Source organism: Chitinophaga sp. 05T412 (assembly GCF_056396465.1).
Genome location: NZ_JBFTLN010000010.1, coordinates 230,687 through 288,357, shown reverse-complemented (window position 1 = coordinate 288,357; position 57,671 = coordinate 230,687). Strand labels below are relative to the sequence as shown.

The 57,671-nt window shown below is 46.0% G+C and carries 47 protein-coding genes and 1 other RNA gene (1 of these 48 cut by a window edge); 23 read left to right on the top strand and 25 right to left on the bottom strand.

The features are described from left to right. Nucleotides 1-238 carry the 5' end (the start) of a histidine phosphatase family protein gene (locus AC1DFM_RS22725; RefSeq protein ID WP_477079053.1) on the bottom strand. The gene continues 296 nt to the left of window position 1, outside the view, so the window shows 238 of its 534 coding nt (coding positions 1-238); it begins with the start codon at nucleotides 236-238; the stop codon falls past the left edge of the window. 381 nt (nucleotides 239-619) lie between these two features. On the opposite strand from AC1DFM_RS22725, the gene AC1DFM_RS22720 reads away from it, so the two are divergent. Next, on the top strand, nucleotides 620-2,317 hold the full coding sequence (locus AC1DFM_RS22720) for a S8 family peptidase (RefSeq protein WP_477079052.1): 1,698 nt from the start codon (nucleotides 620-622) through the stop codon (nucleotides 2,315-2,317). 52 nt (nucleotides 2,318-2,369) lie between these two features. On the opposite strand, the gene AC1DFM_RS22715 is transcribed toward AC1DFM_RS22720, so the two are convergent. The 10 genes from AC1DFM_RS22715 to bioD all read right to left on the bottom strand — a co-directional run bounded on the left by AC1DFM_RS22715 (nucleotide 2,370) and on the right by bioD (nucleotide 13,374). Next, a complete protein-coding gene (locus AC1DFM_RS22715) occupies nucleotides 2,370-2,777 on the bottom strand; it encodes a DUF4870 domain-containing protein (RefSeq protein ID WP_477079051.1) in 408 nt (135 codons plus the stop codon). A 66-nt stretch (nucleotides 2,778-2,843) separates the two neighbouring features. Then, an RNA gene (gene rnpB, locus AC1DFM_RS22710) (RNase P RNA component class A) lies at nucleotides 2,844-3,236 on the bottom strand. Between the two features lie 25 nt (nucleotides 3,237-3,261). Further along, nucleotides 3,262-4,311, bottom strand: coding sequence for a Smr/MutS family protein (locus AC1DFM_RS22705; protein WP_477079050.1), 1,050 nt, complete (start codon nucleotides 4,309-4,311; stop codon nucleotides 3,262-3,264). Between the two features lie 95 nt (nucleotides 4,312-4,406). After that, complete coding sequence (locus AC1DFM_RS22700; protein WP_477079049.1) at nucleotides 4,407-4,874, bottom strand: DoxX family protein; 468 nt, start codon at nucleotides 4,872-4,874, stop codon at nucleotides 4,407-4,409. 186 nt (nucleotides 4,875-5,060) lie between these two features. Continuing rightward, nucleotides 5,061-6,692 carry an amino acid permease gene (locus AC1DFM_RS22695; protein ID WP_477079048.1) on the bottom strand — a complete coding sequence of 544 codons (1,632 nt, stop codon included), beginning with the start codon at nucleotides 6,690-6,692 and terminating at the stop codon, nucleotides 5,061-5,063. Nucleotides 6,693-6,878: 186 nt separating this feature from the next. After that, the gene (locus AC1DFM_RS22690; RefSeq protein ID WP_477079068.1) at nucleotides 6,879-7,850 is read right to left on the bottom strand and encodes a polyprenyl synthetase family protein; all 972 of its coding nucleotides are present in this window, start codon (nucleotides 7,848-7,850) and stop codon (nucleotides 6,879-6,881) included. A 20-nt stretch (nucleotides 7,851-7,870) separates the two neighbouring features. Further along, complete coding sequence (gene rnr, locus AC1DFM_RS22685) at nucleotides 7,871-11,065, bottom strand: ribonuclease R (RefSeq protein WP_477079047.1); 3,195 nt, start codon at nucleotides 11,063-11,065, stop codon at nucleotides 7,871-7,873. 15 nt (nucleotides 11,066-11,080) lie between these two features. Beyond that, nucleotides 11,081-12,151, bottom strand: a complete 1,071-nt coding sequence (lpxK, locus tag AC1DFM_RS22680) for a tetraacyldisaccharide 4'-kinase (RefSeq protein WP_477079046.1) — start codon at nucleotides 12,149-12,151, stop codon at nucleotides 11,081-11,083. Between the two features lie 6 nt (nucleotides 12,152-12,157). Then, complete coding sequence (locus AC1DFM_RS22675) at nucleotides 12,158-12,733, bottom strand: 5-formyltetrahydrofolate cyclo-ligase (protein ID WP_477079045.1); 576 nt, start codon at nucleotides 12,731-12,733, stop codon at nucleotides 12,158-12,160. Continuing rightward, a complete protein-coding gene (gene bioD / locus AC1DFM_RS22670) occupies nucleotides 12,730-13,374 on the bottom strand; it encodes a dethiobiotin synthase (protein ID WP_477079044.1) in 645 nt (214 codons plus the stop codon). Before bioD ends, AC1DFM_RS22675 begins: the two co-directional genes overlap by 4 nt. Nucleotides 13,375-13,455: 81 nt before the next feature. On the opposite strand from bioD, the gene AC1DFM_RS22665 reads away from it, so the two are divergent. From AC1DFM_RS22665 to AC1DFM_RS22655, 3 genes are all read left to right on the top strand, one after another. Further along, nucleotides 13,456-14,814 (top strand): pyridoxal-phosphate dependent enzyme, encoded by a 1,359-nt coding sequence (locus AC1DFM_RS22665; RefSeq protein WP_477079043.1) that lies wholly within the window; start codon nucleotides 13,456-13,458, stop codon nucleotides 14,812-14,814. A 71-nt stretch (nucleotides 14,815-14,885) separates the two neighbouring features. Continuing rightward, nucleotides 14,886-15,659 (top strand): helical backbone metal receptor, encoded by a 774-nt coding sequence (locus AC1DFM_RS22660; RefSeq protein ID WP_477079042.1) that lies wholly within the window; start codon nucleotides 14,886-14,888, stop codon nucleotides 15,657-15,659. Nucleotides 15,660-15,720: 61 nt separating this feature from the next. Continuing rightward, nucleotides 15,721-16,161 carry a QcrA and Rieske domain-containing protein gene (locus tag AC1DFM_RS22655; protein WP_477079041.1) on the top strand — a complete coding sequence of 147 codons (441 nt, stop codon included), beginning with the start codon at nucleotides 15,721-15,723 and terminating at the stop codon, nucleotides 16,159-16,161. Here the strand turns inward: AC1DFM_RS22655 and AC1DFM_RS22650 are convergent. Continuing rightward, on the bottom strand, nucleotides 16,158-16,970 hold the full coding sequence (locus AC1DFM_RS22650; protein WP_477079040.1) for an alpha/beta fold hydrolase: 813 nt from the start codon (nucleotides 16,968-16,970) through the stop codon (nucleotides 16,158-16,160). The genes AC1DFM_RS22655 and AC1DFM_RS22650 overlap by 4 nt on opposite strands. A gap of 136 nt (nucleotides 16,971-17,106) precedes the next feature. Between AC1DFM_RS22650 and fbaA the strand changes: the two genes are divergently transcribed. The 4 genes from fbaA to AC1DFM_RS22630 all read left to right on the top strand — a co-directional run bounded on the left by fbaA (nucleotide 17,107) and on the right by AC1DFM_RS22630 (nucleotide 20,989). Beyond that, nucleotides 17,107-18,174: a class II fructose-bisphosphate aldolase gene (fbaA, locus tag AC1DFM_RS22645; RefSeq protein WP_477079039.1), complete on the top strand. Its 1,068-nt coding sequence runs from the start codon at nucleotides 17,107-17,109 to the stop codon at nucleotides 18,172-18,174. 206 nt (nucleotides 18,175-18,380) lie between these two features. Then, nucleotides 18,381-19,229: an acetyl-CoA carboxylase, carboxyltransferase subunit beta gene (accD, locus tag AC1DFM_RS22640; RefSeq protein WP_477079038.1), complete on the top strand. Its 849-nt coding sequence runs from the start codon at nucleotides 18,381-18,383 to the stop codon at nucleotides 19,227-19,229. A 120-nt stretch (nucleotides 19,230-19,349) separates the two neighbouring features. Next, complete coding sequence (gene smpB, locus AC1DFM_RS22635; RefSeq protein WP_477079037.1) at nucleotides 19,350-19,787, top strand: SsrA-binding protein SmpB; 438 nt, start codon at nucleotides 19,350-19,352, stop codon at nucleotides 19,785-19,787. A gap of 50 nt (nucleotides 19,788-19,837) precedes the next feature. After that, on the top strand, nucleotides 19,838-20,989 hold the full coding sequence (locus AC1DFM_RS22630) for a tetratricopeptide repeat protein (protein WP_477079036.1): 1,152 nt from the start codon (nucleotides 19,838-19,840) through the stop codon (nucleotides 20,987-20,989). A gap of 132 nt (nucleotides 20,990-21,121) precedes the next feature. Here the strand turns inward: AC1DFM_RS22630 and trxA are convergent, their stop codons facing one another. Beyond that, nucleotides 21,122-21,421, bottom strand: coding sequence for a thioredoxin (gene trxA / locus AC1DFM_RS22625; RefSeq protein WP_477079035.1), 300 nt, complete (start codon nucleotides 21,419-21,421; stop codon nucleotides 21,122-21,124). A 96-nt stretch (nucleotides 21,422-21,517) separates the two neighbouring features. On the opposite strand from trxA, the gene AC1DFM_RS22620 reads away from it, so the two are divergent. Continuing rightward, nucleotides 21,518-22,081 (top strand): methyltransferase family protein, encoded by a 564-nt coding sequence (locus AC1DFM_RS22620; protein WP_477079034.1) that lies wholly within the window; start codon nucleotides 21,518-21,520, stop codon nucleotides 22,079-22,081. Between the two features lie 56 nt (nucleotides 22,082-22,137). Here AC1DFM_RS22620 and AC1DFM_RS22615 read toward each other — a convergent pair whose 3' ends face one another. The 5 genes from AC1DFM_RS22615 to AC1DFM_RS22595 form a co-directional block, all read right to left on the bottom strand. Next, nucleotides 22,138-23,619: a RagB/SusD family nutrient uptake outer membrane protein gene (locus AC1DFM_RS22615; protein ID WP_477079033.1), complete on the bottom strand. Its 1,482-nt coding sequence runs from the start codon at nucleotides 23,617-23,619 to the stop codon at nucleotides 22,138-22,140. Nucleotides 23,620-23,629: 10 nt separating this feature from the next. After that, entirely contained in the window at nucleotides 23,630-26,722 is a 3,093-nt protein-coding gene (locus AC1DFM_RS22610; RefSeq protein ID WP_477079032.1) for a SusC/RagA family TonB-linked outer membrane protein, read from the bottom strand. A 461-nt stretch (nucleotides 26,723-27,183) separates the two neighbouring features. Then, the gene (gene aspT / locus AC1DFM_RS22605; protein WP_477079031.1) at nucleotides 27,184-28,899 is read right to left on the bottom strand and encodes an aspartate-alanine antiporter; all 1,716 of its coding nucleotides are present in this window, start codon (nucleotides 28,897-28,899) and stop codon (nucleotides 27,184-27,186) included. A gap of 70 nt (nucleotides 28,900-28,969) precedes the next feature. Next, complete coding sequence (rnhA, locus tag AC1DFM_RS22600) at nucleotides 28,970-29,428, bottom strand: ribonuclease HI (protein WP_477079030.1); 459 nt, start codon at nucleotides 29,426-29,428, stop codon at nucleotides 28,970-28,972. Nucleotides 29,429-29,581: 153 nt separating this feature from the next. Beyond that, nucleotides 29,582-31,219, bottom strand: coding sequence for an acyl-CoA carboxylase subunit beta (locus tag AC1DFM_RS22595; RefSeq protein ID WP_477079029.1), 1,638 nt, complete (start codon nucleotides 31,217-31,219; stop codon nucleotides 29,582-29,584). 209 nt (nucleotides 31,220-31,428) lie between these two features. On the opposite strand from AC1DFM_RS22595, the gene AC1DFM_RS22590 reads away from it, so the two are divergent. Then, nucleotides 31,429-31,887 carry a DinB family protein gene (locus AC1DFM_RS22590; protein WP_477079028.1) on the top strand — a complete coding sequence of 153 codons (459 nt, stop codon included), beginning with the start codon at nucleotides 31,429-31,431 and terminating at the stop codon, nucleotides 31,885-31,887. Here the strand turns inward: AC1DFM_RS22590 and AC1DFM_RS22585 are convergent. After that, nucleotides 31,884-32,816, bottom strand: coding sequence for a bifunctional helix-turn-helix transcriptional regulator/GNAT family N-acetyltransferase (locus tag AC1DFM_RS22585; protein WP_477079027.1), 933 nt, complete (start codon nucleotides 32,814-32,816; stop codon nucleotides 31,884-31,886). The two genes, AC1DFM_RS22590 and AC1DFM_RS22585, sit on opposite strands and share 4 nt — an antisense overlap. Nucleotides 32,817-33,148: 332 nt before the next feature. On the opposite strand from AC1DFM_RS22585, the gene AC1DFM_RS22580 reads away from it, so the two are divergent. Then, entirely contained in the window at nucleotides 33,149-34,594 is a 1,446-nt protein-coding gene (locus AC1DFM_RS22580) for a sodium:solute symporter (protein WP_477079026.1), read from the top strand. 74 nt (nucleotides 34,595-34,668) lie between these two features. Here the strand turns inward: AC1DFM_RS22580 and AC1DFM_RS22575 are convergent, their stop codons facing one another. Both AC1DFM_RS22575 and AC1DFM_RS22570 read right to left on the bottom strand, forming a co-directional pair. After that, nucleotides 34,669-35,634: an ion channel gene (locus AC1DFM_RS22575; protein ID WP_477079025.1), complete on the bottom strand. Its 966-nt coding sequence runs from the start codon at nucleotides 35,632-35,634 to the stop codon at nucleotides 34,669-34,671. A gap of 349 nt (nucleotides 35,635-35,983) precedes the next feature. Then, a complete protein-coding gene (locus tag AC1DFM_RS22570; protein WP_477079024.1) occupies nucleotides 35,984-36,691 on the bottom strand; it encodes a DsbA family oxidoreductase in 708 nt (235 codons plus the stop codon). A gap of 104 nt (nucleotides 36,692-36,795) precedes the next feature. Here AC1DFM_RS22570 and AC1DFM_RS22565 point away from each other — a divergent pair, with 104 nt between their 5' ends. Beyond that, nucleotides 36,796-37,194 carry a winged helix-turn-helix transcriptional regulator gene (locus tag AC1DFM_RS22565; protein ID WP_477079023.1) on the top strand — a complete coding sequence of 133 codons (399 nt, stop codon included), beginning with the start codon at nucleotides 36,796-36,798 and terminating at the stop codon, nucleotides 37,192-37,194. 28 nt (nucleotides 37,195-37,222) lie between these two features. Here AC1DFM_RS22565 and AC1DFM_RS22560 read toward each other — a convergent pair whose 3' ends face one another. Then, on the bottom strand, nucleotides 37,223-38,149 hold the full coding sequence (locus AC1DFM_RS22560; RefSeq protein ID WP_477079022.1) for an NADP-dependent oxidoreductase: 927 nt from the start codon (nucleotides 38,147-38,149) through the stop codon (nucleotides 37,223-37,225). A gap of 116 nt (nucleotides 38,150-38,265) precedes the next feature. On the opposite strand from AC1DFM_RS22560, the gene AC1DFM_RS22555 reads away from it, so the two are divergent. The 4 genes from AC1DFM_RS22555 (at nucleotide 38,266) to AC1DFM_RS22540 (ending at nucleotide 42,658) form a co-directional block, all read left to right on the top strand. Then, complete coding sequence (locus AC1DFM_RS22555) at nucleotides 38,266-39,597, top strand: DEAD/DEAH box helicase (RefSeq protein ID WP_477079021.1); 1,332 nt, start codon at nucleotides 38,266-38,268, stop codon at nucleotides 39,595-39,597. A gap of 369 nt (nucleotides 39,598-39,966) precedes the next feature. Beyond that, the gene (locus AC1DFM_RS22550) at nucleotides 39,967-40,524 is read left to right on the top strand and encodes an RNA polymerase sigma factor (RefSeq protein ID WP_477079020.1); all 558 of its coding nucleotides are present in this window, start codon (nucleotides 39,967-39,969) and stop codon (nucleotides 40,522-40,524) included. Between the two features lie 36 nt (nucleotides 40,525-40,560). Further along, complete coding sequence (locus AC1DFM_RS22545) at nucleotides 40,561-41,658, top strand: FecR family protein (RefSeq protein WP_477079019.1); 1,098 nt, start codon at nucleotides 40,561-40,563, stop codon at nucleotides 41,656-41,658. A 25-nt stretch (nucleotides 41,659-41,683) separates the two neighbouring features. Further along, nucleotides 41,684-42,658, top strand: a complete 975-nt coding sequence (locus AC1DFM_RS22540) for a hypothetical protein (protein ID WP_477079018.1) — start codon at nucleotides 41,684-41,686, stop codon at nucleotides 42,656-42,658. A gap of 69 nt (nucleotides 42,659-42,727) precedes the next feature. Here AC1DFM_RS22540 and AC1DFM_RS22535 read toward each other — a convergent pair whose 3' ends face one another. Beyond that, nucleotides 42,728-43,615, bottom strand: coding sequence for a LysR substrate-binding domain-containing protein (locus tag AC1DFM_RS22535; RefSeq protein ID WP_477079017.1), 888 nt, complete (start codon nucleotides 43,613-43,615; stop codon nucleotides 42,728-42,730). Between the two features lie 112 nt (nucleotides 43,616-43,727). On the opposite strand from AC1DFM_RS22535, the gene AC1DFM_RS22530 reads away from it, so the two are divergent. Continuing rightward, entirely contained in the window at nucleotides 43,728-44,969 is a 1,242-nt protein-coding gene (locus AC1DFM_RS22530) for an MFS transporter (RefSeq protein ID WP_477079016.1), read from the top strand. Here AC1DFM_RS22530 and AC1DFM_RS22525 read toward each other — a convergent pair. Beyond that, nucleotides 44,966-47,368 (bottom strand): TonB-dependent siderophore receptor, encoded by a 2,403-nt coding sequence (locus AC1DFM_RS22525; protein ID WP_477079015.1) that lies wholly within the window; start codon nucleotides 47,366-47,368, stop codon nucleotides 44,966-44,968. The two genes, AC1DFM_RS22530 and AC1DFM_RS22525, sit on opposite strands and share 4 nt — an antisense overlap. A gap of 125 nt (nucleotides 47,369-47,493) precedes the next feature. Then, nucleotides 47,494-48,477 (bottom strand): glycoside hydrolase family 43 protein, encoded by a 984-nt coding sequence (locus tag AC1DFM_RS22520; RefSeq protein ID WP_477079014.1) that lies wholly within the window; start codon nucleotides 48,475-48,477, stop codon nucleotides 47,494-47,496. A gap of 104 nt (nucleotides 48,478-48,581) precedes the next feature. On the opposite strand from AC1DFM_RS22520, the gene AC1DFM_RS22515 reads away from it, so the two are divergent. The 6 genes from AC1DFM_RS22515 (at nucleotide 48,582) to fabF (ending at nucleotide 57,576) form a co-directional block, all read left to right on the top strand. Further along, nucleotides 48,582-51,791: a hypothetical protein gene (locus tag AC1DFM_RS22515; protein ID WP_477079013.1), complete on the top strand. Its 3,210-nt coding sequence runs from the start codon at nucleotides 48,582-48,584 to the stop codon at nucleotides 51,789-51,791. Between the two features lie 164 nt (nucleotides 51,792-51,955). Continuing rightward, on the top strand, nucleotides 51,956-52,546 hold the full coding sequence (locus AC1DFM_RS22510; RefSeq protein ID WP_477079012.1) for a TetR/AcrR family transcriptional regulator: 591 nt from the start codon (nucleotides 51,956-51,958) through the stop codon (nucleotides 52,544-52,546). Nucleotides 52,547-52,549: 3 nt separating this feature from the next. Continuing rightward, nucleotides 52,550-52,894, top strand: coding sequence for a GIY-YIG nuclease family protein (locus AC1DFM_RS22505; protein ID WP_477079011.1), 345 nt, complete (start codon nucleotides 52,550-52,552; stop codon nucleotides 52,892-52,894). A gap of 145 nt (nucleotides 52,895-53,039) precedes the next feature. Beyond that, complete coding sequence (locus AC1DFM_RS22500) at nucleotides 53,040-55,412, top strand: ABC transporter permease (RefSeq protein WP_477079010.1); 2,373 nt, start codon at nucleotides 53,040-53,042, stop codon at nucleotides 55,410-55,412. 358 nt (nucleotides 55,413-55,770) lie between these two features. Next, nucleotides 55,771-56,328 carry a TetR/AcrR family transcriptional regulator gene (locus AC1DFM_RS22495; protein ID WP_477079009.1) on the top strand — a complete coding sequence of 186 codons (558 nt, stop codon included), beginning with the start codon at nucleotides 55,771-55,773 and terminating at the stop codon, nucleotides 56,326-56,328. A gap of 6 nt (nucleotides 56,329-56,334) precedes the next feature. Further along, entirely contained in the window at nucleotides 56,335-57,576 is a 1,242-nt protein-coding gene (gene fabF, locus AC1DFM_RS22490; protein WP_477079008.1) for a beta-ketoacyl-ACP synthase II, read from the top strand. Nucleotides 57,577-57,671: the final 95 nt, after the last annotated feature.

Here is a 57,671-nt window from a genome sequence, read left to right as displayed (position 1 = left end):
CAGTTTGAATAGCACGATTAATAAATGTTGTGTAGATCGCGTTAATAGATGTTCCTTCGAGTGAGCTCACCAACTGACTAGCCTGCTCAGATCCTGAAGGACTCAAACCTGGATCTGCAGAGGGTGATGATTCCATTTCAGCTGCATTCACGAAAATAATGGTGGTTACTTCGGGCTCAGTAGCAAATACCTGAGTGCCGGTGGCCAGCATGGCGGCCATGAAAAGAGTTTTCAACATGATGGGTAGATTTAAAAATTTAATTTTTAAAAAGTGATTAAACGAATCTGCATAATCTCGTTTAGTACAAGGGTAGATGAGAGAGTATATATAGCCCTGAGGGAATGATGTAAAACTAGATCAGTTACAAACATCGGCAAAACAGATTGTGACAGGTGGCAATGGGACTTGTCCGACTTAGCATATCATGACAAGTTTAACTCAAGCGTTTTCCCTGCAAATCAGCACCTTATACCGTCCTCCCATGATTGAATCTCCCAATCAACCAACATTTAGCGCGCTTATCATTAATATTTAATGTTATACCGCTTTTTCTATACCTTTATTCCTTTCACAAGGATATTTTTTAGTTGTTTTACTATATCGGGAAAATTATTGAACATGAAATTGTTTAGTCGAGAGGTCGCAGTTATGGCCGGGTGTGTTGCATTATTAACTGCATTTACAACAAACACCAGCGCGCAAAGCAAGCCGCAGGTCCCCAAAAACTGGCATCTGCTGAGTTATGATACCGACAGTGTGTATGGTACTTCTACAGAAAAAGCATACAAAGAATTGTTAAAAGGGAAGAAAAGCACGCCCGTTATTGTGGCGGTGATAGACTCCGGTATTGACACGCTCCATGAAGACCTCAAAAAGGTATTGTGGACCAATCCCCGCGAGATTCCTGGTAATGGTAAAGATGATGACCATAATGGCTATGTAGACGATATCCATGGCTGGAACTTCCTGGGAGGTAAAGATGGAAGTAGTGTGAAAGAAGATTCGGAAGAAGCAGCCCGCGAATATTACCGCTATAAAACCAAATATGGCAACCCGGATTCTGCACTCGCCAAAGATTCTAAGGAATATGCCACCTGGCAGCAACTGCAGGCAAAAGTTGAAAAACCGAATTCCCAGTTTAAGATGCAGTACAAAAGCATGGCTAAACTGCAGGAGAACGTAAATAAATGCGAATCTATCCTCAAAACCTACCTGGGTAAGGATGATTTCAGTGTAGCGCAACTGGATAGTATCCAAACTACTAACCAGGATGTACTGCTGGCACGCAACTTCATGACCCGCTTATTGAAAAGCGCCGGTGACGTGCCTGCCAACTTCAGCGACTTCAAAATGGAGTTCGATGAATACATGAGTGAGCTGAAACGCAAAGCAGAAAGTACAGAAGTACAACCCAATGCCAACCGGGAACGCATTATCGGCGACAACCTCGATGACATCAACGATAACAAATACGGTAACAACGATGTGATGGGCTCCTTTGGTTTCCACGGTACCCACGTATCCGGCATTATCGGCGCCTCCAGAAACAACGGTGTTGGAATGGATGGCATTGCAGATAACGTTCGCATCATGTTTGTAAAAGCTGTTCCCGATGGCGATGAAAGAGATAAAGACGTGGCCCTGGCCATCCGTTATGCGGTAGACAATGGCGCGCAAATCATCAACATGAGCTTTGGTAAACCGTTCTCTCCTCATAAAGATTGGGTTGATGCTGCGGTAAAATATGCGGAAGAGAAAGGTGTATTACTGGTACATGCTGCTGGTAATGATGGCAACAACAATGATTCCATCGCTAACTTCCCTAATCCTGATTACCTGGATGGTACCACTGCTACCAACTTCATCACTGTAGGCGCCAGCAACAACGGTACTACGGCTGATAAAGTAGCCAGTTTCTCCAACTACGGTAAAAAAGGCGTAGATCTTTTTGCACCAGGTGTACAAATCTATTCTACTATTCCTGGTGGCAACAAATACGGCAGTGCCAGTGGCACCAGCATGGCCAGCCCGGTAGTAGCAGGCGTGGCTGCATTGGTACTCTCCTACTATCCAGAGTTGAGCGCCAAACAGCTGAAATATGTATTGGAGAAAAGTGCAACCCCGTTACCTGATGGCACTACTATGGTGAACAAACCAGGCGGTGGTCCGGATGATAAAGTGGATTTCGCAACGTTATCTAAAACAGGTGGACTGGTAAACAGCTATGAGGCATTAAAGCTGGCGGCTACTATCAAAGGAGAAAATGTGAAGGGGAAAAAACACAAAGCGAAAGTAAAAGCAATTAAAAAGAATTAATACCATCGGGGTTTATTGTTTCGGCAATAAACCCCGATTAATATTGTCCCCACTACTTAACAATACGTAAGCTCAGCGGATATTTGTAAGCCTCTCCGGAACTGGCTTTCACGGCTGCAATAATGCTGAAAATAAGATTAAGCAACCAAACCAGTCCCCCTAACCACGCCCAGCCCACCACAGCACCAAAGTTCCATCCCCGGTTCCAGAAGCCAGTCAAAGACCAAAATCCACTGGTAATACTGATAATAACGGATACCAGCACGGAGGCAATGCTGACGGTGATCTGAAAATTAATGGCTTCTTTCCCCTGATCATCCACAAACGTAGATTCGTTACGCTTGATCAGCCAGAGAATAAGTACGCAGATAATGTTACCAACAGTAGGGTTTACGGACATACCAATGATGCCGCCCAAATGTACCAGGGTTCCCCAGGTACGCTCATCTTTTTGGTTCATAAAATAGAGATTAAATATGAGCGGGAAGTTAGCTGCTTATTTTAGCATATCAAAAAAGAGAGGAAAAAAAACTACAAACCTATAAGCCGGATTCTGTTTCCCACCGCGTAAAGCGATGGGCTGCTATCATTTATCTGCGACAACGTTCGCACGTTATCTGTATCTGCCTACCCTCGGTCATCGGGCGAGCAGCCCTCAAGCGACCGTATACATGGCATTTCAGCACGCAAGGTTTACCCGCACAAACAGTTACCTGCCTGCACCGTGGGCGCTTACCCCACATTTTCACCCTTACCCCCGAAAGGGCGGTTATTTTCTGTGGCACTTGCTGTTCCCCTCCCACCCTCGCCATAAGCGAGGGTGGATGAGGCCCCACCCGTTAGGTGGTGCGTTGCTCTGCGCTGTCCGGACTTTCCTTCTCACTGCACAAGTCAGTGAAACGATAGCACGGTTTGTAGTTGAGGCGCGAAGGTAAAGAAAAATATTACCTAAACGTTATTTCTGTAGCACCATAGCCATATTTTGCATGATACTGGTTTACAAAACTGGCTACTTCCGGTGTCTGCTTTAATATCTGGTGAATTTCGTCTTTGAGCTTTCCTTTACCGATACCATGAATAACAATGAGGTTATGCTGATGATGGCTGATGGCCATATCCAGGTACCGCTGGAAGGCATTGAGCTGTACAGCCAGGATGGCGATGTTACTCATTCCTTTCCAGTTTTTTTCCAGGGCTTCAATGTGCAGATCTACTTCCTGTTTGGGCTCCAGCGATGTTTCCGGCTGTAATTGTATTTTACTCAACAAGCTGGCAAAGTTCCCTGATCCCAGGGTGGTAACTGGCGCTTTCTTTTTAGCCGGTTCTGCTGCTGCAGGCGGTTGCGGCGCTTTATCAGGGAATTTATCGAATAAGGTGTAAGTGATGGTGGCCTCCTCTTTTGCCCGTAGCTCCTGCAATTGTACAAACATCTGCTTCGGCTTTATTTTCCAGGTTTTCTGTACAGAGGTCGCCAGCTTGGGTTGCGGCTCTTTCAGGAAAAATGAAAATTCGAACCGCGGGTTATCATTCAGCGATTCAAATATCAGGTCGGCCAGATAGAAATTATTATACGGCTGGATTTCATTCTTTATTTCCAGATCCAGCTGGTTATTCAGCCAGATCTGAAAATAAAAACGCATGGCATGTGGCGTGTCGTTGAACAGGTGAAACTTCATCAGCTTCACCACTTCGTCCAGGCCATCCATTTGGTATACCGGTAAAACAGACAGGAACATGCCTTTATCTGTTTTGAATACTTCATACTTACTTCTGTCTACTTTAATCTCATCGCCAGGAATCAGTCTGGGCTTTTCTTTCACCACTTTTTGCTGGGAGAAGCGGTGGAAATATGGAAAGTCAATCTGGTCGAGATAAACCGGGAAAGATGTTCCCTTTACCTCAATCATCACCATATTATCATTCACGATGTCTACAACCGTTCCTTCTTCTTTTGAACTCAACAGCAAGATGCCGTCGCCTATTTGGTATTTCATAATTGCATTCTTCTGAAATGCAAAAATAGAATATTGAAGGGATATGCGGAGAAGAGATTTAGCAAATGACGTATCCGGTCTTATATTGGCCGGTGCTAGAAATCAACATACTTGCGGTTGCGTACTTTTTCCGGATGTTTGCGCATGTACTCATCCACAGAGATGCGGCCACTACCATCTACTGCAAATAAAATCAGTAACAGCAGTACGATTACAGACAACACCATAAATGGATACACACTAAATAAGCCGGTGGCGGAATGACTCATAAAAACGGCCCCTATTAATACCGGGATATTGCAGATGGCACAGAACCTGGTGAGCAGGCCCATTGCAATAAATAAACCGCCTACGGTATGGGCAAATACGATATAATGCCCTAACATTACGGAGATAGCTGCCAGTGCTGGTTTCTGGCTAATTACGCCTATCAGATCATCTCTGTTCATGACAAACAATACACCCATCGCCATTAGAAATATTCCCAGCAGAATACGTACGGCACTCAGCCAATTAGGGCTATGTGTGTCGCCCCAGTGTTCAACCCGTTGTAGCATGTTCATAAAACATATTTTTAAGGATCAAAGAGCAGATAATTGTAGGGATCAAAGAACCTCTATGAAGATACGAAAAAAAGGGCAAAGCATAAAGGCGAAAGCATAAAGCGATTTTAGCGAATGATCAATGCGGATATTATCTATTCACGCTGATCATTCGCTAAAATCGCTTTATGCTTTCGCCTTTATGCTTTATGCTTTCTTCGCCAGCTTACTATTCGTATAGCTATAGGCAAAATAAATGGCTAAACCCATTGCGAGCCAGATAGAGAATACAATCCAGTTCTTCAGGGCGATTTCTGTCATCAGATAAAAACAGCTGAGCATTCCCAATACGGGTATCAGCGAGAGTTTACGGGTAGCAGAGAAGAAGGTGATCAATACAGTAACCACCACGAAAAGGTAGAAAGGAATATTGTGTTTCCATACTTCCCAGCCGCCTTCGGTAGACAGCTTTGCAAAAATTTCTTTATGAAACAGAGCGACCAGGCCCACTACAATCGCCGGAACAATGAGTTGCCCGTTGATGTAAGGTAGCTGAAAACGCTTTACATTGGCCTTCTCTTCTCTTGGCAATATTAAAACACCTCCGCAAACAAGGATAAAGGCAAACAAGGTACCTATACTGGTCAGGTCTGTTACAATTGTCAGGTTCAGAAACAGCGCAGGTATACCCACAATGAAACCGGTAACAATTGTCGCGTAAGAAGGTGTTTTGAAACGTGGGTGGATTTTGCTGAAACGCTTAGGTAACAAACCATCGCGGCTCATGCTCATCCAGATACGTGGCTGTCCGATCTGAAATACCAGCAATACGCTGGTGGTAGCCACTACTGCACTAATAGAAATCAGGTAGCTGATCCAGGGTAAATTTACCTGGTGGAAAACAAAGGCCAACGGATCATCCACTTTCAATTTATAATAAGGGACCATACCTGTCAGCACAAAGGAAATGAGGATATATAATACCGTACAGATGATCAGCGAATAGATCATGCCCTTGGGCAGATCTCTCTGCGGATTCTGACATTCTTCCGCCGTGGTACTGATCGCATCAAAGCCAATATAAGCGAAAAATACCGCCGATACACCTTTCAGCACACCAGAGAACCCATTCGGCATAAAAGGATGCCAATTCGCCTTATTCACGTAGAAAAAGCCTACTACAATAACAAACAGGATCACCAGTATTTTAAGCGCCACCATGAAATTGGCGCTGCGTTTACTTTCCTGTATCCCCACATAAGCGAGATAAGTCACGATAAATACAATCAGGAATGCCGGCAGATTCAGGATAATGGGAATACTACCGATATGCGGGGCAGCAGCTATAATTTCAGGCGTAGCACTGTCGTAGTTACTAGCCAGCCATGCCGGCAAACTAATGCCTAAGCCACTTAACAGGTTATTGAAATAGCCACTCCACGAAATGGCCACTGCAATATTTCCAATGGCATACTCCAGGATCAGCGCCCAGCCAATTACCCAGGCCGCCAGCTCTCCGAAAGTTACATAAGAATAAGTATAAGCACTACCTGATACAGGAACGCGGGATGCAAATTCTGCATAGCAAAGGGCGGAGAAGCCACAGGTAACAGCAGTGATTACAAACAACAGGGATACGCCAGGACCACCGTGGAACGATGCCTCACCGATGGTGGAAAAAATACCCGCGCCAATTACTGCGGCAATTCCCATAGCGGTAAGGTCTTTCACCTTTAATACCTGATTCAACCCTCGTGTTTCATGACCGTCTGCCAATCCATCGCTGGCATCTTTTAAAATTGTGGAAAGGGACTTTTTTCGAAACAGCGAATTTGACATTGGCGAAGGAATTACGTGTTACAGTTGTTTTTTGTTTTGGTAAAAATATCATCTTACCCTGCTAAAAATACGAATGCTGATCGCGCTGATTAAATCTTTCAGAAAAAATCAGTGTGATCAGCATTTCATATCACTTTATCTCTGAATAAGACAAACGCGAATATAATGCGATTTTGAATACAAACCTTATTGCTGACGGTTTAAGAGATAGTTAGCCAGATCCATCAACGGTTTTTTCCGGGCCGACAGCACCGCAATGCTCTCCAGGCTTTGAAAAGCAAGCTGTTGGAAACGTTCTTTTTCCCGCTCAGCCCATTCATCTACCTTACAACTGCGGAATAACGACAGTACTCTTTCTACTTTATCCGCCGGGGAAGTTTCCATGAGCATTTTCAATTCCGCCCGCTGCTCCGGATTACACAATTCCAGGGCTTTCAGCAACAGGAATGTTTTTTTATTGACGAGGATATCTCCTCCCTGTTGTTTCCCAAATTTTTCCGGATCTCCAAAAGCATCCAGGTAATCATCCTGAATCTGGAAAGCAATCCCTATATTTTTTCCAAAAGCGTACAGGTGCTGCTGATTTCCCTCTCCGGCGCCACCGATAATAGCGCCCAGTTGCAGGCTCGCTGCCAGCAATACCGACGTTTTCAGACCTATCATGTTTACATAGTCATCGTATTGTACCGCTTCCGGTTCCATTCCTTCAAAGTCCATGTCCAGCTGCTGCCCTTCACATACTTCAATGGCTGCTTTATTAAACACCGAGATAATCTTTTGCTTATGGTGCGCTGCTACTTTGTTGAGGTGCTCATATACATTGATCAGCATTACATCTCCCGCCAGGATAGCGGCCGGCTCCCCATAAACCGTGTGCACGGTAGGTTTACCACGACGAAGCGGAGCTTTGTCCATGATATCATCATGCAGCAGTGTAAAATTGTGAAAAAGCTCTACCGCACTACCTACTTCCAATGCATCCGGATGCAGGGTTTCAAATAATTCGTTTCCTAACATGCACAATACCGGCCGTATTCTTTTCCCCCCGATATCCAGGATATGAGAAGCGGCATTGTATAACTTACTGGGCTGTTCCGGAAATTGTTGTTTCTCAAAATGTTGACTAAACTGCGCTATTAGCTCCTGAAATGAATGCATCACTGATGGCTCGTGTTTTATTATTTACTCTTTTTCTTTGACTTGTTCTTAGCTGCTGCTTTCTTAGCTACCGCTGGTTTAGCTGGTGCCTTCTTAGCTGGCTTAGCTACCACTGCTGCTTTCTTAGCTGGTGCCTTCTTAGCTGGTTTGGCTACCACCGCTGCTTTCTTGGCTGGTGCTGGCTTCGCTGCTGCCTTTTTAGCCGGCTTCGCTACTACCGTTGCTTTCTTAGCCGGTGCTGATTTTACAGCCGCTTTTTTAGCTGGTTTGGCTACTACCACTGCTTTCTTGGCTGGTGCTGGTTTGGCAACTGCCTTCTTAGCTGGCTTCACTACTGCCGTTGCTTTCTTAGCCGGTGCTGGTTTCACTGCCGCCTTCTTAGCTGGTTTGGCTACTACCGTTGCTTTCTTGGCCGGTGCTGGTTTCGCTGCTGCCTTTTTAGCTGGCTTCGCTACTACCGTTGCTTTCTTAGCCGGTGCTGGTTTGGCAACTGCCTTCTTAGCTGGCTTCGCTACTACCGTTGCTTTCTTAGCTGATGCTGGTTTCACTGCTGCCTTCTTTGCTGGTGCGGGTTTCGCTGCTGCCTTCTTTGCAGGTTGGGCTACTACCACTGCTTTCTTAGCCGGTGCAGGTTTCGCTGCTGCCTTCTTTGCTGGTTGGGCTACTACCGCTGCTTTCTTAGCAGATGCAGGTGCTACTGCTACCTTTTTAGCGGGCGCTGGTTTCGCAGCGACCTTCTTAGAAGGCGGGGCTACCACTGATTCTTTCTTAGTGGCTGCTGTTTTAACTGGCGCAACAGTGGGTTGTTTAACCGCTTTTTCTGCTGGAGGTGTAGCTACTGCTTTCTCCTCAGCTGGCTTCGCTGTTGGCTTTTCCACTGGCTTATTAGCGGCACCTGTTGATGTTTCCGCCACGGCTTCACGCCATTTTTTCTTAGCTGGTGTTACCGGATCTGGTGTAGGTGTAACAGGTACCACATGTGTTTCTACCACTACCTGGTCTACTACTGGCAACGGTTTAGGCTCTCCGAGAGATACTTCCGGCGCTCTAGACGCTCCTGGTCTATCCTGCTCCCATGGCTTACGCCCCTGATAATCACCACGGTGTTTTTCTTTTTTCTTCTTCCGGTCATCCCGATGGTTTTCACGGCGATCGTCTTTACGATGATCTTTACGGTCATCATGACGTTTCTGCTGGAACTCCGGTTTGGCAGTGCCGGTGCCGGTCAGTTCATCTTCCAGGTCGTAATCCAACTGGCGTTTAGCCAGGTTGGCGGAGACTACCCGGATACTCACTTTTTCGCCTATACGAAATTTGCGACCGGTACTTTGACCCACCAGCGCATATTCTCCTTCGTTGTATTGAAACTCTTCTCTCTTCGTCAGATTGTGTATACTGATCAGCCCTTCGCACTTGGTATCGATGGTTTCCACCCAGAAGCCGAAGTGCGCTACACCACTGATAACGCCATCGAAGGTGCTACCAATGAACTGCTGCATGTATTCTACCTGCTTGTATTTATTACCTGCTCTTTCCGCTTCCATCGCCTTCCGTTCCATCTCTGAGCTATGCTTGCATTTCTGCTCCATCTGCTTATCCGGCCTTACACTGTTAGCCAGGCATTCTGCCAGCACACGATGTACCAATACATCGGGGTAACGACGGATAGGTGAAGTGAAGTGACAATAATCTTCAAATCCAAGTCCATAGTGCCCTACATTTTCTACGGTGTAGATGGCTTTAGCCATGGTACGGATACCCAGTGTTTCCAGCACAGGTTGTTCCGGCTTCCCTTTTACATTTAACAACAGGTTGTTAAAAGAACTGGCAATACTTTCCGGTGTGCTGAGATCAAACTGATATCCGAATTTACCGGCGAAGAGCGCAAATACTTTCAGCTTTTCAGGGTCAGGAGTATCGTGCACCCGATAAGGGAACGGTATCGGTTGTTTATTGATTCTTAATTTAGCGACGTAGGCAGCAATGGTTTTATTGGCCAGCAGCATAAATTCTTCAATCAGCTGATGGGCTTCTTTACTTTCTTTCACCACAATACCAATAGGCTTGCCGGTTTCATCCAGTTTAAAGCGCACCTCCTGTGAAGAGAAATTAATAGCACCATGTGCAAAGCGTTGCGCCCGGAGGGTTTGCGCTATTTTATTCAGCAACAGTACTTCATTCTTATAAAGACCATCCTTCTTCTCAATTACTTCCTGTACTTCTTCATAGGTAAACCGGTGATCCGAATGGATAACGGTACGGCCAATCCAGTGTTGCCTGATTTCGCCTTTTTCACTCATCTGGAACATGGCGGAGAAAGTGAGTTTGTCTTCATGCGGACGCAGGGAGCACAATTCATTCGATATTTTCTCCGGCAGCATTGGCAGTACACGATCCGGCAGGTACACGGAGGTAGCTCGCTTGTCGGCCTCTTTGTCCAGCTCAGTGCCAGGTAATACATAATGGCTCACATCAGCGATGTGTACGCCAATTTCATAGAAGCCGTTTTTCAGTAAACGGATAGAAATGGCATCATCAAAATCCTTGGCATCCACCGGGTCGATGGTCATGGTCAGGACTTTGCGGACATCTTTACGTTTGCCGATTTCTTCTTCTGAAATATTTTCCTGCAGGTGGGTTAATTCATCCAGTACTTCTTTGGGGAAGTTCAGCGGGAAACCTGCTTCAATCAGAATTTCCTTCATGGCCAGGTCGTTGGTATTGCTGGCGTCCAGGATTTCCACGATTTCTCCTACAGGTTTGCGCGATTTTTCGCCCCAGGCTACAATCTTCACCACGGCTTTATCGCCGTTTTTAGCACTTCCCAGGGAGTTGGCAGGAATATAGATATCCGGCATAAACAATCCCTTTTCGGGGATCAGGAAAGCAAAACTTTTGCTCACCTGGAGGGTGCCGGTAAATTCTGTTTTATTTCGTTTAAGGATATCTGTTACAATACCTTCCATCCGGCCTTCGTTGCGGGCTGCTTTCAGCACGTCTACCAGTACTTCATCTTTATCAAGGGCGGTATGCAGGTTTTTCTGCTTCACCATGATATCCTTGGTCAGGCCATCTACTATCACAAAAGCCATTCCTGACCTGGTTACTTCTACGATGCCTTTAAAGGTTTTCTTCTGGCCGTTATGGTTGTTATTGGTGTTCGGGTTAGCGTGATGACCATGACCGCCTTTTTTATTTTTCTTTTTTCTACTCATGTTAGTCGTAAGTTATCATTGACCGGGAAACGGCAAATGCCGTCCTACGTAGTCAAAAATAAAGTTATTAAATAATGCTGCTTCTCCAAAGAGAAAAGAGATCTCCACAGGCATAACAGCAATGTGCAGGTTTTGTTCTGCCAGTGCACCTTTGAGCAGATGCAATCTTACCGCGTCTTTTTCCGTGGTAATGACAATCTTTTGGGTTCCTGGTAACTCGCTGCATTCTTTCTTAATTTTTTCTATATCCTTTTCCGTGTAATAGTAATGATCCGGAAAAGACAACAGGTACACCTGTTCGTAACGTCGTTTTAGTTCTTCCAGCAATGGTTCGGGCCTTGCTATACCACATGCCAGCAATACGGTTGCTGATTTGGGGATTTCCACCGGTTGATGGGTAATCATATCGGACAGGGCGCCGTACTGCAAGGTAGTGAAAAAGAGCCGCTGATGAGGCAATGGGTTAATTTCTTTTTCCAAAGCCTGCTTTTCTGCCACGCTCATATCGGGCGGACACTTGGATACAATGATGCAGTTAGCGCGGTGATAACCGGCCCTGCCCTCTCTTAAACGCCCGAATGGCACCACATGATCACGGGTAAACAACCGGCTGTAATCAGTGATCATGATATTGAGACCTGGTTTGATAGAACGGTGCTGGAACGCATCATCCAGTAATATCACCTGCGTATCCGACTCATCGCCCAGTAGCTGCGGAATGGCCAGCATCCTTTCTTCCCCTACACATACCTTGATATCCGGAAATTTATCATGAAACTGCATCGGTTCGTCACCAATATCGGCAGCCGTGCTTTTTTCATCTGCCAACAGGTAGCCACTGGTACGGCGGTTGTAGCCCCGGCTCAGGGTCGCCGTTTTAAAATAATCTTTCAACAGGCGGATCAGGTATTCCACATGTGGGGTTTTACCGGTACCACCCACCGACAGATTGCCTACCGCAATCACCGGCAAATCAAATTCTACGGCAGTAAGTAATCCCTTGTCATAAAAACGGTTGCGCAGCCACATCACTAAACCGTACAACAAGGAGAAAGGATATAATAGAAAGCTAAGGTATCTGAGCACAATTGTTTATTTAAATTGATAAATACGTTCCGGGGTTACCACCGTTTGCAATGGTACATCCCAGGCATCCACATCATTAATTTTAGGTACCGGTTCAAACAGCGACAGCCCAATGGTACGCACACCCGGGGCGCATTGCTGCAGGAAACGGTCATACATTCCTTTGCCATAGCCCACCCGTTGTCCTTCCAGATCGAAAGCCAGCAAAGGTACAAATACCAGATCGATGCGCTCCGGCTGCACCTCGATGCCCTCCACCGGTTCAGGAATACCGAATTTATTTTTCACCAGTATGGTGTTGGTTTTCCAGAGAAGGTGGGTCATATCGCCGGTTTTCATATCGGAGCGGGACAACACCCATTCCAACTGCGGGTACTGTTCTCTCAACCATTTGACCAGTGGCCAGGTATCTACTTCTTTTTTTTCGGAGATGGGTAAAAAAACATGCGCTATATGGTGACGACTGTAATCCAGTTGCCGGCAATTAGCCAGCAGATGTTCGTTTAATGCACTGGCGGTATCGTCGTCCATATTGAGCCGCTGCTCCAGGAAATGTTTTCGTATATCCTTTTTAGTGGTCATGCCAATAATGTATGTAGCGGGGATGTCAACAACTGTGCCTGTCGTTGTACAAATGCCTTATCTACCTGATTTGTCAGTGGAATGCGGCCTATTTTAGGATAGCCGCTCCAGGCCACAATATCTGCCTCATTGGAATGCTCTTCTCCACTAAATACCCACCCGATAACGGGAACGCCTGTATGTTGCAGCATACGTGCAGTGAGCAGGGAATGATTGATACTTCCCAGGTAGTTCTGCGCTACTATTACCACCCTGGCTTTCAATGCCAGTATGAGATCCAGCGTAAAAACCGTTTCGTTAACCGGTACCATGAGGCCGCCCGCGCCCTCTATTACCAGGGGACGTTCTGCCGGCTGATACTGGTCTGCCAACGTCAATATTTTAGTGGTATCGATGGTCATATTTTCCAGTCGCGCTGCCAGATGCGGCGACGCCGGCGCCTGCAAGCGCCAGGCTTCAGGGTGACAAACTGACACCGTATTTGATAATAACGATAACACCGTGTCGGTATCTGTACCTTCCATTAACCCCGTTTGTACCGGCTTCCAGTAGTCCGCTTTTAACGCTTCGGTAATACAGGCCGACGTCAGGGTTTTTCCTACACCGGTGCCTATGCCGGTGATAAAAATTCTTTCACTCATCAGGGCAAAGATAAGAAAGTGAAGGGGATCGCCGGGTATCAATGCAATTCCTTATTTTCGTTACTATACAACCTCATTTTTATGAAATACTGTGATAACATACTCGAAACGATAGGAAATACCCCGATGGTTAAGTTGCATCGCGTTACGGCTACTCTCCCCTGCACGGTGCTTGCCAAAGTAGAATTTTTTAACCCAGGCAATTCAATTAAAGACCGCATGGCCGTGAAAATGGTGGATGTGGCAGAACAAAAAGGATTACTGAAACCTGGCGGTACCCTCATTGAAGGCACCTCCGGGAATACGGGTATGGGACTGGCGCTGGCAGCCATTATCCGGGGATATAAATGTATTTTCACTACTACCGACAAACAGTCCAAAGAAAAAGTGGATATCCTGAAAGCAGTAGGTGCGGAAGTCATTGTATGTCCCACAAACGTAGAGCCGGAAGATCCCCGCTCCTACTACTCCGTTTCCAAACGACTGGCCACGGAAGTGCCCAATTCCTTTTATGTAAATCAATACGACAACCTTGCCAACCGGGAAGCGCACTATGAGCAAACCGGTCCGGAAATATGGGAACAAACGGAGGGGAAAATTACCCACCTGGTAGTGGCTACCGGCACTGGTGGCACCGTTACGGGTACCGGTAAATATCTCAAAGAAAAAAATCCCAACATCCAGGTATGGGCCATTGATAGTTATGGCTCCCTGCTGAAAAAATATTTTGAAACCGGTCAGCTAGATATGAGTGAGGTGTATCCGTACATCACAGAAGGTATTGGAGAAGATTTTGTGCCGGAAAACTACGACATGTCGGTCATCGACAAGTTTGAAAAAGTAACGGATAAAGATGCAGCCGTGATGGCGCGCCGCATTACCAAAGAAGAAGGAATTTTTGTGGGATACTCTGCCGGATCAGCCATAGCAGGACTTTTGCAATTGAAAGCTTCTCTGAAACCTACGGATGTAGTGGTGGTTATTTTTCATGATCATGGCAGTCGCTATGTTGGCAAAATTTACAACGATCAGTGGATGCTGGAACGTGGATTCCTGGATGTTAAAACGGTGAAAGATGTGGTGAATGGCCGCCGGAAGCAGCCGCTGGTGACCATTGGCGCCGATGAAAAAGTGAGTGAAGCTATTGCGCGCATGAAAAAATATGATATCGAACATATACCGGTAGAACAGGGTGGAGAAATTATTGGCGCCATTTCTGAAAACGGTTTATTTAACCGCCTGATTGATGATGCCAACCTCAAAGATGCACTGATTAAACAAGTGTTGCAGCCAACTTTCCCGCTGGTAAGCCAGGATACACCTATCGAAAAACTGACGGTGTATATTAACCGGGAAAACGGTGCGGTACTGACTAAAGACGACAGCGGCAATTACCACATTATTACGAAGTATGATATTATACAGGCCCTGGGCCGATAATTATTTTTTTCGGGAGATGTAGCCCGCGCGGTTGACATCTCCCGAAAAAATACCTACCTAACCATTATCACATGATTTTTACCGATCAGTTAAACAGGCAGATAACACTGGAACATCCGCCGCAGCGGATTATTTCGCTGGTGCCTTCACAAACTGAATTATTATACACCCTGGGACTTGATAAAGAAGTAGTAGGTATTACTAAATTCTGCGTACATCCGTCTACGTGGTTCCGCGAAAAAACGCGGGTCGGCGGCACTAAAAACGTGCATGCCGACAGGATTGCCGCCTTATCGCCCGACCTGATTATCGCTAACAAAGAAGAGAATCTGGAAGCTGATATCCTGCCACTKATGCAGGAATACCCGGTATGGGTGAGTAATATACAAACCCTGGAAGATGCTTACCAAATGATTACCGGCATTGGTACGCTGACCAACCGCAGCCATGCTGCAGCGGATTTGGTGACACAAATCAAAGCGGGCTTTGCTGCTTTGCCCGTGCGGGCAGCTCCACTCCGGACGGCCTATTTCATCTGGCGTGATCCCTGGATGGTGGCTGGCGGCGATACCTTTATTCATGAAATGTTGCACGCCTGTGGACTGCAAAATGTATTCAGTGAACAATTAAGGTATCCTTCCATTACGGCGGAACAACTGGCCAATAGTGGATGTGAGCTGATTTTATTATCGTCGGAGCCTTATCCTTTTAAAGAAAAACATATCGCTGAATTGCAGGCCATCGTGCCGGAAGCGCGTATTCAGCTGGTAGATGGTGAAATGTTTTCCTGGTATGGCAGTCGTTTACGCGAAGCCACTACTTACTTTTCCACCCTTCATTTTTAGAGGCAACCATCCGCTTTCCATTTGCGTAAACAGGGTTATCATCAACTTAAACGCATCACTTATGGAAAGAAGAGATTTTGTTTCCAACCTGGGAATAACGCTGGCATTGGCCTGTACAGCTGGGTTAGCAGCCTGTAGTAAGGGAAGCAGCGACAATCCCGCACCTACTCCTCCCGGTGGTGGCACTACGCCAAAACTGTCCCTTAACCTGGCGTCTGATCTGCCTAATGTGGGTGACTTTAAAATTGCCGGTGGCGTAATTATTATCCGTACGGCCACTGGTAATACTGCAGGCAGTTTTACGGCGCTTTCCAGTACGTGTACCCATCAGGGTTGCACAGTGGCTACATTTAATAACAGTTCGAAATTAATAGAATGTAACGCCCCTTGCGGCCATGGCAGTCGTTACAGCACTACCGGTGCAGTAAACACCGGTCCGGCCACAGCCCCGTTAGCAGCTTATACTGTGAAAGTAGACGGTAATGCCCTTACCGTTAGTTAATGATTTTGCAGGAAATCCAATACCCAGGCGGCGAAAGGCGCCGAACGCCATACCGTGTTATGATCACCGGGCACCGTGCCGTGCATGCCAGCCGGCATCATAGCAGCCAGTGATCCGCCGGTATCATTGTCTTCGTCTTTATCCCCTCCCAATACCAGTACCGGTTGTTGCACGCTGGCCAGCTCCTGCGGTGTTGTAGCGGGTTGGCCAAACTGCATCAATGCCAGGGCGCGTTGATCCAAACCGGCTTTCCGGACATTTTTCACCATGGCAGCCAGTTCTGGCACATCCTTGCCGGAGAGGGCATTGTAAAACTTTAAACGACGTGGCCAGGCGGGATCGGTGAAACCCGTACCTGTGCCACCCAATACGGCGCTGCGTACCCGGGAATCGAGTACCAGCAAACGGGCTGCTATAATGGCTCCGCGTGAATAGCTCACCACCTGGTAACTGTTGATACCCAGATAAGTCATGAGTCCCATCATATCTTTAGCTTCTGCATCGTGCAGGTAAGCGATACTGTCGTGCGGATGATCAGACGCTCCATTACCGCGTAAATCCAGGGTGATGACCTTACGACCATGCAATAACAGGGAATCGTAAACAGCCGTTTTTTTCCAGCCCTCCCCATCTACAATAAAACCATGTATTAATAATACCGGCTGGCCGTTTCCTTTTACGGTGTAATGAATCCGGGTACCGTCAAAAGAAGTATAGAAGAGCAGTGAATCTGTTGCAGGGCCGTGAAACGCTTTAGTGACGGGCATGTGCAGGAATATAGCACACAACAGGGCAAGGCATAATTTCATATCGTGATGGGTTATGATCGGGTAAAATACGTTTTTCTATCCGGACATTTAATACATAAGCACTTACTTTTCGCTATAAATCTTGTATTTAACTCCTTATATTTGCTTTCCTAAAAAATAAAACACATATCAGAGTATGGGAAAATACAGAGCTGGCGTACTATTCGGCGAAGAGCTGGATGCGCTGTATAACGATGCCAAAGACAACGGATTTGCTATGCCTGCCGTAAATGTTGTGGGAACTAACTCCGTGAACGCGGTACTGGAAACAGCTGCTAAAGTAAATTCACCGGTTATTATTCAGTTTTCTAACGGCGGTGCACAATTTTTTGCAGGTAAAGGTATGCCGAATGATAAGCTGCAAGCGAACATCGCAGGTGGTATCTCCGGCGCGAAGCACGTACATGAAGTAGCTAAATATTATGGTGTACCAGTAGTATTACATACTGACCATGCGGCTAAAAAATGGTTACCATGGATCGATGGTTTGCTGGATGCAGGTGAACAATATTTCAAACTCCACGGTCAGCCACTGTACAGCTCTCACATGCTGGATCTGTCTGAAGAACCTATTGCTGAAAACATCGAAATTTCTCATAAATATTTTGAGAGAATGAACAAGCTGGGTATGTCTATCGAAATCGAATTGGGCGTAACCGGTGGTGAAGAAGATGGCGTTGATAACTCTGGCGTTGATAACTCCAAACTGTATACGCAACCGGAAGAAGTGGCTTATGCTTATGAAATCTTATCTAAAGTAGGCCCACGTTTCACTGTAGCGGCGGCTTTTGGTAACGTACACGGTGTATACAGCCCTGGTAACGTAGAATTACGTCCTGTGATCCTGCACAACAGCCAGGAATTTATCCAGGAAAAATACAAAACTGCAGCTAAACCGGTATACTATGTATTCCATGGTGGTAGCGGTTCTCCAAAACACCAGATCACTGAAGCACTGGGCTATGGCGTTATCAAAATGAACATTGATAYCGACATGCAATGGGCTTTCTGGGAAGGTATACACGATTTCTACGAAGCGAAAAAAGACTACCTGCAGGCTCAGCTGGGTAATCCGGAAGGCGCTGATAAGCCAAATAAAAAATATTACGATCCACGCGTATGGCTGCGCAAAGGGGAAGAAACCTTTGTAAAGCGTCTGGAAGAAGCGTTCCATGATCTGAATTGCATCAACAGAAACGCGTAAGAAAGAGCTTAAAGCATAAAGGAAAAAGCAAAAAGCTATTGTAGCGGAGATAAGAGCGATAGTATATTAATATGTAATATATTGTCATCTTCGCTACAATAGCTTTTTGCTTTTTCCTTTATGCTTTAAGCTTTTTCTAGCTATGTTTTTGGCTTTATACGATAATTCGTATCTTGCACCACTATTTTCTAATCTAATAGCAAAATATGTCAAGCTGGTTTAAGCGAATTAAACAAGGCATCTCTACCACCACCAGTGAAAAGAAAGAAGCACCGGATGGTTTGTGGCACAAGTGTCCTAACTGTAAGAAAACCGTTACTGTAAAGGATCTGAAAGAGCATTTCTATGTGTGTGATAAGTGTAATTATCATAACCGTATTAACTCTGCAGAGTATTTTGAGATCATATTTGACAACAATCAGTTCGAGGAACTGTTTCCAAATATATATCCAACAGACTTCCTGGGCTTTAAGGATTTGAAGCCTTATGGTGACCGATTGAAAGATGCACAGAAGAAATCCGGACTGAAAGATGCGATGACGGTTGGTTCCGGAAAAGTATTGGGTAACGACCTCGTAGTAGCCTGTATGGACTTCAATTTCATTGGAGGTTCTATGGGATCTGTAGTGGGAGAAAAGATCGCCCGTTCCATCGACTATTGCATCGTTAACAAAAAACCGTTGATGATCATTTCCAAGTCAGGTGGCGCCCGTATGATGGAGAGTGCATTTTCCCTCATGCAAATGGCGAAAACGTCTGCCAAGCTCACGCAGCTGGCTAATGCCCGACTTCCTTACATCTCTTTAATGACAGATCCAACCACAGGTGGTGTAACGGCTTCCTATGCAATGCTGGGCGACCTGAACATTGCGGAACCAGGTGCACTGATTGGTTTTGCAGGTCCAAGGATCATTAAAGAAACAATTAAGAAAGACTTGCCTGCTGGCTTCCAGAGTGCTGAGTTCCTGTTGGATCACGGTTTCCTGGATTTCATCATGGATAGAAAAGAATTAAAGACGAAGTTGGCAAGTTTGCTGACAATATTTAAAAACTAGCTTTTAGCCATTAGCTTTTAGCATTTTAGAAAATGCAGCGAAGATCAATAATACATGGTCTTCGCTGCATTTTCTAAAAGCTAAAAGCTAACAGCTAAACGCTGGGTAACAGCTTCATAAATGGCAGAATTAAAGAACAGATCGGCATATTTCGAGTACGCAATAGAAGATAAATATATTGCCGGAATGGTATTGCTGGGAACGGAAATCAAGTCTATTCGTGCCAATAAGGTGAGTTTCAATGATTCATTCTGCTATTTTTCCAAAGGAGAATTGTTTGTAAAAAGCTTGCATATTGCCGAGTATTCCCATGGCACCTCCTCCAACCATGACCCCTTACGTGAGCGCAAATTGTTGCTGACAAAGCGTGAATTAAGAAAAATCGAAAATAAAATCAAAGAACGCGGCTATACCATTGTACCACTGCGTATGTTTATCACAGATAAAAGTCTTGCCAAAATTGAAATCGGTATTGGTAAAGGTAAAAAGCTGCATGATAAACGTGACTCTATTAAAGAAAGAGAAGCAGACCGTGAACTGAGAAGGCAGTACAAATAGGCTGGAGCAGGGACTATAGCAGGCAAACATATCCTTATAAAAATAATCCCTTGAAAAAGTTATCATGGAGGCAGCTACTGAGCGTAGCCGCCATTCTCCTCTACACTTGTTTTCTTTCCTGCAAATCAGGCGAAAAATTATACAACAAAGGCAGATACGACGACGCAGTAAATGCGTTTGTAAAAAAGCTGCAACGCAAGCCCCAGGATGCTACCGCTACCCGGATGTTGCCAGATGCATATAAACAGGCCCAATTGAGCCGGGAAGACCGGGTCAATGAGTTACTGCGCTCTAATAATGAGCTGAAATGGGAAGGCGTCCGTAATGAATACCGGGCGTTGCAAAGCCTTTATACGGCCATCCACAGCTCCCCTGCTGCCCTTCGCCTGGTACAACCGAAAGATTACCGGAATGCCATTACAGGCGCCCAGGAAAACGCAGCGGAAACCCGGTACGGCCGGGGTATGTCATTACTTGATCGCGGCGACAAAGCCAGCGCCCGGCAGGCATACGAAGAATTTGCTGCGGCCCTCAAGCTGGTTCCCAATTACCGCGACGCTCAACAAAGAAAGGAAGAAGCCTTCCAGCTGGGCGTTATCAATGTAGCCGTTAGCCAGATTGAAGTACGCTCCCCCTACTTTCAGTTCTCCGCCGACCAATTCCGCGACTATCTGGTGAGAAATCTCCAGCAACGCAATATCAATCAGTTTGTACAGTTCTACGATGAGCGCACCGTACGGAACGCTAACCTGTACCCTGATGAATATATCTCCCTGCGTTTCTTCGACTTCGTAGTAGGACAAACCTATGTAGATCGCGTGGAACGCAATGTGTCCAAAGAAATTGTGGCCGGTACCACCAAAGACTCTACCGGTAAGGAAATCCCCTATTACAGAACTGTTACCGCCACCCTGTATATCACCAAAAAAACGGTGGTATCCAAAGGTCTGCTGGACTACCAGATCACCAATACCAGCAATGGGCAGCTTCTTCGACAGGACCGCATTCCCGGCAGCTATACCTGGGTGAATCAATTTGGGACCTTCCGTGGGGATGAAAGAGCATTAAGCGACGAAGATAAACGCCTGATGGGTGGTCAGGACATGCCACCTCCACCTCCTACTGACTTGTTCATGGAATTCACACGACCTATCTACGATATACTCACACGGGATTTGCAGAGTTATTATAACCGGATATAACATAGAGCCGAAAGCATAAAGGGGAAAGCAAAAAGMTATTGTAGCGAATGACTAGCGCGAGTAAATAAATTACTTATCCGCTTCTATGATTCGCTACAATAGCTTTTTGCTTTCCCCTTTATGCTTTCGGCTCTACGACAAATGTTGTTTGAGAATCGGCAGCAACTGATGCGCCGGTACTACCCCACTCTGGCGCCATATCAGCTTGCCGCTGCGGAAAAGCAACAGCGTAGGTACGCTACTGATCTGCCATTGCGCCGAGAGTTGCTGGTTCTTATCGATATCTATCTTAATAATTCTTAACTGGTCTCCCATCTTTTCTTTTACCTCTTTCAGGATCGGAGGCACCATCTGGCAGGGACCGCACCAGGTTGCAAAACAGTCAATCAATACCGGTGTGGGAGATTGTAATATTGCTTGCAGATTTTCCATAGCACACATTTTAATGTAACTAAAATTACGTACCTTTTTGAAAACCAGAAAACATAATAGCTATCTCATATATACTGTTCCGATATCCTTTACAATATGAATATACTTTCATCCATTATCTATTTTGCATGGTTTCTCTCAGAAATACTATTACACCGGATTCTTCGCGGTGGAGATCAGGCAGATAAAAAGAAGCAGGACAAAGGCAGCCTGGCTTATATCTGGATCGTGATCATGGTGGTGATCAATGTTGCTATATATGTATCTTTTAAAACGCATTTTTATATCCTGGCGGGAATGCTCATGAATCGTGTAGGCCTATCCGTTATATTGCTGGGAATGGTGCTGCGTTTTGTATCTATTGCACAGCTGGGGCGGTTATTTACAGTAGTGGTGACTATCCGCAAGGATCATTATATTAAAAAAGATGGTGTATACCGGGTGTTGCGACATCCATCTTATGCAGGATCTTTGCTGTCTTTGCTCGGCTTTGGCTTATCACTCAATAACTGGCTGGCGTTGGCGATTGTATTTATTCCGGTATTGAGCGTATTTATTTACCGGATGGGGGTAGAAGAAAAAATGTTGGTGGCTCAGTTTGGAGAAGAATATACGAACTACATGAAGCATACCAGGAGAATCATTCCCTGGATTTATTAAAACAGTAAAGCAATAAAAAAGGACGGTATCACTACCGTCCTTTTTCTATTGCTTTATTACTGATTTAGATTGGGATTATTCTGCACTTCCGTTAACGGTATAGCAAACAGGTAATAATTGCTATTCGGCGTAAATGCTTTGCCGTCAGGTAACTTCAATGTAGTATGTCCTTGTCCGGCTACTTCCAGCTTACTGCCATCGGGCTGAATCACGTTAATGATACTGTCTTCACCGGTATAAGAAAGAAATGGTTTTCTTATAACGGGAGCACCCGTACGAATAATATCAGACAGTGAAAATCCTTCTCCCCATAATTCTTTTCTTCTTTCTATCAGCACGGAATCCAGCAGGTTACCACCTCCTTTATATAAGGTAGCATTGCGGGCTGTGCGTAATGTATTCAGCGCTTCGGTGGCTTTGCCGGTATTACCCTTACGGCTATACGCTTCTGCTTCAATCAGGTACATTTCTGCTGCGCGCATCAATACCAGGTCGCCGATCAGCGCGGTAGCATCACGGAAGCGGAATTTCTTGTAGAGCAGGTAACCATCGTTATTCCAGCTGAACAAGCGGAAACGTACGTCGCTGCTATCAAAGAAGTTCTGGAAGTAAGGGTCGCACATAAAGCTCTGGTAGTAAGCTGCCGGCGTGGATACATCCAGGAAATGGAAGTTATAGCTGGCATTGCTCTGGTTAGGGGTTTGCCCGTGTCCCCAAATCCACTCGGTATTATTCAGATCATTGAACCCTTTATTGTAATCATCTCCGGACATCAATGGATAACCTTGACGAGCCGCTACAGCAGCTGGAATGGCCAGATCCCACTGACGATTATAGAGATAAGCTCTTGCCAGCAATCCATTTACGATGCTCGCATCGATTTTCCATTTCTGGGCTGGATCGCGTTGATAATTTTTCAGCAATGGCAGTGCTGCCTGCAGATCTGCTATTACTTGTTTATATACCTCTGAAACCGCCACTCTTGGCTTGCCTACAGAAGTGGTAGTAGTCGGTTCCAGATAAATGGGCACTGCCTTTTCCGCACCAGTATTATTAAACTGATAGAAAGACGCCAGGTTGAGATAGCAAAATGCACGCAGTGCATAGGCTTGTCCTTTGATACGCGCTCTTTTACCATCGTCGCCAGTCGCTTTATCAATGCGGGTAATGATGTTATTACAGTTATCAATTACTTTATAAAGAATACTCCAGAAGGCTCTTACACGGTTCTTGGTATTATCTACCATCTCTGTATAGCCGTAAGAAGCAGCCAATCCGTAAACCTGTGGTACTACGGCCACATCATCGCCCATGGCATCACTGGTGAGATGAAGGGACTTAAAGCCTGGAACAGCGTAGGTGTAAAACTCTTCAAACATATACGACCAGGTACCATTAATCACCGTTTCCACATTATCTACGGTATTGTATACCTCTGTATCCGGTATCGCATTAGTAGGCTTGGGTTCCAGGAAGTCCTTACTGCAGGAGCCCAGCAGAAGAACAGTGAAGAGAAGTATAAATAAGTTCTTTTTCATGATCATGTTTTTAGAAGCTCAGGTTAATACCGGCTGATAAAGATTTGATAGCCGGATAGCGATAGTAAGTAGTACCTCCAACGGATTGCTCAGGGTCCAGACCTTTGTGCTTATATATAGTGAACAGGTTGTCTCCCTGCAGATAGACTGTCACATTGTTCATATGTGCTCTTTCCATCAACCTTTTAGGAAGATTGTAACTCAGGTTCACTGTTTTCAGACGGGCATAGCTCGCATCATACAAAAAGCGGTTGGAAGCAGCTGTCCAGTTGGTTTGAACGGTAGTGAGCTTGGGCACATCCGTTTTGGTATTCTCAGGTGTCCAGTGGTTCAGCATTTCAGGACCGAAAGAGCGGCCAGCGGAAGTACCTGTACCCAACAGGTAGAGATAGTCATTATCAAGCACGGAACCACCGAGGCTATACGCCCACATAAAGGAAAACGAAAAATCTCTGTAGTTGAAGGTATTGGTAAAGCCACCATACAAATCTGGCAATGAAGATTTGCTGTAATAAAGGGTTGCTGCTGTAGAGTTGCTGGTGGTCCCTTTTGTACCATCCGGATTAGTAACATACCATAATGGTAATCCTGTTTTTTCATCTACACCAGCCCAATCACGAAGATAGAAATCATAAATTGAACGGCCGACCATCAATTTCTTAGTGTCGCTGATAATCTCTTTTAGTGGCAATTCTGTCACCTTGTTTTTGTAATGGGTCATATTCAAATCTACCACCCAGCTGAAGTCCTTAGTTTTTACAGGTACTCCATGCAGGCTCACTTCAAAGCCGGTATTCTTCAATGCACCGATATTTTCTGCAATAGAAGCATACCCCATAGATGGTGGTAATGGTCTTAAGTACAGCAGGTTTTTAGATGCCCGCTGGAAAAACTCCAGGGTACCACTAAAGCGATTATCGAACATGGCATAATCTACACCGACATTCAGGTTCAGATTCGCTTCCCATTTCAGTTTATCATTGTACAACACCCTGCGGTAAGTACCACCTTCTCCGAGGTTGCTGTTTACATTCAGCAATGGCAGATAGTTGTAATAGGAATCATCACCCAGATTATCATTTCCCTGTGCACCGTAGCTGGCGCGGAATGTTAACAGGTTTAACCAGGAACTGCCTTTCAGGAAATCTTCTTCCGTCAGTTTCCAGGAAGCGCCGAGTGACCAGAAGGTACCCCAGGCATATTGTGGTTTAAAGCGGGAAGATCTGTCGGCACGTAATGATCCTGACAAGAAGTATTTGCCGAGATAATCATATTCCACGCGGCCGAGGTAACTGTAAATATTATACGTATCGGTATATCCCTGGAGATCTTTGATCAGGGCTGCATCCGACAGTTCATCAAGACCCAGCAGGGAGAAACCGGAACGTTGACCATCCATGAAGGTGGTAGTGTACTTATACGTTTCCTGACCTGCCAGTACGTTGAGGTGATGTTTTTCGTTGAAGGTATGATCGTAGGTCAGAATGTTATTGAAGGTCCAGCTGAACACGCGCTTGGCATTCTTTTCTACGGTACCGCCTACTTCTGCATCAAAACCATAGACAGGATTCGTATAGTCGTGTTGGTTGGTGGCAGTATAATCAGCGTTGTAGCTGGTTTTAAATTTCAACCCTGGCAAAATAGTAGCTTCACCATATACACGTGCAGAAATATCGTCTCTGCCATAGTTGTGTTTATCGATCGGTGCAGTACCAACGAGGTTACTGTTGGTATTTGCCGCGCTGGGACGATAGCTACCATAGTCGAACATTTTATTTCCGTTGGCATCCAGCAGATAAGCACCGGTAGCGCGATCGCGCTGATAGATCGGATAAAAGCTTGCCATCAGACGGCCATAGTTCACGTAGTTATCTGTGCGGCTGTCTTCTGAAGGAGGCGCCTGTTGATCAGAGTGAGCACCGGCGATATTCAATCCTACTTTCAACCATTTCTTCGCATCTAATTCTACGTTGCTGCGTACATTATAGCGTTTGAAACCGGAGGCCAGGTAAATACCCTGATCATTCAGGTAAGCACCGGAAATAAAGTACCTGCTTTTATCGGTAGCACCGCTGATACTAAGATCGGCTTGCGTACGATGTCCGGTCTGCTGCATCGCCTTAGTCCAGTCGTCATCCCACAGTGCTTTGGCACCAGCCACCAGTTTGCCATCTGTGCCCACTGGTTGAGGGAAAGACGGACCGTAAGGGTTAATGCCTACCCGGCCGATAATGCGGCTGCTGGCCTGTGCGGCGGCGGCTGTAGGCGTAGCACCATTGGTAATAGCGCCATTGCGAAGTGCTTCCCAGTACATTTCAAAGTACTGATCTGTGGTTACTTTTTCATAGTCCTTTACAGCTCTTTTAGAGAAACCCTGGCTTACGCGGGCGTCTATAACAGAACCTTGTTTACGGCCTTTCTTAGTAGTGATAATAATTACGCCGTTGGCACCACGGGAACCATACAAGGCGGCAGATGTAGCGTCTTTTAATACGCTGATAGATTCAATATCGGAAGGATTGATGGCACTGATGCTTCCACCATAAGGCACACCATCTAATACATATAAAGGATCAGCAGAAGCGTTGATAGATCCTACTCCACGAATACGGATAGTAGCATCAGAACCTGGCTGGCCGCTGGTAGAAGTACTTTGTACACCGGCAGCGAGACCTTGCAGGGCTTTAGATACACTGGATACCTGCCTGTTTTCCAGCTCTGTACCTTTGATCTGTGAAACAGACCCGGTGTAGGAGCCTTTTTTGGTTGTACCATAGGCTACTACAATTTCTACTTCGCTCAGATCTTTCCCGGAAGAGTGGAGCGCGATACTGAGTGGGCTGGTGCTGATCGGAACTTCCTGTGATTCCATTCCAATAAAGCGCACCTGTAAAGTAGTGGCTGCAGGGTCATTAACGGATAGTTTGAAGTTACCGTCCGCATCTGTTGCGGTACCGTTGGTGGTGCCCTTTACCACCACTGAGGCTCCGGGTAAAGGCGTGTTGTCTTTCGCCGAATAAACACGTCCGGTGACAGTTCGTGTTTGTGCAAATACTGCCGGGGCGCTAAATAGCAGCAGTACGAGGAGTAGTCGTTGTAACATAAGTAAAATGTTAAATGAGCAGTGATTGTTGGTTTTTTAGAGGCACTAAAAGTCCTGGCCTGTATGTAAACAGATTATTACCGTGTTGTATCCCTTTGTTGATGATACCGGAAACGGTTCTTGTTCCGGTGACAGTTCTTGTTGCAACCTACTGCTACAGCTACAATGCTATGCAGACAAGGTTTATCAATTCAATTCACACACGCAACAACAGTTGCAAACAAAGTATGGTTGGGTATATTTCTTCATAAGCGATCCTTTTTCTTCATAAGCTATCCTTAAAAATTAGTTCCTTTTCAATTAGCCTATCAAACCTATAGACTAATGGGCTGCAAAGCTAATTGCTTTACAAGTTAAAAACAAAAGAAATGTTAAAAAAGTTGAAGGTAAAACGATTCACTGCGATATAATTGCAATACAGACGTGGGTTTAGCTAGATAAAATTGTGATGAGCGGCATATTTAGCCTCCTTTATGCATCAACAAGACAATTATAACACCCGAGGTAGTAAGCGTAATGTTGGCTACGGCGTACGCCACGGTGTATCCCAGCGCGGGAACTTTACTGTTCAGCGCATCCTGCACGGCCAGCAAAGGGGCTGATTCATCATGTGCACCAGCACAGGCCCCCAGCCCAATAGCGGGATGAAACTTAAAGACGTATTTAGACAGAAACAAGGCCACCACCATTGGCAGCAGGCTCAATACCATACCCGCCAGGAACAACGTTAATCCTTCTTCCCGTAATCCCTGAAGAAAGCCCTGACTGGCACTGAGTCCTACAATGGCTATGAATACATGTAATCCCAATTTCGTCAACACCCATTGCGAAGCCGCAGGAATATAGCCAAACCGCGGACGAATACCACGCATCCAGCCAAACACCAATCCCGCAATCAGTGCCCCACCGCTGGTGCTGAGTTCTACCGGCACGTTACCCAGTCGCACGCTCAGACTTCCTACCAACGTACCTACCACAATACCTGCCGCCAGATATACAATGTCTGTTTCCACCCCTACTCTTTCTTTATATCCTAAAATAGCCACCGCTTTATCCAATTCCTGTTGAATACCTACCATCTCCACCATATCTCCTTTTTGAATCACGGTATGGCCCGACAAAGGCATTTCAATCCCCGAGCGGGTGATTTTACGAACGCTGACGCCATGAAATTCCGGATGCCGGGTAAACTCTTTCAACTGCTTGTTGATAGCGGCTTTCCGGGTGATGATGACCGTGGCCGATTGCACCGGGAAGGTTAACAACTCCGCATCCGCCACTTCCTTTCCCAGTAAGGATTCCGAAGCAATGGCCGCAGATCGTTGTCCACCAATAGCTATAATATCTCCCGGCTTAATAATAAAGCCATTGCTGGTTTCATATAATTTACCACCCCGTCTGATACGCAGGATGTATAACAGTCTTTTTTTCTCATGCAGCATGTGTTCAATATCTCCCACGGTGCTCCCCTCCCCGGTTAGGTCTCCATTGACGAGGTAAGCCCGGAATGCTACCTGATCATACGCATTGGTGATGTTCTCTTCCCCTTCCGGTGTAGCTTCAGATACTTTGGCTTCCAGTTCTTTGGTTTGTTCTATTAATTTAGCTCGACTGCCAGACATAAACCAGGGGCCAATTACAGACAAAAACCAGCTGGTACCGGCAGTACCAAAAATATAGGTCACCGCATAAGCCACGGGGATCTGGTTAATTAACCGGGCGCGCTCATCGTCACTCAGGTTAAGTTCATTGATGGTATTGGAAGCTACGCCAATGATGGCAGAGCAGGTATTGGCGCCTGACATTAATCCCGCTGTAGTACCGGTTTCAAAGCGTAGTAAAGAAGCAATGCCCCAGCAGAAAAGTACACTGCTACAACATACTATAAAGGAAAACAGCGCAATGGGCAATCCATCTTTCTTCAATCCCTGAAAAAATTGCGGGCCTATTCCGTAGCCGGTACAGAACAGGAAAAAAAGAAAGAAGATAGATTTTGTTTCGGAAGGAATGTTGATATGAAAGCTGCCGATGGCGATACCTACCAGCAGGACACCGGTTACCGTACCCAGCGTGAAACCTTTGATATGGGCCTTTCCCAGCAGGAAACCGATTAACAGGGTTAGCATCACGGCTATTTCGGGGTATTTCTGTAGCGTTTCAATGAACCAGGTGACCATAAGGAAATATTAAGTTTGCGCTTATATTACAATTATGATCACCTCTTGGTTCGGAGCAACAATGTTTATTCTATTCGTTGCTGCTTTCGAATCCTTCATCAATCAGCCAGTTGCCGCTGTCGGCGGCTTGTGTAGCCAATTCATCACAACGATTATTAAAAGGGTTGCTGGCGTGTCCTTTCACCCACTGCATTTTTATACGATGCTTTTTATATAACGGAATGAAACGTTGCCAGAGATCTTTATTTTTCTTGTCTTTGAAATTAATTTTCACCCAACCCCACAGCCAGCCTTTTTCAATACTGTCTACCACATATTTACTATCCGTAAAAATAGTAACCGATACCCCGTCTTTTTTCAGGGCTTCCAGTGCTACAATCACGGCCAATAGTTCCATCCTGTTATTGGTGGTTTTGCGGTACCCCTGTGATAATTCCTTCCGGGTATTTCCCCACATCAGTACCACCCCATATCCTCCCGGGCCAGGGTTGCCGCGGGAAGCGCCGTCTGTATATACTACCAGTTCCATGTTCTTCTTTAAAAGTTGCTAAGGTAGTTTTTTTTGAGCTTAAAGCAGAAAGCCTAAAGCACAAAGCTATTTTAGCGAATGAGTAGAGCGGATATTTAATTCAACGCTTTCATCATTCGCTAAAATAGCTTTGTGCTTCAGGCTTTCTGCTTCTTATACCTGAAATACTCCTACGCTGAAGGCTTGCTCCACCGGCGCATTGTTAGCGGCTTTGATGCCTTCAGCGATGCGTATACGCGTATCTGTGGGATCAATGATCTCATCCACCCAAAGGCGGGCAGCGGCATAATAAGGAGTGGTTTGCTCGTAATATTTGTCGGTGATGGCTTTGAGCAGACGGGCTTCTTCCTCTGGCGAAATGACTTCTCCTTTGGATTTCAGTGCTGCCACCTGTATCTGCAATAATGTTTTGGCGGCTTGTTCGCCGCCCATCACCGCTATTTTAGCGGAAGGCCATGCGTAAATGAAGCGGGGATCATAGGCTTTACCACACATCGCGTAGTTACCTGCTCCGTATGAGTTACCGATGATGATGGTAATTTTGGGTACCACGGAATTGGCTACTGCATTCACCAGTTTAGCGCCATCTTTAATGATGCCGGCATGTTCGCTTCTGCTGCCGACCATKAAGCCGGTAACGTCCTGTAAAAATACCAGTGGGATTTTTTTCTGGTTACAATTCATAATAAAGCGGGCGGCTTTATCGGCGCTGTCGTTGTAGATAACGCCTCCCATCTGCATTTCCCCTTTCCGGCTCTTTACTATTTTACGCTGATTAGCTACGATGCCTACAGCCCAGCCATCAATGCGGGCATAACCGCAAATAATGGATTTGCCATAGTCCTGTTTATATTGATCAAATGCGGAACCATCTACCAGGCGCTCAATGATTTCCAGCATATCATAGGGACGGGAGCTATCTGCAGGTAATATACTGTCCAGCTCCTCGCCTGATTTCAATGGCAGCTGCGGTTCAATGCGATCAAATCCGGCGGTGGCAGGATGTCCCAGTTTGCCAACGATGCGTTTTACCTGGTCCAGGCATTCTTCATCGGTTTTAAATTTATAGTCGGCAATGCCGGAAATTTCTGTGTGGGTAACAGCGCCTCCTAACGTTTCCGCATCTACGTCTTCTCCGATAGCGGCTTTCACCAGGTAGGGGCCAGCAAGAAAAATAGAGCCGTTGCCTTCCACCATCAGCACTTCATCGCTCATGATAGGGAGATAGGCACCTCCGGCCACGCAGCTGCCCATCACGGCAGCAATTTGCGTGATGCCCATGGCGCTCATGCGGGCGTTGTTTCTGAAGATGCGGCCAAAATGTTCTTTGTCCGGAAATATTTCATCCTGCATCGGTAAAAATACGCCGGCACTGTCCACCAGGTAAATCACCGGAAGGCGATTCTCCATCGCGATTTCCTGCAGGCGCAGATTTTTTTTGCCTGTCATGGGGAACCAGGCACCTGCTTTCACTGTCATGTCATTGGCAACAATCATGCACTGCCGGCCACTTACATAGCCGATGCCGCCAACGGTGCCTGCTGCCGGGCAACCTCCATATTCGGCATACATATCATAGGCGGCAAAGGCGCCGATTTCAGTAAACGTGGAATCACGGTCTATCAAATACTGAATGCGTTCACGGGCGGTCAGCTTACCACGCTGCCGTACTTTCTCCAGGCTCTTCTTTCCTCCGCCCTGTTCAATTACACCAAGACGCTGTTTCATTGTGCTGATAGCCATCCGCATAGCATCTTCATTTTTGTTGTTTTCCAGTTGCTGCTGATCCATAACGATGGGTTTTTATATTCTTTAAAAATAAGGGAAAGAATTCAGTAAATTCGATAGACGGCAATGCTGGCGGTCATCATTTACTGCACATTTAGATGATTATTACCATTAACTGGATTCTATTCTTATTTATATAGCGGTATACGCATTATGTAGGTACCCGTTTAAAAGAGTCAGATATATCTTTTAAAAAATAAAATCAGCTGGTTATGTCATTAACGGAACATTTAGCGGCTTCGCTGGAAAACCTTTACAATGGGCAACCMTGGATTGATGTTACCTTCCGGGAACATCTTATCCGGATGGATGCTGCGCAGGCGATCAAAACCTTTGGGGAGTCTAACAACAGTTGGGAAATTATCAACCATGTCATATTCTGGCATCAGCGTGTACAACGTTTTATGCATAATGAGGCGCCGGAGCAGGACGGCGACCTGCCGGATTTCTATATGCCGGAGAATCATGGAGAGGAAAACTGGCAGGCTACCATACACCGGCTGGAGCACTCTTTTGCGCAAATTGCCGACAATATCAGAAAGTTTCCCGAAAAAGAACTGTTCGATACCTTCCCAGGCACCAAACAAATCGCTATTTACTACCTGCAGGGATTGGCAGAACATGATGCCTATCACCTCGGGCAAGTAGTGATGTTACATAAGTACGCCTAGAACAGGTCCATGTCATACCGCTGTTCATAGAGTTGTTGTCCCCATAGCTGCAGGTATTTTTCCCCGGTTTTGCGGAAGCCGGCCTTCTTATAAAGGGCGATCGCTGTTTCCTGCATACTGGTGGTCATCAGGTATACTTTCTGATAATCTTTTTCCTTACAAAAATCGATGGCTGCTTTCAGGAGTTGCTTTCCCAGTCCTCTGCCCCGGTAGTCCGGATGAATCAGAAACCAGCGTAGCTGCGCCAGGTGGCGGGAAGATCCCAGTATGGCTACCGACCCTACGATCTGATTATCTGCAATGGCCAGGAAAATACGGTCCTTGGCGGGATTGTAGGTAGGTAAAAATTCGTAGAAGGTTTTACATACGTAGGCTTCAAACTCCAGGTTATACCCCGATTCCTTTGCATATAGCTGTCCGTGCAGATAGATAAGGTATCCCACATCACCCGGCTGGAGGTTATAACGGATATGGATATCCGAAACAGCGCCTTCTTCCGGGGCGGACAAAATCTGCTGAATAGATTTCATAGCAGTGGTGATCTGCTGCTGTTGCTTTTCTGACAAGGGGGCGGTGAGCCGCTGAATTTCAGCGGTTGACTTTTCCTCCAGCCCGGCCAGCAGTTTTTTACCAGCGGCGCTGAGCTGCAAAAAAAACGTACGTCCGTCGGCGGTAGACTGCTGCCTGTTCAGCCAGCCGTTTTTCTCAAACTTTTTCAGGAGCCGGCTGAGGTAACCGCCATCCATCTTCAGGACGGTGATTAACTCCCCTGCCGTGCATTTGTGACGTTGTCCTATTTCATAAATTACCCGTACTTCTGAGAGCGACAGGTTACTTTCCAGTATATGTTGGTTCAGCAGGCCAATCATACCGGTATAGAAGCGGTTAAACTGGCGGATCTGGTGGACAATAGGCTGTTGATGGTCCATAGGTGTTTGTTTCTCAAACAAAAATAAATAAATACTTGACAAAAGCAAATAATAAATTTGCCTTTGTCAAGTATTTATTTATGATGAGAAAATGTCGCAGTAGTAGCCATGACAGGCTCATATGGACAGTTCTTAAAAGCATATAAATCCTGGTGGCTCCGGTTTTTTCCGTAGGAAGTGATCTGCATAATAGCAACGGCGTGTTCTTTTCTACGCTCTGAAAATTGACCCTCACCAGTAAATGAAGCGTTGTTTCTCCTGCTGTTGCAAGACCGGAAGATCATTATCTTTGCCCCTTTGCGGGAAAGTAGTATCTTGATTAAATTTGATTTATGTCGCCAGGTTTATTATTCTCATTCGTCGTTGCCTACTTTATCATTCTATTGGTAGTCGCATGGTACACAGGTCGTAATTCGAACAACGACTCTTTTTTTATAGGCAATCGCAACAGTAACTGGATGCTGGTGGCCTTTGGTATGATAGGTACTTCTCTCAGTGGGGTCACTTTTGTGAGTGTACCCGGTGCGGTAGGAAAGGATGCGTTTACCTATATGCAAATTACCCTGGGGTATTTTATCGGGTATATTACTATTGCATATGTGCTGATTCCCTTGTATTACCGGTTGCAGCTAACGTCTATTTATAATTACCTGCATACCCGGTTCGGCAACTACGCTTATAAAACCGGTGCCTCCTTCTTCATTCTTTCCCGTACCCTTGGTGCTACGGCCAGATTATATCTGGTAGTACGAATATTACAGGATGCGATCCTCTCCAGTTTTGGTGTGCCTTTCTGGCTTACCACACTGATCATCTTATTTATGATCCTGTTATATACCTATGAAGGCGGGGTAAAAACCATTGTGTATACGGATACGCTCCAAACCACCTGTATGCTGGCGGGGTTGATCATCTGTGTTGGTTTTATCTTACATACCATGGACCTGAGCCTGGGACAGAGCTTTAGCGCAATGCACGAAAAAGGACTCACCACTATTTTCAATACAGATCCGGATAGTAAGCTGTTTTTCGTCAAACAGATTGTGGCGGGAGCATTCATTACCATTACCATGACCGGCCTTGACCAGGAGATGATGCAGAAAAACATCTCTGTAAAAACATTAAAAGACTCGAAAAAGAATATGGTGTCGCTGGCCTTTATTATGGTGATTGTAATAGGGCTGTTTCTTTTCCTTGGTGGTTTACTTCACCTGTATGGTGCTCAACAGCAGGTAACTGTTACGGGAGATAAATTATTCCCAGAGCTGGCTTTGCATCATATGCCGCMCGTGATTTCCGTGATCTTTATTATTGCGCTGATATCCGCCCTGTTTCCCAGTGCAGATGGCGCCATGACGGCGTTGACATCTTCGCTGTGCATTGACATCCTGGATATGCAACAGCGCACCGATTGGACAGAGGAGCAGAAGAAAAAATACCGCCAGCGGATACACCTGATGATGGCCTTTATTTTCCTGCTGTTTGTGATGATATTTGAGTGGGTGAATAATCCGAGTATGATCGGCGTTATCCTGAAAGTGGCCACCTATACTTATGGCCCGCTGTTAGGTTTATTTGCCTTTGGTATTTTTACGAAGCGTCAGGTAAATGATAGACTGGTACCCGTAGTATGTGTGGCGGCTCCTTTACTTTGCCTGTTGGTAGATCTCAATCAGGCAGCCCTGTTTGGCAAGTTCCAGATTGGACTGGAGTTGTTGCTCATCAATGGATTCTTCACTTTCGTGGGACTGCTGGTGATAGGAAAACGAAAAGCATAAATATTACAATAACAAAAGACCCGCATGAATATATAATTCATGCGGGTCTTTTGTTATTGTAATAATATTATGATTTATGCCTCCACAGCTACTTCTACTGGTACCGTTTCACTCAACCGGTCTAACTCCAGCACGGTAGTATTCCGGCTCTCGCGGTACATGGGTACAAATTTACGGTTATGCAGAATTTCCTGGTAAGTGTAAGAAGTGCGCTGTAATACGGTATTTGCATATACATCGTTAAATCCTTTTACGGTCACATAAATTTCCACATCTGCTGTTTCCATATCTTCCGAAGAAAACCCAAGCAGGGGGCTGTCATCATCAATCACGTGTACTACCGTCCAGTTCATAGATAAAGTTTCTACCATTCTTCTTTCCAACGGCAGGCTATAGAATTTATAGATCGCATTGCCATTTTCCTGTACCTGCAAACCCAGTGTTACCAGTACATCCACGTTGGTAAGGGTATGATGATCCTTGTACGAAGCCATGCGAAACATGAGCGCTGTTTTACCCTGGAAAGGCGTAATCAATGCGGCATCGCTAAACAGCAGATGGGCACGTGGCTTGGAAAACCGGCCATAGATAAGACCTGTAGCCACCGCAAACGATAGAAAACCGGTCATCGCTTCAATAGCAGCTACCACATTCACGCTGTCGCCCACCGGATTTACCCGCCCATATCCCACGGTAGTAAAGGTTTCCGTGCTAAAAAAATATAGCTCTTTAAATTTCTCCCACGGAGTTTTACCGATAATACCCTGGAATTGTCCTACTCCGATCCACCAATAAATGCCGGAATAAAGCAGGTTGATAGAAAAATAAAACAACAGGATCACCAATGCAAACTGCCAGGCTGGTACATTCAAAAGGGCATGATAAATATTGAAACGGTGCATAAACGAACGGCCTTCCCGACGTATGTTGAAGGAGCCGTCACGATTGATAAAACGACCACCGTAACCATTGGCATTTACGCCAAACCCGGTATCGTTGTTTTGTCTGGAAAAAGGGTTAATTCTTTTCAGCAAAGCCATAGATAGATGATTATGGCGTAAAGGTAATAGAGAAAATTTGAATCAGTTTGAGGATGTTTGGATTTGGTTAACGGATGTGAAAAGAAGAAAATACTTTTTGCAAAAAAAAAGCAATAGCGAATGGATGCTAAAACCCGAAAAAAAATAGATACACTTCTTCGCAAAGCAAAACAATGCAAGGACCGCGAAATCAATGTGACCTTGAAGTCTGGAGGGACAAGTTCACTTGGGAAGGTTGTTAAAACCAAGGAACAGGCGCATATATTTATGACGATCTTAAGATCTTTATAATAAAAGAGGCAGGCAGAGAAATAACTACTTCCCCGCCTGCCTCTTCTTACTATTAAATTTATTTACAATCACCATCCGGTGTACAAACCTGTCCCGACAAGGTTTCCAGCTCTGCTACCGGTTGTGTTTTTTTCCATTCTCCATATGCCTGTTCCAGTGCTTGTGTAAAAGCATCGGTTGGTTGAGCGCCGGATACGGCGAACTTGCGGTCCAGTACAAAAAATGGTACACCTCTGACACCCAGTTGCTGGGCTTCTTGTACATCTTTATTTACCGCATCTGCCAGATCGGATGATTGCAAAGTGGCGGTGATAGCGTCTTTATCTAATCCTATCTCCGTACCCAGTTCCAGCAGGGTGTTATGATCGCTCACATCTTTACCTTCTGTGAAATAGGCATGGAATAAACGTTCTTCTGCGGCGTCTCCAAGTTGGTGCTGTTTGGCCAGTTGAATGAGGCGGTGCGCGTCAAAGGAATTGGCGATAACGGCTTTATCGAAGTTATAGGTGAGACCTGCTTGTTTTGCGGTGCCGGTCACTTGTTCATGCATGGCCACCGACCATTCGCGGGATTGGCCCTTTATTTCTGCCAGGTAGTCGTATACATCTTTTCCTGGCTGGGATTTCAGCTCAGGATTCAATTGAAAACTCTTCCATTCAACGGTGATGTTTTCTTTTCCGGGGAACTGCTCCAGTGCTGCTTCAAACTTCCGTTTGCCGATATAGCAAAACGGACACATGATATCAGACCATATTTCTACTTTCATCATTTTCTATTTGAGTTCCTGCAAAATTAAATACATTTGCTATCAAAAAGTAAGCAGTTTCCTTAAAGTAAGTGCTTTACCAGAGGTAACCAACATATATACAGATGAAAACAGATACATTAACAACAGAAATGACGGAAGAACTAACGGTGGACTGCGGACAAGGCAGCAGTCATACCGACTGCCTCAAGGTAATCATACCTGTGCGGGACGCCCTGGATGTGATCAGTGGCAAATGGAAGCTCCCTATTATTATTGCGGTTTCCCGCGGACATAAACGTTTCCGGGATATTGAGCGCAGCATTCCTAAAATCACGTCTAAAGTTTTGTCGAAGGAATTAAAGGACCTGGAGGCGCATAAGCTGGTGAAACGTACGGTGTATGACACGCAACCGGTATCGGTAGAATATACATTGACGAGCTATGCTTCTACATTAGACAGCGTCATCCTCGCCTTACAGCGCTGGGGGATACAACACAGAAAAAAGATAATAGGCAAATAGCGTGGACCAGCAGATCCACGCTGCATTTTTATTCTTCCGAAATTTTTAATACCACCTTTCCCCTGCCAGGACCATTATTTTTACTGTATTCCTGTGCGGCAGCGGCCTGTGATAATGGCTGGAATACCTTCCGTACATAGGGTTTTATCAGCTCTCTCTCCAACATTTTATGTACTTCTCTCATCGCGGTTACCGATTTGGTACCCGCCCAAACTGCGTGGATACCGGCAGCAGCAGCCTGTTCCTGATCCGGTAAGCTCACCAGACAAAGTAGTTGGCCGCCGGGCTTGAGCACAGACATGGAGCGGAGCATGGTATCTCCCCCTACCGTATCCAGTACAATATCTACCGGATCTATCTGTGTTTCAAAGGGGGCGGCTTTATAGTCGATGACTTCGCTGGCGCCTAATCCGGCTACAAAGTCGATGTTCTCCGCGCTGGCAGTGGCAATTACATAAGCCCCCGCATTATAGGCCAGTTGTACCGCGAAATGCCCCACGCCACCGGCGCCGGCATGAATCAGGATACGTTGTCCTTTAGCCAGATGGCCTACATCAAACAATGCGCCCCAGGCGGTTTTAGCGCCTCCCATAGCGGCGCCTTCCTCAAAAGAAAGTGAAATGGGTTTGCGAAAGAGTTGTGCAGCCGGCGCAATGGCATAAGCAGCATAGCTGCCATCTACTGCACCATATACTTCATCACCTATTTTCAGGCCGAACACGCCCTCTCCTATGGCGGTAACGATGCCAGCAGCTTCTACGCCCGGTATATAAGGCAGCGGATGCTGCATAAGTCCTTCTCTTAATTTCCAGTCGATCGGGTTTACACCACTGACCACCACTTTGATCAATACTTCATCTTTCGCCGGCACGGGTACCGGTATTTCTTCCAGACGTAATTGTTCCGGCCCTCCATAGGCATGTACACAGATAGCGGGTATGTGGAGGTTTTTCATAGATTTTTTTATGCTAATATAATCCTTTAAGTGAAGCCGCCAACAGCGCTCTATAGCGTACTCACCGGATTAAAGCCTAAAAACCCTACCTTTGCCGTTCATATTATAGCAGTATCATGACTTTTGGTGATTTAAACCTCCATACCCCTTTATTAAACGCGTTAGATGAATTAGGTTATAAACAACCTACTACTATACAACAGCGTGCATTTTCCGTTATTATGTCCGGTCAGGATGTATGCGGTATTGCGCAAACCGGTACAGGTAAAACATTTGCGTACCTGTTGCCTACTCTTCGTCAATTTAAGTTTTCGAAAGAGAAGTATCCTACCGTATTGATTATTGTGCCTACCAGGGAGTTGGTGGTGCAGGTAGTAGAGGCCGTGAAAAAGCTCACTACCTATATGAGTGTTTCTGTGCTGGGCGTATATGGCGGCGTGAACATGAATCCGCAGATGGAAGCGGTACAGGACAAACTGGATATCCTGGTGGCCACACCCGGACGCCTGTACGATATTATTCTCAGCGGTGCGCTGAAGGTGAAGTCTGTAAAAAAGCTGATCATCGATGAAGTAGATGAAATGCTGAACCTGGGATTCCGGACACAGTTACGGAATATCATGGACTTGCTGCCACCGAAAAGACAGAACCTGATGTTTTCTGCGACGATTACGGAAGACGTAGAAAAAATGATTGAAACGCACTTCAATAATCCGGTGCGTATTGAAGCGGCACCGACGGGTACACCACTGGAAAACATTGACCAGATAGTATACCGCGTACCTAACTTCTATACGAAGGTGAACCTGCTGGAAATGTTGATTACAGACGATCTGAGCATGACCAAAACCCTCATTTTTGCGGCTACCAAACAATTGGCGGATGACCTGCATGAGCAGCTGGAGAAGGAATTTCCCGGCCAGGTGGGTATCATTCACTCCAACAAGGAACAAAATCACCGTTTCAATACCGTACGCAAATTCCAGGCAAATGAATACCGTTTCCTGATTGCGACTGATATCATAGCCCGCGGTCTGGATATCGCGGAGGTAACCCATGTCATTAACTTTGATACGCCTGAAGTACCGGAAAACTATATACATCGTATAGGCAGAACCGGTAGAGCGGATAAAAAAGGTATTTCTATCCTGTTTACAAAGGACTCCGAACTGGAGAACCTGGACCGGGTACAAACGTTGATGAACTATGTGATTCCTGAGCAGGATCTACCAGCGGATCTGAGTATTTCGGAGGTATTAACGGAAGATGAAAAACCGAAGATACATATGCGGAATACGCTGGTAAAGGCGCCGAAGCGGGAAGATGTGGGGCCTGCTTTCCATGAGAAGCTGGCTAAGAATAAAAAAGTAAATAAGAAAGTAACGCATAAAGAAAAAATGATGTTGAAATATGGCAAGCCGAAAAAACGGGGCGCCAAGAAAAAATAAAACCGGAACCCTGGCAAGTGGTCTACCCACCACTAGCCAGGTTTTTTTTACGGTTATCGCTCGCACTCCTCCCCTCTGAATCCTCCGTCCTTCGCATTACATAGCAGCCGCAAGCCCCCCGGCCAATCATGGAATAACAATTCATTAACAAACTTCGGCTATAAATAAAAATCCATACACCTTATTGGATCGAATATAAAGTTGTGCATGTAAGTGTATCGAGAAAAAACTGTCGTTCAAAGGCCATCTGCCGGGCAAATCACATGATCCCGGGTGAGGTGGCAGACAGTAACCATTAATAACCGCGTAATAACACTCTGAAACAGCAGCCAGATATTCCGGGTCTGCCATTATCAACTAAATCCCAGCATGAGTGCATCTATCAACGATATTGAATTGCTTGCACAACTAAAGACGGGCAGTCTTGAGGCGTTCCAGTATTTTTATGGGACATATCGCCAGTGGTTATATATCACGGCAATGTCTATACTGAAGAACGAAGCAGAGGCCCAGGAGCTGGTGCAGGATCTTTTTATCGACTTCTGGCAAAAAGACCTGAGTACGCGGATTGATTTAAGCAGTACTAATTCTCTGAAAAATTTTTTATTTGTCAGTATCCGTAATCGTTGTCTGAATAAGATTGCAAAGGATACCACGCGAAACAAGCGATTCAAAGAAATTCTCTTGCCTGAGACCTACACATATCCGCAAACCAGGCTGGAAAACAATGAGCTGAAAGAGCAGCTGGAAAACGCCATCAGTCAGCTGCCGGAACGGCAATCCATCGCTTTCCGGCTGGCTTATCAGGAGCACAAGACACGCAAAGAAATCGCGGCCTTCATGGACACCAGTGAAGAAACAGTGAAAAAACAAGTCGCCAACGCGCTGAAAACTTTACGGGCATCTTTAAAAAAAATCCTTTTTTAATACCCCGACTATTAAAAAAAACGGTTATTAGTGTACATGAACAGCGCAGACGAAATATACAGGCTCATGACGGAGAAGCTGGCGGGAATAATTTCCGCTGCGGATGATCAATTCCTAGAGGATCTAATCGAAGAAGATGCTGCAGTACGGGAGAAATGGGAACAACTTTCCATGATCTCCATTCCCCCACCACCAGCTCCATGGCTGGAGGTGATTGACTTTAAACCGAAGAAATCACTGGGCCGTGTTATCATGACCTGGTCGGCTGCTGCCGCCGTACTGGCTTTGATAGCCTTTACCGCCTKGAAGTGGGATGCCTTCTTCCCTAAAAAAGCAGCGCCCAGGATGGCCATCGTGATTCCGGACGTAATATTAAAAACAGCCGGCGCCCCTGACATCAACCTGACCCAAACAACCGGCCCGATTAATATCAGTGGCAAAAAGGTCATCAATAAAGACAATACCCTGTTTCTGAATACCGGAGAGGAACTACCAACTGGTACCCACTCCCTGATAGTACCACAGGGCAAAAGCTTTGAAGTAGCCCTCTCCGATGGTTCCGTAGTAACGCTCAATGCGTCTACTACCATGGAGTTCTCGTTTTCCTTTAAAGGAGGCAACCGGGAAATCACCCTTAACGGAGAAGCCTATCTTAAAATAGCCAAACAAGCTGGTAAACCTTTCCTGGTCCACCTTCCCAACAGTACCGTGGAAGTATTGGGCACCACGTTTAATATCAACAGTTATAACCGCGACCTGGTAAAGGTATCGCTGGTAGATGGTAAAGTGAGAATGAAAGCCGGCAAAAAGGCCGTCATGGTGAAACCCGGAGAACAAGCCATCTTTAATAAAAACGACGCCAGCCTCGATACTCAACCATTCAACGCCACTGTTGAACTGGGCTGGCAAAAAGGACTCTACTCCTTCTCAGACACACACATGGACGAGATATGTAATGCTATTTTCCGCTGGTACGGCGTTCAGGCCACCCTGGACCGTCCCGACATTGCCAGCAGAACCTTTACCGGCCTGTTAGACAAGAAAACGTCACTCAGCTTCCTCCTGGAAGGAATCAGGGCAACCACCGGTACTGATTATTATTTTACCGCAGACAGCACACTGCATTTCAAATAATAGGCAATATCAAAGGCAAGTAACCATGAAGCAACCAGAAAACAAGTACCTCCTGCTTAGCAGGAATGATACTACCTACACCACCTATGAAGAGATTCCCAGCTACTTTCATTCACAGCTGATCCCTTATGCCAAATGTTATACAGATATTGACGACAAAGGCATTATCATCGATCAGCAAATAGAAATGAGCGGGCTGAGTATCTACTATCACCTGATTTTCCTCAAGGAAGGCGTACAATTAACAACCGTACCTCCGTCCAGGTATATCATACCTGCCTGCATCTCCGGATTTACCAGCACCAACAACCGCATTCCCCTGAAAATGTCCCTGAGCAAAAACAGTGGTAACGCTTTCAGCGACCAGCATACCCTGGTCACGGAAAAAGAGTTTGTGATGGACTTCCACGTCAACCTTAGCATTTCGGCTCTGAAGTATTTATCAGATGAGTTTCCGGCATTCCGGGTGATTAATAAAGTAGGGGTAAGAAAAGTGCAGAACCCCGGCAACAGGACGCCCTTCCAGCTCAATGAAGTCAATTACCAGGTGATGAACCGGATACTTCATTGTAAACTGATCGGTAAAACGGCGGAGGTCTTTTTCCGGCGCAGTGCCATCGACTTCTACCGCACATTCCTGTATTATCTTTCACCGGAACCTCCTATTATGCTGAAAGAAAGCCACCAGGAGCAATTGCGGGAAATAGCAGCTTATATTATCAGCCATCCCGCAGAAGCCGACAGCATGGAAACGCTTTGCCGCAAATTCCGCGTGGTACCGGAGTTCCTGTCCGCCCCATTTGAGCAGGAATACTATATATCCGTAGAAGAGCTGATTCTACAGGAAAAAATGGCGCTGGCCTTTAAAATGATCACTGAAACCAATCATACCCTCACGTACATTTCCACTTTTACCAAACATAATAGCTGGGAGGAACTGACGGAGGAATTTGAGCAATACTATAAATGTAACATCGCAGATTTGCGAAATGCACAATAACCCCGCTTGTGGTCACCCGGTGGCGGCCCAGTGTCGCTGCTGAGTGCCATTTGAACCGAATACACCTTGTTATTTTCCATCCGGCGGCAGCGCCTTCAGTAGTTCCTGGATAAACAGGTCTGCCGCCTTTTTATGATACGTTCCTTTCTGCCATACAATATACGCCCGGCGCTGTAACTCCCTCCCTTCAATCGGAATAGCCACCAGATTCTTCCACCCCATCACCGCCCGTTCATTCAGCAACGTGGCCCAATGCCCTTTTTCTACGAGCGCCAAAATAGCATGTACATCATTCATCTCAATCCTGATCGCTGGTTCAATTTTGTTCGTTTGTAGCACTTCATTCAACGAATCGTGGGCACTGAATCCCCTGGAAGGAAAGATCAGATCCAGCCCGTTGAGGCTTTGCAGCGGAATCTTTTTTTGCCCCGCCAGCGGGTGCTTTTTGGACACGGCAACCACAATTTTGGAGCGGAACAACTCCCGTGTTTCCAGGTCGTTATGAAACGCGTCTGTGTGAAAAGCCAGTACCAGGTCCAGTTCCGAAGCCCGGAGTTTGGCTTCCAGCTCCCTGGTAGTGCCATACTGCACGTAAATTTTAATGCCCGGATACTTCACGGGAAAGGTTGTCAGCGCCGGCAGCAGAAAAGCAGTGAAAGCATAGGTAACGCCTATACGTAATTCTCCACGTAGCATGTTCTGCAAATCCTGGATGGCCTGTCTTCCTTTCTCTACATCCAGCAGTACCTGCCGCGCATGGAGCAGAAATACCCCGCCAGCTTCTGTGAGATGCACCTGCTTGCCGATCCGGTCGAACAAAGGCATTCCCAGCTCAATTTCCAGCTGCTTGATTTGCTGCGACAAAGTAGACTGCGTAATATATAATGCGGCGGCAGCATCCGTGAAATGCGACAGCTCCGCAGCTTTTACAAAATACATGAGTTGACGTAGCTCCATTTCATCAATCGTTTTTATCAATGAATATCATTAAAACAATCTATTTAACAAATATATCGATCTTCCCGACATTTGCTAAAGATTAGATTATACACCTCAAACCGACGAATCAATGGATGCTTTTCGTGCTTTAAACTCCCGTAATTTCCGGCTTTTCTTCTCCGGCCAATCGATATCCCTCATAGGCACCTGGGTGCAGAAAACAGCCGTTTGCTGGCTGATATACCGCCTTACCAACTCCGCTATGCTACTGGGTGTAGTGAGCTTTGTAAGTCTGATACCCTCGCTCCTGCTATCACCCTATGCCGGCAGTTATATCGACCGGCATAACCGCTACCACATTCTGCTGATTACGCAAATCGTTTCCATGGTGCAAGCGGGGGCGMTGGCGATCATGTTGTTGCTGCGTTATTACAACATTCCCGCTATCATTTTCCTGTCGCTGGTACAGGGTGTGATCAATGCCTTTGACATGACCTGCCGCCAGTCACTGATGGTAGAAATGGTAGAGAAAAGAGAAGACCTGCCCAACGCCATTGCGTTGAATTCTATCATGGTGAACTTCGCCCGCATTGCAGGGCCMGCGCTGGCAGGGATTATGCTGAGCACCTTTGGGGAAGACGTTTGTTTCATGAGCAACTTTCTCAGTTATATACCTGTATTGATTTCCCTGTGGATGATGAAAATTGTATTGCCACCGGTGGTGAAATCAAACCGGAGTATATGGGTAGAATTGAGAGAAGGATTCCGTTATGTTTCCGGAGATAAAGACCTGGCAGCACTCTTGCTGATGCTATGTGCCAGCAGTTTATTGGTAATTCCTTTCAGTACGCTGATGCCCATCTTTGCGAAAGATGTTTTCAACGGTGATGCCAAAACATTCAGCTGGTTTGAAAGCGCTGCCGGCCTGGGTTCTGTTGGTGCAGCGATCTATATGGCCAGGCTAAAATCTAACAGCAACCTGGTAAAAATAATGATTACCTCCAGCCTTATTTTTTCACTCAGCCTTTTACTGCTGGCGCTTTCCAGCCACCTCCCACTGGCCTTGTTATTCATGATGTTTTCGGGTTGGGGGATGCTGGCGCAGGTATCCGCTACCAATACCTATATTCAAACACATACCATTCCGGAAATGCGGGCAAGGGCGATCAGTTATTACGTCATGGCGTTCCAGGGAATGATACCAGTAGGTAGTTTGCTCACGGGGTTACTGGCAAGTTATATTGGTCCGCGGTTCAGCGTATTTGTGGCGGGTTTATCCGGTGCTGCTGCCACCGCGATATTTGTAAATTATCGCAAAAAAATTCGCACCAACCGGGTGGAGATACCGGATGGTGCGAAAATAGCTGCCTAGAACTTAAACGATACCGTTCCACTGAAGCTTCTTGGCTTCTGTGGATTAACGGTCGTATAGCCAACGAAGTAAAGTTTATCTGTCAGGTTATCCATCTTCACGGCTACACGAAAACGGGGCTGATCATAAAAGATGCTGGCGTTTAATACTGTATAGCTGGGCAGATAAAAGGTACCTACAATTTTATCGTTCTGTACTTTATTATCACTGGCATAATTCCCGCCAAAGCCAAATCCCAGGCCATCGGCTACGCCGGTAGAAATGCGGTAGCTGAGCCAGAGGTTCGCTACAGTTGGTGCGCCGGCCGTAGCTGGGCGCATGCCTTCCACCTCTTTCGAAGCGGCTTCATATTTGGAATCATTGTAGGCAAAGCCGGCTACGATATTGAATCCCTGGAAAGGATTCGCAATCACTTCCGCTTCAAATCCTTTGCTCACCTGCGTTCCATCTTGTATAGAAAAAGTTGGATTAGCAGCATCCGGGCGGAGTACATCTTTTACTTTGATGTTATAATAACTGAATGTACCGTTAATGCGGCCATTGAGTACCTGCAGTTTCACGCCTCCTTCCAGCTGGTTGGCTTGTTCCGGCTTAAAAGCCTTACCGGAAGCGGTAGTACCCAACTGGTTAGTAAATCCATTCTGGTAGTTGGCAAACAGGGAAACCCTGTCTCTCACCGGCTCGTATACGATCCCTAATTTGGGCGAGAAAGCCGTTTGGTTATATCCTCCTTCATAAATGCCTTTTATATCATTGTAAGCGCCTTTATTGTCGAAATAATCCACGCGTAAGGCGGCCATCACCATCAGATTATCCGTGAGGTTCAACAAATCAGACACATAGGCGCTATAAGTGTTGGAAAGCGCCCGGGAAGGAAAGGTAAATCCAAGCCCATGCTTAGCGTACAAGGTATCCAGGTTGCGGCGGTTAAAATTAGGATAAGTAGGAATGTTGCCGTGAGACGGAATGGTATCGAATGTACCACCACCAAAGAACTGATTGGAGTTATGATAGAGATAATCAATACCACCCACCAAACGGTTTCTTAGACTACCAATTTTAAAGTCGCCGTTGAAATTATGTTGTATTTGTAAGAAGTTATCCTTGCTGTTATCGGTAAACTGATCGTTACGCGAAATATAATTGCTTCCCACCTGGCCAGCAACGTCGTTTACAGCGCCATCGGACAACAAGTAAAAATAAGGGGAAGGACCATTGGAGAAACTGTTGGTGGAGCTGATATTGGTGCTCATATTCCACTGATCAGATAATTTATACTTCATCAATCCGAAAATATTGGTGTTGCGGGAAGTCTGATACAAATCGTTTCTCGCAAAAGCGCGTTTGAAATCAATTTTCAACTGATCCGCACGATCCGTGCCCAGTGCGGAAATGGGCTGTTGATACGGGAAGAAAAATACACTGAGACCGGAATTCTGACCAGTAGAAAATTCCGCATCAAACAGGAATGACAAACGATCATTCACGCGGTAAGACAAACTAGGTGCGAAGGCGAAGTTTTTATTAAAGCCATAGTCCTGCCAGCTGCCTTCATAGTTGTAAGCGGTATTGATTCGCAGCAATACATCTTTTTCTTTGTCCAGCGGGGTATTTATATCCGCGCTCACGCGGTTAAAGCCAAAGCTGCCCATGGCATAGGTGATATCGCCACCAAAATGATCGTAAGGCTTTTTGGTAACGCGGTTAATTAATCCGCCATAGGAAGTCAGGCTGTTGCCAAACAGTGTGGCAGACGGGCCTTTGATTACTTCTACCTGTTCCAGGTTGTAAGCATCTATTTTAGCAGTCACGTTGCCGGCAACGCCATTGCGCATTTTACTCTGTACAATGAAACCACGGAGGTTATAATAACCACCACCATCGCCGCTCCTGCCGGAAGCGTCCCACATGCGCGTTAAACCAGGGGCATTTTTCAGAGCATCATCTACCGAAAATATTACCTGCTGTTGTAACAGGTCTTTGGTGATAGTGCTATATACCTGTGGATTTTCCAGATTTTTCAGGGGCATCTTCGCCACATCGTAGCTGGATGTTTTGATGAGTTTATTATGATTACCCGTTACCACCACTTCTTTGAGGGCCTTGCTGGAAACCGCCAGCTGCAGCCGGATATTGGTAGTTTTGCCGGCGTTTACCACCACTTGTTCTTCCACGGGCGCATAACCCATCAGCGTAACAAGCAAATGATAGCTGCCTGGTTTTATATGATCAAACGAAAAAGCGCCATCGGATTCAGAGATGACGGTTTCGTTGGTTTCCTTCAAAAGGATTACTACGTCTGTAGCGGGTTTACCATCTGTGGTGACTACTTTCCCCCGGATGGTTCCTCCGTGCTCGTCTTCCGCCATTAAGCGAAACGGAGCGATGAATAAAGTCATTATTATAAGTAGAAAGCCAGTCTGCTTGCTCATATGTTGCATTTTTTTAGTGATGCAAAATTGGCGCAGGCGGGACTGGCTTACTAATCGTATCGGGAATTTGATTTACGCAATGAGGAATTTATCTAGCGTATGGGGGCTTTGGCCACTCCTTCGCGGGTAATTTTCACGGGCTTGATGTATCCGTCTTTATCAAATTCCATCCTTTCAATACAGGTTTCGCGGGAGTTGGCGGCCTTTTCCGTAATAGGGCGGCGATGGTAAATAATATACCAGCGGTTTTCGTTCGGGATGCTGATCACAGAATGATGGCCGGCGCCGTTGGCGATGGCGGGGTCCTGCTTCAGGATGGTACCGATCCGCGTAAACGGTCCCATGGGAGAGTCTGCAATGGCATAGGCCACGCTATAGTCCGGGCCGGTCCATCCGCCTTCTGACCACATAAAATAATATTTCCCGTCTTTTTTAAACATGGTAGGGCCTTCTACATATTTCTCCGGGGTAATTTCTTTAAACGTGGCGCCGTCTTCAAAGGGTATAAAGCCGGTAAAGTCGTCTTTGAGGCGGGCGATGTTGCAATGACCCCAGCCACCATAGATGAGGTAATACTTCCCATCGCTGTCCTGGAAAACGTATTGGTCGATGGGCTGCGCGTTGTTAATAATCTTATCCACGAGGGGTTTGCCCAGGTAATCTTTAAACGGTCCTGCCGGGTTATCGGCCACGGCTACACCGATGCCACCGGTTTCGTTGTTATTTTGAATATCGTTGGCGCCGAAGAAAAAATAATAACGATGATCCTTTTCTACGATGGCAGGCGCCCACATGGCGCGTTTAGCCCATTTTACCGCAGCAGTATCGAGAATATGCGAATGTTTAGTCCATGTAACGAGGTCAGGGGAAGAAAAGGCATCGAAGAAAACCTGTTTTTCGTAGGCCGCTGAAAAAGTGGGATAGATCCAATACGTTTTACCAAATACTACGCCCTCCGGATCGGCGTACCAGCCGGGAAACACCGGGTTGCCCGACAACTTATCCAGTAGCTTTTGCTGGGCCATGCTACACTGCGTAATTCCTGCCAATAGTAACCAGACAAATATTTTTTTCATGTAACATCAATTAATGTGAATCGTTAAAAATAATAAAAAACGTGTGTGCGTTATAGAGATGATAAATATTCAACATACTTTTATCGCATAGAAAGGCTATTTACATGAAGCGGGGAAAAAAAATTATCAGGCTGTTAGGGATCATTGCAGCTATATTTTTATTATTAATCACTGTAGCAGGCGGTATTTTGTACAGCCAGCAGGAACGACTTACCCAGATGGCGGTGAAAGAGCTGAACAAGCAATTTGCCGGCGAGCTGGTGATTACCAGCAGCAGTATTTCGCCTTTCAGCAACTTCCCCTATATTTCTATTGCCTTACATGACGTTCGTTTTTTTGCAGATAAAAAAATGAAGGCTCCTCCCCTCTACCAGGTAGAGCGTTTATACGTTGGCTTTAGTTTGCCGGATGTTTTACAGCAACATTACAATGCCCGCATCATTGTGCTGGCCAACGGAAAGGTGCATATGGCCCGGTATGCCAATGGCGACGTAGACCTGATCAAAGCACATGAATTTAAAAGCAGCGGCGGCCCGGCTACTGCAGATTCTTCAGAGACGCTGAATCTGGATCTGAAAAAAATTATCCTGAAGAACCTTGATATCACTTATCTGGATGAGATTTCCGGCTGGAAGGTTTCCTCACATATTGATAAAATAAAAACAGCTTTCTCTATGGATTCGGCGCGTATCGCCATTAACCTGGATAGCAAGCTGCTGATAGATGTGACCAGCAAAACAGATAGTTCCTTGTTCCGCCATAAGCAGCTGGTGTTTCAGCTCAGTGCGGTGTACGACAAACAAAAACAAATCCTCACCCTTCCTCCCGGCAGTATCCGGCTCGAGGCGGCGTCACTGCAGCTGGAAGGTAGCGTCAGCAAGCGTTATGTAGATCTGAAAGTAAAAGGCGATAAGCCCGACATGAACCTCCTACTGGCACTGGTGCCCAAAGATGTGGCGGAGATGCTGAGTAAATACAAACACGACGGCCGCATTTTCTTTGACGGAATTATCCAGGGCCCTATCGGCAAAGGTATCATGCCGTTGATGACGTTTAACTTTGGTTGCGAGAATGTATGGTTCCAGAATAAGAAAGTAGACCGGAAGGTAGACTCCATGGGCTTTAGAGGATACTACACCAATGGCACGGCGCACAACCTGCAAACCTCTGAGCTGCATATCCTGAACTTCAATGCCAAACCAGGCACCGGCGTGTTCAGGGGAAATTTTGTGATGAAAAACTTCACAGACCCACATATCATCATGCAGCTGTATTCTGAATTGAATCTGCGGTTTGTAGGAGAATTTTTAGGCATCAAAGATCTGGAGCAAATCAGTGGAGAGATCAAGCTGAATATGAATTTCCGGGAGCTGGTAGATATGCGTATCCCGGAAGAAAGCCTGGCAAAGCTGAAAGAAGGGGTACAAAGTGAACTGACAGTTAAAAACCTGGAGTTCCGTATTCCCGGCTATCACCTGCCTGTGCGGAATATGAACGTACATGCACAGGTACAGCAAGGCCGGTTACAACTGGACTCCATCGCTTTTCGTATAGGCAGTTCCGATATACTGGCACAGGGATCGGTGAGTGATGTACCCGCATTATTTCACCAGCAAAACAAACCGGTAGCGGTTACTTTCAGTGCGTCCAGCAAGCGTTTGCAGCTGGGGGAATTGTATAAATTTGATTCCAGCTATAAAATATTATCGAAAGAAGTGATTACCGGGTTTAATATTGGCCTTGCGCTGGAAACCTCGGTAAAAGAACTTTTGCATCCCAATCCTTTGCCACGCGGCACTTTCAAAGTAGAGAAATTAAATGCCGGGTTTGAACAGTATCCACATGCGCTGCATAATTTTAATGCGGCGGTGATGATTAATGACACCAGCTTACGGGTAACTGATTTCAGCGGTAACATCGACAGCAGCGGGTTTGCCTTTAAGGGGCGATTGAATAATTACCAGCTCTGGTTTGATAAAATCAAGAAAGGCAATACCACTATCGCGTTCGATTTTAAATCGGACCGGCTGGCCGTTAATGACCTGATCAGTCAGCGGGGACGCAAATTTATTCCGCAGGGCTACTGGTATGAGCAGGCCAATAATGTGTGGCTGCGTTCCAAGATGACGCTTAAATACGATACCGTATTCAAAAAGGTTGATGCGCACATCGCCAATATTTCCGGCAGGTTGCGGGAACATCCTATTAATGTAGAAAACATCACCGGCCGGATACGGTATGGTAACAACAAATTCATTGTGATTGATACGCTTACCGGAAAGATAGGTCGCACCGACTTTGACCTGAGCATGCGATATGCCACAGGGCCGGGCCGGAACAAGATAAAGCGCAGTAATTACTTCCGCTTCAAATCCAATCTCCTGGATGTTGATGAGCTGATGAACTACGACTTCAGCGAGCATCCCGTAGCCACTACGGCACCGGCTAAACGTACAACGGTGAAAGAGAATGATTCCTTACATGCAGCGGGTTTCAACATATTCAACATTCCTTTTTCTGCTTTTGAAGTACAGGTGGATGTAAAGAAGATAAAGTATAAAAAATTGTGGATGAAGAATGTACTGGCCAATGTACATATGCGGGAAGACCAAAAAATAAAAGTAGATACACTGGCCATGAATATTGCCGGCGGACATGTGGCCATGCGCGGCATGCTGAACGCCACTGATCCTAAGAAGCTCTACTTCAAAAATGGCATCTATGTAGAAAATCTGGATCTCTCCAAACTGCTCATTAAGTTCGATAATTTCGGCCAGGACTTTATATTGAACAACAACCTGAAAGGTATCCTGAACGGGCATATCAAAAGTTACGTGCGACTACATCCGGATCTGACGCCGGTGTTAAGTGAAACGGAATCGCAAATGGATATTACTATTCACAATGGCACTTTGCTGGACTTTGGTCCTATGCAGGCCATGGCAGGGTATTTCAAAGACAAGAACCTGCGCATGGTGCGGTTTGATACCTTGCGTAATAAGCTGACACTTAAAAATGGGGTGTTAGACATTCCTAATATGAATATCAATTCTTCATTGGGTTATATAGAAGTTTCCGGTAGCCAGTCGCTGGATATGCATATGAACTACTTCCTCCGCATCCCTATGAAGATGGTTACACAGGTGGGCTTCCAGGCTTTATTTGGCAGGAAGCAGGAAGAGGTGAACATCGACCAGGTGGATGCGATTGAGGTCCGGGATAAGGATAAAAAGGTTCGTTTCATGAGTCTGAATATTTCCGGAACGCCGGATAAATATAAGATTGCGCTGAAAAAGGCCAGGCGTACCACTTAAGAGCAGAAAGCATAAAGCAGAAAGCAAAAAGCCATTGAAGCGAAATGATATAAGCGGATTTATAACTTAAATACTCGCTCTAATCACCCGCTTCAATGGCTTTTTGCTTTCTGCTTTATGCTTTTTGCTATTTTTTGAACAGTGTTCAATATATTTGCACTATTATGAACAAAAAGGAAATACAGGAGCAACGGGTCAGGGGATATTTCATTGACGCTACCAAAGAGATCCTGAAAAGTGAGGGATTGAAAAGCGTGAGTGTGCGTAACATCGCGGACCGGGCAGGTTATTCATTTGCCACGCTGTATAATTATTTCAAAGATGTGAAAGACCTGGTATTCCTTTGTGTGAAGGACTTCCGGGCCGAGTGCAGCGAGTATGTAATCACCCGTACCGCCAGTATAACGCCCGGCAACAAGCGGCTAAAAGCCACGATACTGGCTTATATGGAATACTTTATTCAATACCCCGGCATCTTTGAATTATTCTTCGTGGAAAAATTATCTGACATGGACCGGAAAGGTGCTACCACAGCGTTGGTAACCTCTTTACTACCGGAGCTTTGTGAGGCAGACTGGGCGTATTGTATTGATAAACGCATGCTCACCGCGCGGGAAGCTGCTTTAAAACAGGCGACGTTGTTATACAGCATTACAGGACTATTAACGTTATACCTGAACCGACGCCACCCGGAAAGCTATACCGCCTTTTTGAAACAGGCCGGCCAATTAATAGACGGTCAATTAAAAAATTAAACGATGACATCAAGAAAAGAACTGAAGCAGGCATATCGCGAAATGAATTTCCGGAAAGGCGTATTTCAGTTGCGTAACAAACGTAATGACAAAGTATTTATTGGTACCAGCATGGACCTGGACCGGGCGTGGAATTCACTGCGGGTGCAGTTGCAAACCGGCAATCACTTTAATGAGCGCCTGCAGCGTGATTGGAAGGAACAGGGCCCGGATGATTTTGTGTATGAAATAGTGGAAGTGCTGAAAGAAAGCGATGATCCCACCGTGGATATAAAGCAGGAAATTAAAACACTGGAAAAGTTGGTAATGATGGAACTGGCACCTTATGGGGAGAAAGGCTATCATTGATTTCTCCAACTGTCCGATATCGGACACGAAGCCGTTAAAAGCGGACGATTTCTGTTAACTAATACTTTCATTATCAACAAGTAACAACATGGCATTTTATTAGCGCCTTCCCGAAACACATTCCTATGATAAAGGCGTGAAAACTATGATGTTTAGAAATTACATTAAGGTTACCCTCAGGAATTTATGGAAAAATAAAACCTACAGCTTCCTCAATATTTTTGGGCTGGCGATTGGGTTGACTTGCGCGGCAGTTATTTTTCTATGGGTGGAGGACGAACTGACGTTTGATAATATACATCTGAAGAAAGACCACCTTTACCAGGTGCTGGAAAACTGGGAATACGAAGGCATCCGCACCTTTTCCTCTACCCCTGCTCCTTTGGCGCCGGCCATGAAGGCGGACATACCCGGTATCCAGCAAAGCTGTCGTAGCACAGAAGAGCTAGCCAGTGCGTTGTTCACCATTGGTAATAATAACCTGTACGCCAATGGTCTGTACGCCGATTCCAGTTTGTTCAATATGTTTACCTTTTCCTTCATTGAAGGGAATGCCGCCACGCCTTTTTCTCAACTTTATTCTATTGTACTCACAGAAAAAACTGCCCGGAATTTCTTTGGCAGCACCCAAAATGTGGTGGGCAAAACCGTGCTGGTGGATCATAAACAACCTTATGTAGTAACAGGCGTTGTAAAAGATTTACCGGAAAATTCGAGTATCAGGTTTGATTGGGTGGCGCCGTTTGAAATATACTTCCGTAACAATGCCTATTTAAAAAACTGGGGGGCTAATTCTGTCAGCACTTTCGTAGAGCTGGCGCCCAACGCCAACCTGACGGCTATCAATCGTCAGTTGCATGGTTATATCAAACAGCATGATCCCAATTCCATTACGCATCCGTTCCTCTTTACGATGAACGACTGGCGCTTACGGGGGCGCTTTGAGCATGGCCAGCAAAGTGGTGGCCGTATTGAATATGTACACCTGTTTTCTCTGATTGCGTGGATCATTCTTTTTATTGCCTGCATTAACTTCATGAATCTTTCTACTGCCCGCAGTGAAAAGCGCGCCAGGGAAGTGGGTATCCGGAAAGTAATGGGAGCAGGAAAAGGCAAGCTGGTGGTGCAATTTATCGGTGAAGCGTTATTGATGTCGTTGCTCGCGGCTGGCATTGCGGTGCTGTTGTTATCGCTTGTATTACCCGTATTTAATACTTTGGTAGATAAACACCTTGTGGTGGGCCTTACCAATCCGGTTCATATCACGTGGCTACTGTTGATTACGCTGGTTTGTGGCGTAGTAGCAGGCAGCTACCCTTCTCTGTATCTGTCTTCCTTCAACCCCGTTTTTGTACTGAAAGGCGTTAAAATGAAGACGGGTAGCGCCCCCTTTATCCGCAAGGGATTGGTGATTGCGCAATTTAGTATATCTATTACCCTGATTATTTGTACCGTCATCATCTATCAGCAGATACAACATGTGAAGAACAGGAACCTGGGCTTCAACAAAGACAACCTTATTTCGCTGGACGTGAAGGGGAATATGGTGCAAAATTTCCCCGCCATTAAAGATGCGTTACTGGCCACGGGGCTGGTACAAGACGCCGCACTGGCAGACCATGATGCGATCTACAGTGGTAACAATACCAATGGCATCAGCTGGGAAGGGAAACCGGAAGGCGATAAAGTACTGATCTCCCAACGACTGACAGGTCCTGAATACATTCATACCATCGGAATGAAAATTGTTTCCGGCAGTGATTTTAAGCCCGTAGCCGCCGCGAATGGAAACGACGTACTCATTACCCAATCGCTGGAAAAAATCATGGGAAATGGCAGCGCTGTTGGCAAAACATTATTAACCCCCGATGCTGATTCCGTTATACATTCCAGAATTGTAGGGGTGGTGAAAGATTATGTTTACGGCAACATGTATGGCAGTCCTGATCCGGTAGTTTTTTACTGCATTCCGCAAGCCGCTACCCTGCTGTTTGTACGTATGAATGCCAATGCGGATAAAGAAGCTGGTATTGCGCGGATTGGTGAGGTAATGAAGCGTTACAATCCTGCATATCCATTTACGTATAGTTTTGTGGATGACCAGTTCAATGCCATGTTTGAAAATGAAACATTAATGCAACAGCTATCCCGTTTATTTGCTTCCCTGGCTATTATTATCAGTTGCCTTGGATTATTTGGGCTGGCCGCTTATACCGCAGAGCAGCGTACCAAAGAAATTGGTATCCGCAAAGTATTAGGCGCCAGCGTAAGTGGTATCACGAGGTTACTCTCTGCCGACTTCCTGAAACTGGTAGGGATTGCGGCCCTCCTCGCCTTTCCCGTTGCCTGGTATACGATGTCGAACTGGCTGGAGAAATATCCTTACCGGATATCCATTCATTACTGGGTATTTATTCTGGCGGGCCTGGCGGCTATGATCATTGCCCTGCTCACCATCAGCTTTCAGTCTGTCAAAGCAGCGCTGATGAACCCGGTGAAGAGCCTCAAGGCGGAGTAAGCTGAAAGCAAAAGCTATTGAAACCATTGACTAAAACGAGTTTTCCATTTAACCTATATACAATCATCATCTCATAAAAGGATTCCATTGTACCAAATATGGTAGTAGTACAAAAAAGCACACAAATGAAAGAATCGTATTTCTCCTTCCGCCAATATAGTTGATTTTCACATTCTTGTTATTCGTTGCCGTTACTTACAACTCTTTAGGTCCTTGCCCCAACTATCCTTCAAAACCCTATTTTATTATCTCCCACTGCCATCGGCAGCTAACATTTGCTTACTTACTACTAAGTAAGTATATTTGTGTTCTAAACAACAGCAGGCTGTTTTTTGCCTGGTGCTTTAAGCGATCAAACATGTCCGGAACAAAAGACAAGATTGTATCCATGGCGGACCGCCTGGTGAGAACAAAAGGCTTCAATGCCTTTAGTTATAAGGACATTGCAGCCCCACTGGATATTAAGAATGCGGCGGTACACTATCATTTTCCCGCGAAGTGTGACCTGGGGGTGGAAGTAATTGAACAGGAGATAGAAAAATTCAGGGAGCAAACGGGAAAATGGAAACAGTTACCTGAAAATGAGCAGTTAGCGAAGTTGGTAGATGTTTTCCGGCGGCACAACAGCCAGGGGAATATCTGCCTGATGGGGTCTCTGGCCACCGACTTTGAAACTTTTACTCCGCCTATGCAAACGAAAGTACAGGAAATGGCCGAAGGCATTGTTACCTGGCTGACGGACTGCCTGGAGCAGGGTCGTAAAAATAAATGTATTCACTTCAAAGGGGCTGCCCATGCCAGGGCGTTGCTCATTATGTCCAATTTACAGTCTTCCCTCCTCTTATCGCGGGTAATGGGCCCAACGGCTTTCCGCAGCATTGCGGACCAGCTGATGGAAGACCTGTGTCAAAAATAACATACTATGAAAAGAGTTGTCATTACAGGAATGGGAACCGTATCTCCGATCGGGAACAATGTCGCCGATTTCTGGAATAGCCTGATCAATGGGAAAAGCGGCGCTGCCACTATTACCCATTTTGATGCCAGTCGCTTCCGGACGCGCTTTGCCAACGAGTTGAAAAACTTTGATGCCAGCGCATTACTGGACAAAGCGGAGCTACGCAAAACCGATCCTTTCACACAATATGCGCTGGTAGCGGCAGACCAGGCCATTAAAGATGCGGGACTTGATTTTTCCCGCATGGACCCGTTTGATACGGGCGTTATCTGGGGTTCCGGCCAGGGAGGTATGCAAACCTTCGAAGAGCAGGTGACCGAGTACGTGTCCGGCGATTTCAATCCCCGCTTCAGTCCTTACTTTGTACCCAAGCTCATCACCAATATGGCGTCTGGCATGATCTCTATTAAGTATGGACTAATGGGTATCAACTATACCACAGTATCGGCCTGCGCTACGTCTAACACCGCCATTATGGATGCATTAACGTATATCCGTATCGGTAAGGCGAAGGTGATTGTGACCGGTGGCTCGGAAGCGCCTATCACGCCTGCTTCCGTAGGTGGTTTCTGCGCGATGAAAGCCATGTCTGTCCGCAATGATGATCCGGCCCGGGGTTCCCGCCCTTTTGATACCGACCGGGATGGCTTTGTGATGGGAGAAGGCGCGGGCGCGCTCATCCTGGAAGAATATGAACATGCCAAAGCCAGAGGGGCACATATTTATGCAGAAGTAGCCGGCGCCGCTATGACGGCTGATGCTTATCATATGACTGCCACTCATCCGGAAGGACTGGGCGCTTTCCGCGCCATGCAGCAGGCACTGGAAGATGCAGGACTGAATAAAGAAGCCGTAGACTATTTAAATGCACACGCTACTTCCACGCCAGTGGGCGACCTGAGTGAAATAGCTGCCATCGGAAAATTATTCGGCGATGCGCCGGCGCACCTGCACATCAGTGCCACCAAATCTATGACCGGCCATCTGCTGGGAGCAGCGGGCGCCATAGAAGCCATTGCCAGCGTGAAAAGTATTGAACAGGGCATCATCCCTCCTACTATCAACACACAACACCTGGACCCGGCCATTCCCGCAGGCTTACAAATTGTATTAACTACCGCGATAGAAAAAAAAGTAGCAGTAGCCATGAGTAATACTTTTGGATTTGGGGGACATAATGGCATTGTTGTCTTCCGGAAAATATAAAAGTAATTATCAGCAAAACAGATAAAGGGGCGCGGAATATCCGGCGCCCCTTTGTATTATATATAGGCCCGTTCGGATTCCCATCTTTCGAAAAA

What these genes read in the sequence shown, in the direction of transcription:
- AC1DFM_RS22655 (WP_477079041.1), top strand. Translation starts at nt 15,721, where the DNA reads ATGGAAAGAAGAGATTTTGTTTCCAACCTGGGAATAACGCTGGCATTG.
- AC1DFM_RS22525 (WP_477079015.1), bottom strand. Translation starts at nt 47,368, where the DNA reads ATGACTTTATTCATCGCTCCGTTTCGCTTAATGGCGGAAGACGAGCAC.
- AC1DFM_RS22665 (WP_477079043.1), top strand. Translation starts at nt 13,456, where the DNA reads ATGAAATACTGTGATAACATACTCGAAACGATAGGAAATACCCCGATG.
- AC1DFM_RS22555 (WP_477079021.1), top strand. Translation starts at nt 38,266, where the DNA reads ATGACTTTTGGTGATTTAAACCTCCATACCCCTTTATTAAACGCGTTA.
- smpB (WP_477079037.1), top strand. Translation starts at nt 19,350, where the DNA reads ATGGCAGAATTAAAGAACAGATCGGCATATTTCGAGTACGCAATAGAA.
- AC1DFM_RS22650 (WP_477079040.1), bottom strand. Translation starts at nt 16,970, where the DNA reads ATGAAATTATGCCTTGCCCTGTTGTGTGCTATATTCCTGCACATGCCC.
- rnr (WP_477079047.1), bottom strand. Translation starts at nt 11,065, where the DNA reads ATGAGTAGAAAAAAGAAAAATAAAAAAGGCGGTCATGGTCATCACGCT.
- AC1DFM_RS22520 (WP_477079014.1), bottom strand. Translation starts at nt 48,477, where the DNA reads ATGAAAAAAATATTTGTCTGGTTACTATTGGCAGGAATTACGCAGTGT.
- AC1DFM_RS22505 (WP_477079011.1), top strand. Translation starts at nt 52,550, where the DNA reads ATGACATCAAGAAAAGAACTGAAGCAGGCATATCGCGAAATGAATTTC.
- AC1DFM_RS22720 (WP_477079052.1), top strand. Translation starts at nt 620, where the DNA reads ATGAAATTGTTTAGTCGAGAGGTCGCAGTTATGGCCGGGTGTGTTGCA.
- AC1DFM_RS22495 (WP_477079009.1), top strand. Translation starts at nt 55,771, where the DNA reads ATGTCCGGAACAAAAGACAAGATTGTATCCATGGCGGACCGCCTGGTG.
- AC1DFM_RS22515 (WP_477079013.1), top strand. Translation starts at nt 48,582, where the DNA reads ATGAAGCGGGGAAAAAAAATTATCAGGCTGTTAGGGATCATTGCAGCT.
- AC1DFM_RS22500 (WP_477079010.1), top strand. Translation starts at nt 53,040, where the DNA reads ATGATGTTTAGAAATTACATTAAGGTTACCCTCAGGAATTTATGGAAA.
- AC1DFM_RS22575 (WP_477079025.1), bottom strand. Translation starts at nt 35,634, where the DNA reads ATGGCTTTGCTGAAAAGAATTAACCCTTTTTCCAGACAAAACAACGAT.
- AC1DFM_RS22620 (WP_477079034.1), top strand. Translation starts at nt 21,518, where the DNA reads ATGAATATACTTTCATCCATTATCTATTTTGCATGGTTTCTCTCAGAA.
- fabF (WP_477079008.1), top strand. Translation starts at nt 56,335, where the DNA reads ATGAAAAGAGTTGTCATTACAGGAATGGGAACCGTATCTCCGATCGGG.
- AC1DFM_RS22675 (WP_477079045.1), bottom strand. Translation starts at nt 12,733, where the DNA reads ATGACCACTAAAAAGGATATACGAAAACATTTCCTGGAGCAGCGGCTC.
- bioD (WP_477079044.1), bottom strand. Translation starts at nt 13,374, where the DNA reads ATGAGTGAAAGAATTTTTATCACCGGCATAGGCACCGGTGTAGGAAAA.
- AC1DFM_RS22695 (WP_477079048.1), bottom strand. Translation starts at nt 6,692, where the DNA reads ATGTCAAATTCGCTGTTTCGAAAAAAGTCCCTTTCCACAATTTTAAAA.
- AC1DFM_RS22705 (WP_477079050.1), bottom strand. Translation starts at nt 4,311, where the DNA reads ATGAAATACCAAATAGGCGACGGCATCTTGCTGTTGAGTTCAAAAGAA.
- trxA (WP_477079035.1), bottom strand. Translation starts at nt 21,421, where the DNA reads ATGGAAAATCTGCAAGCAATATTACAATCTCCCACACCGGTATTGATT.
- rnhA (WP_477079030.1), bottom strand. Translation starts at nt 29,428, where the DNA reads ATGGAACTGGTAGTATATACAGACGGCGCTTCCCGCGGCAACCCTGGC.
- AC1DFM_RS22560 (WP_477079022.1), bottom strand. Translation starts at nt 38,149, where the DNA reads ATGAAAAACCTCCACATACCCGCTATCTGTGTACATGCCTATGGAGGG.
- AC1DFM_RS22700 (WP_477079049.1), bottom strand. Translation starts at nt 4,874, where the DNA reads ATGAACATGCTACAACGGGTTGAACACTGGGGCGACACACATAGCCCT.
- aspT (WP_477079031.1), bottom strand. Translation starts at nt 28,899, where the DNA reads ATGGTCACCTGGTTCATTGAAACGCTACAGAAATACCCCGAAATAGCC.
- AC1DFM_RS22510 (WP_477079012.1), top strand. Translation starts at nt 51,956, where the DNA reads ATGAACAAAAAGGAAATACAGGAGCAACGGGTCAGGGGATATTTCATT.
- AC1DFM_RS22535 (WP_477079017.1), bottom strand. Translation starts at nt 43,615, where the DNA reads ATGGAGCTACGTCAACTCATGTATTTTGTAAAAGCTGCGGAGCTGTCG.
- AC1DFM_RS22715 (WP_477079051.1), bottom strand. Translation starts at nt 2,777, where the DNA reads ATGAACCAAAAAGATGAGCGTACCTGGGGAACCCTGGTACATTTGGGC.
- AC1DFM_RS22610 (WP_477079032.1), bottom strand. Translation starts at nt 26,722, where the DNA reads ATGTTACAACGACTACTCCTCGTACTGCTGCTATTTAGCGCCCCGGCA.
- AC1DFM_RS22615 (WP_477079033.1), bottom strand. Translation starts at nt 23,619, where the DNA reads ATGAAAAAGAACTTATTTATACTTCTCTTCACTGTTCTTCTGCTGGGC.
- AC1DFM_RS22690 (WP_477079068.1), bottom strand. Translation starts at nt 7,850, where the DNA reads ATGCATTCATTTCAGGAGCTAATAGCGCAGTTTAGTCAACATTTTGAG.
- AC1DFM_RS22540 (WP_477079018.1), top strand. Translation starts at nt 41,684, where the DNA reads ATGAAGCAACCAGAAAACAAGTACCTCCTGCTTAGCAGGAATGATACT.
- AC1DFM_RS22585 (WP_477079027.1), bottom strand. Translation starts at nt 32,816, where the DNA reads ATGGACCATCAACAGCCTATTGTCCACCAGATCCGCCAGTTTAACCGC.
- AC1DFM_RS22570 (WP_477079024.1), bottom strand. Translation starts at nt 36,691, where the DNA reads ATGAAAGTAGAAATATGGTCTGATATCATGTGTCCGTTTTGCTATATC.
- AC1DFM_RS22550 (WP_477079020.1), top strand. Translation starts at nt 39,967, where the DNA reads ATGAGTGCATCTATCAACGATATTGAATTGCTTGCACAACTAAAGACG.
- AC1DFM_RS22565 (WP_477079023.1), top strand. Translation starts at nt 36,796, where the DNA reads ATGAAAACAGATACATTAACAACAGAAATGACGGAAGAACTAACGGTG.
- accD (WP_477079038.1), top strand. Translation starts at nt 18,381, where the DNA reads ATGTCAAGCTGGTTTAAGCGAATTAAACAAGGCATCTCTACCACCACC.